Source organism: Rickettsia endosymbiont of Cantharis rufa, assembly GCF_964026445.1.
GTDB lineage: Bacteria > Pseudomonadota > Alphaproteobacteria > Rickettsiales > Rickettsiaceae > Rickettsia.
Genome location: NZ_OZ032150.1, coordinates 749,078 through 805,240, shown reverse-complemented (window position 1 = coordinate 805,240; position 56,163 = coordinate 749,078). Strand labels below are relative to the sequence as shown.

Below are 56,163 nucleotides of genomic sequence, written 5' to 3'. Positions count from 1 at the left end.
AGTCTAATAATCTTGCAATAAAGGGAATAGCAAAATTTTATGGTAACAAAAAGAATCATATCATTACTGTATTAAGTGAGCATAAATGCGTACTTGATGCTTGCAGACATTTAGAACAAGAAGGAGTGAAAGTCACATATTTACCGGTTAAATCAAATGGAATAATTGACTTAGGGACTCTAAAAAATGCCATTACCGATCAGACTATGTTGGTATCAGTTATGGCGGTTAATAATGAGATAGGCGTGATCCAACCTTTGAAAGAAATCGGAAAAATATGCCGTGAAGGAGGTGTTTTCTTTCACTCTGATATTGCTCAAGGTTTTGGTAAAATTCCAATTGACGTTAACGAGTTTAATATTGACCTTGCAAGTATCTCAGGGCATAAAATTTATGGACCAAAAGGAGTAGGTGCATTATATGTAAGAAAAAAACCTCGTGTACGTGTTACGCCGCTGATAAGCGGCGGTGGGCAGGAAAGAGGGATGCGTTCAGGTACGCTACCGACTCCTTTAATTGTAGGGCTTGGCACAACTGCTGAAATAGCGTATAATGAGATGGAAAAAGATACTAAGCATGTAAATTACTTATTTGACAGGTTTTTAAATAATATAAACAGCCGAATTTCCGAAGTTTATTTAAACGGCGATAAAGATCAAAGATATAAAGGCAATCTAAATTTAAGCTTTGCTGGGGTAGAGGGGGAGTCAATTATTCTTGCCATTAAAGATTTAGCGGTTTCTTCTGGTTCTGCTTGTACTTCTGCCTCACTTGAACCGTCATATGTTTTACGTTCCATGGGAATCGGTGAAGAGCTTGCCCATACTTCAATTAGGTTTGGCGTAGGTAGATTTACTACCGAGCAGGAAATTGATTACGCAGTAGATTTAATATGCTCAAAAATCGATAAGTTAAGAGAATTAAGTCCTCTTTGGGAAATGATGCAAGAGGGGATTGATTTAAAGAAGATTAAATGGGCTGTACATTAATTAATGTCATTTCTGTGTATCTTCTGTGTCATTCCCACGAAGGCGGGAATCCAGTATAAAGCGAGATAAGTCGAGCTTTCAATTTTTAAATCTTGCTGCGTTTATGCTTTTTTCTGGATTCCCGCCTTCGCGGGAATTGACATATACAACGGTAAAAGATGCAATTAAAAATTAAATTTTAGAGAATAACAATGGCTTACAGCAAAAAAGTGATAGATCATTATGAAAACCCTCGTAATGTCGGGTCACTTGATAAAGAGAAAAAAAACGTCGGTACGGGGCTTGTTGGAGCTCCTGCTTGCGGTGATGTGATGAAGTTACAAATCGAAGTTGACGATGACGAGATTATTACGGATGCTAAATTTAAAACATTCGGATGCGGTTCAGCTATTGCTTCAAGTTCTTTATTAACAGAATGGGTTAAAGGAAGATCGATAAATGATGCCGGAAAGATTAAAAATACTGAAATAGCAAAAGAGTTGTCGCTGCCGCCTGTAAAATTACATTGCTCACTCCTTGCTGAAGATGCAATAAAGGCAGCCATAGTCGACTACAAACAGAAAAAAGAAAACAGTAAAGAATGAAAAACGTTATTTCATTAACCGATTCTGCTGCAAAGCAAGTAAAATTACTAATAGAAAAACGAGCCAAGCCTACCTTTGGCATTAGGGTAGGGGTTAAAGCCGGCGGTTGTGCCGGTCAAACTTATTACGTTGAGTATGCAGATAGTAAAAATCAATTCGATGAGGTAGTCGAAGAGAAAGGCGTGCGGATACTAATCGATCCAAAGGCGTTAATGTATATTCTAGGTTCTGAAATGGATTATATAGAGACTAAATTCAAATCCCAATTCACTTTCACCAATCCCAATGAAAAAGCAAATTGCGGCTGCGGTAAATCTTTTAGTGTGTGATAGTTCAATTTATAATTTGCACTATCAATATGTTTAAAAATTCACTGCTAAAGATATGATCCAGATCCCATTTTCTTTTATTTATAACTAATATAAGAGGTTTGGATAACTTTTTTGTAATTGGCTTATGTTATAATGTAATCTATACGGCAAATAAAACGTACCATTTAATCTTATTACTTCATCAATAATTGCTTTTGTGAAATTTTCCATCTCTCCCTCTTCTTATGATGTAAGATTTTGTGAGAAAAGGCATACTACACCGAAAGCATCAGTATTCGCATAAGAAAGTAGGAAGATATTATCTTGCTTTACTTCTCTAATAGTAACATTTAAGATATTCATATTAAAATCCAGCACATATTTTTAAAAATTTCTATAAATTTGCTTAATTGCTCCTTAGGTATAAAATATTCTTGCAAAATGTCCTTATCGGTTCCATAAAGAGGCCATAACATATGTATATTGGTGTTCATAGCACTATTCCTAGAAATAGGGGATTTAATACTCATTTTTTGTGCATATAATTTCTCAATATTCCATCTTATCTTTTTACCTAGGTTAAAATATTGAGGTATTCTAAAAATTCCTCTTTTTAAAGCTATTAAAGATTCAGGTTGTATTTTTGTAAGTTTCTCCTTGTTAGTTTTTTCATACCAAAACAAACTCGCCTCTTCAAATAAGTGATTTTTTCTACTTATAAACAGCCATAAGCAAGCTCAGCATCGGAATTTTCAGTTATGTAAATTTTAAAGTTATTTATAAAATCTTTATAATTCATAAATTTTGCATGAAAAATAACTTGTGGATTTTCTACCGTTATAAGCCCTGCTTCAACTATAACACTAAATAAACCGTAGCCTCCTAAAACAGTCTGAAAAAGTTCCGGTTCAGTATATTTATTTATATCTCTTTATCCCATCGGCAGTTATTGTTTTTAAAGATAATACTGTTGAAGAGATGGGCGGAGCGTTAACCTGCCACCCATGAGAATTAACACTAAGTGTACCGCCAAGGGTAAAAATATTATCTGACCACATTACTTTCATAGAACGGTTATATTGGTCAAGCACATTTTGAACATTCTTCCACGTAGCACCGGCACCTATAGTAATTGTTTGTGTTACAGGGTTATAAACTACTTTACTAATTTCCATCATATCTAAATGAATCGAATCATTTAAAATAGATTGTCCCTCATAGAGTGTTTACGTCCAGCAATAGTAATTTTTTATTGTTTAATTTTGCTTTTTTAATTGCTCCTATAATATCATATATGTTTTTAGTATGGATTATTAAACTTGGTTTGCTGATTGTGCCCCCTGCATCATAAATAATAAAAGGTCCAGATTCTTGTGTTTTAATTAGCTCTAACGGTTTATTAGTTTGGATAGATTTAACTCCTAAGTTAAAAAAATCTCCGGCAATTTGTTTATCACCTACAGTCCATATCATAATTGGATAACCATGATCTATTAATGGTTTAATTAATTTTATTGGGGTATTAAATCTAATCCCTAGCATACCAGGTCTTATTATTCTTCTGATTTGTTCTTGGAAAAAGGTTGTTTTAATATCCAAGGGATTCAATCGAATTGTGTTTGTATTTCCTCATCTCCTGCTTGTGAATTTGTTGTATAGTCATATACCAACAAAATATTTCGGGAATTGAGACGCATTAATGCTAAAAAGAAAGGGTTAAATGACTCTACAAAAACTCTTTCTTCAATATGATATTTATTTATTAACTCAGTGATTTTAGAACAAAATTCATGATTAAAAATTTTATCACTTTTTACATCTAAAAAATAAATTTTGTGAACCGACTAAATTAAAAAGATCAGTTAATGTCAATAATTTCTGATTATTGTTTTTATATGATAATAGTTTGAGTTGCTCTCACTTATAATCTTCTGGTTTACCAAATCCGTTTGTAGCTTCTTCTAAAGTTTCAGCATGATATAAAAAAGGAATTCCGTCTCTTGATAATCTAACATCTACTTCTATTTCGTCTACGTAGCTCATTAAAGCATTTTGTATTGCTTCTAAATTATTACCTTGAAATTTTTTAGAAGTTAATGATCTATGAGCAATATATTTAGGAAAGTAAATAAGAGTAGGTGACGTAATTAAGGCAGTAGGAGTATAAAGAGGCTCAACATTAAGATAAATAGCTAAAATAATACTGCTCAAAAATATTTTATATTTTATTATTTTTTGTACTTTCATAATATAAAAATAATTAGGAAGGAAATTGTGTTTTCTAAAATAAGTTGCGTAAAATCATTATTTCAGCTATATTAAAGCCATTTCTGAGAATTAAATCAATAACGAAATTATGTCACAAAAATTAGGTTTCTTGGCAGTTTTTGCCTTAGTAACCGGCAGTCAAATCGGTACTGGCGTCTTTATATTGCCTTTAAGCTTAGCTCCATTCGGTATATACAGCATTTGGGGCTGGGTGTTGTCGCTATTCGGTGCTATGAGTATAGCCCTTGTATTCTCAAGTCTTTGTGCAAAATTTCCTAAAACAGGCGGTCCTCACGTTTATATACGGGAAAGTTTCGGGGATAAAATAGCCTTCTTCACCGGCTTCACTTACTGGGTTATATCCTTTGTTAGTACTAGCATAGTTGTTATCTCAGCAATAGGTTACCTAACGCCTTTTTTCAAATCACAAGCGATTTTGGATTTAATATTACAGATAATATTATTAGGTGCTATTGCGGTTTTAAATTTAAAAGGTCCTGAAGTAGCAGGAAAAGCTGAGTTTTATTTGACTCTCTTAAAATTTGTCCCATTGCTTGTGGTAGGTTTATGTGCTTTATCGCATTTTAATATAGATAATATAGCTATTGCTGAGGAAGTAGAGAACTTAAGCATTCCGACTATTATGGGAAGAGTTGCACTTCTTACTTTTTGGGGATTTATCGGAGTAGAATGCGCAACTACTACGGCAGGTGCGGTAAAAAATCCAGCTAGGACTATTCCACGAGCTATAATACTTGGAACTTTTTGTGTAGCGGTGTTATATATTATAAATAGCATAGGTATAATGGGTTTAATCCCTGCTTCAGAGCTTATTAGCTCTAAAGCTCCTTATGCCGATGCCGCTGCATTATTATTCGGTGGTAAATGGTCAAGCGTAATTACGGTTATAGCCTCGATTATATGTATAGGTACACTCAATGCTTGGGTGCTAACTAGCGGACAAATTGCTCTTGGGCTTGCAGAAGGCGGGTTACTACCGAAATTTTTTGCTAAAAAGAATAATAATAACGCACCTGTATGGGGAATTACTGTAAGCTGCCTTGGTATTGTGCCTTTATTAGTTTTTACAGCAAATGATAATTTTGCTGAACAGATTACACAAATAATAGATTTCTCGGCAATAACATTTTTATTCGTCTATTTGATTTGTAGTTTAGCATTTTTAAAGGTGATTTTTAGCTCAAAAGAAAATTTTTCTTATTATTATTTACTTATAACCATAATATCGATCATCTTTTGTGCATGGGTTATCTATGAAACACCTGTTAAAACTCTGATTATAGCTAGTTCTTTTGCTATTCTTGGTATCCCTTTATATTATGGATGGTATAGGGGGAGTGAGAGAGATAAGCTTTAGCCTATGTCATACCGCGGCTTGACCGCGGTATCTAAAAAAATACTCAATGGATACCGCGGTCAAGTCGCGGTATGACAACATATGATAAAAGATCGCATTAATCTACTTAGAAGCTTATTTCCGGAATACGATATAGATGGTTACATCATTCCGTCTAACGATAAATATATGAGCGAATATGTACCTGAGTGTGCCAAAAGGCTTGAATATATAACAGGTTTTACCGGTTCAAACGGTATAGCTGTTATATGTAAAGATACGGCATTATTTTTTACCGATGGGCGTTATTTAGAGCAAGCAAGTAAAGAGCTTGATCTGCAAATTTTTAAGGTTTTCTCCTTAAAAGAGATATCTAAGTTTGGTAAAGGTACAAAAATAGGTTACGATCCTGAATTATTTACTTATCTTGCTATATCAAATTTAATTTTACTAGATCCCGCGGTCAAGCCGCGGGATGACATTTTGTGTAAGATTAAAGGAAATTTAGTTGATAAGATTTGGCATAATCAGCCATTAGAGCCAAATTCTAAGGTCTATCTACATGATATTAAATTTGCGGGCGTTAGTCATGTTGATAAGATAAGTAAATGTCGTGAAACCCTATTGTCATCCCGCAGCCCCGCCGCGGGATCCAGTAAACATAAAGCTGTTAATAATAATTGTTTTTTGGATCCCGTGGCGTGGCCACGGAATGACACCGAGCAATACACCTTAGTCATTCTTGATAGCTCTTCCATATGCTGGTTACTAAACTTACGAGCTAGTGATGTTGCTTATACACCTTTAATGTTTGCAAAAGTAATAATTACACCTACAAAATTATATCTATTTATCGACCCGTTAAGAATCGATGCCGAAATTATTAATGCTCGTCCTGAAATAACAATTTTACCGGAAGAAGAATTTGTAAATATTTTAAAAGATAATGAGAACATTTTCATCGATGATAGTATAGCATCGGTTCATATAATGGGCTTAATAGCTGATAAGCAAGTACAGAAAATTACCGATCCGTGTTTAATGCCGAAAGCTTGTAAAAATGATGTAGAGATTAAGCATGCAATCGACTTTCATATTAAAGATGCAGTAGTTTTGTGCGAGTTTTTTACTGATTTTTCTCAATGTCATCCCCGTGAAAACAGGGATCCAGAAAAACATAATATGGATTCCCACCTTCGCGGGAATGACATAAGAGAGAACAGGAATGATACAATAACAGAACACACCCTCGGTTTAAAGCTTACAGAATATAGAGCCAGACAAGAGGGTTATGTTTCAGATAGTTTTCCTGCTATTTGCGGATTTCAGGAAAATAGTGCCATTATTCATTATAGAGCTGACCAAAAAGCTGCTAAGAAGATTGAGAGGCAGGGGATATTACTGATAGATTCCGGCGGTCAATATAGTGGTGCTACTACCGATATAACTAGAACAATCGTGATAGGTGAAGCAACTGTTGAGCAAAAAAAGCGTTATACGCAAGTACTTAAAGGACATATTGCTTTAGCAAGAGCCAAATTTCCTAAAAATATCGTCACGGGAGCTAATCTTGATATACTAGCTCGGCAATATTTATGGCAAGAAATGCTAGATTATCCACACGGTACAGGTCATGGGGTAGGGAGCTCCTTGAGCGTTCATGAAGGACCTCAAAGCATAAATCTTCGTAATAAAACTGTACTTCAGCCAGGTATGATCTTATCTAATGAACCTGGATTTTATATCCCTGGAAAATATGGTATTAGAATTGAGAATTTGATGTATGTAAAAGAAAATAGTGAGTGGCTTGAATTTGAGACCTTAAGCCTAGTACCTTATGCTAGTAAATTGATTGATGTGAAACTACTTAATATTGATGAAATAAGCTATATCAAAGAATATTATAATAAAATTAGAGCTAAAATTTATGATTTATTATCTCCAAAAGCTAAAAGTTGGTTTGATAATGAGATAAATCTTTTTGACAATCTTCACAGAACCTAGATTTTGTGAAGAAAAATATTTATTTTATATTCCATAATTGCTATTACCACATAACTCTATTGCAGAATTAATAGGATTAATTACTCTAAAATTATCAGAATGCATAAAATGATGAAACTGCTCACTATGCATATCTATTACATCTAACCCTCTACCATCACTTACTATACCACTACTATTGCATGCAAGGCCTTCAAATTCTTTTATTACTAAATGATCACACACATCTTTAGTCCACTTACAAGCAATAGAAATTAATGCCTCTGGATTTATTGCCTCAAAAGCTAACTTGTTACATGCTGCTGAAACTTTGCTAAGTTGATTTTCAAAGATTTGATATTCGAATTCAGTAAGAGTTGGGTGATTATCACTTGAAGTATATAATCTACCATAAAGTGTAAAAGTCAAGATTTAATTGACTCTGTCCAAATAAGCACACGCGTCAAGTTAAGGAAAGGCAGTAAGCAATTTGCAAGAAATTTAGAAAAAAGCGCTACTTAAAAAAGGAGGTAAAGAGTATAGGTATTAGTACTGTAACGCTAAGGGACTTATACAATGAAAAATATAACAAAACTACCGAATAGAGTCAAAGAGTTTTTAACAGAAACAGCTATCAGAGTTGCAATTAGCAGCGGTTTTATCAAGGGGAGAAGAGGATTAACCGGCTGTTCGTTTGCACAAGCATTAGTATTGGGTAATTTGAGTGATGCTGATTGTAACATAGAAAGAATGTGTCAATTATTACATGAAGAATCAGTAATAATAAGTAAGCAAGGCCTAGATTTCAGATTTAGTAACTCTGCAGTGGATTTTATGAGGAGTATGTATGAGAAAATATCGGTTTATTTGCAAATAGTTTTAAGCTTGATTGCGGGATATTACAGAAATTTAATAACGTTAAGTTACTTGATAGCAGCAATATAAAATTGCCCGACAATATGGAAAGATTATATAAGGGGCATGGGTCAGGATTTAAGGATCATGAGCGTAGAGTAAAAGCTTCGATCAAGCTGCACATTATATAATTATTCAACACAAACAATAAGTAACATAGATATTCTTGCGGGGGCACGATCAGATCAAGGTTATAAAGATTATTTACAGGATATTAATCCTAATGATTTATTGATAGCAGATTTAGGGTATTTTGTTCCTAAGTCTTTTAGTTCCTTAAGTGCTAAAGGCGCTTATTTTATTAGTCGTTACAAGACTGATACTAATATATATGATAGAGCTAGAAATAAATTAGATTTACTTGAGTTATTAGAGAAAGTAACTTTTTGACAAGGTGATATTTTACTTAGCAAGAAATCATTACTACCGGTTAGGATCGTCTGCCATAAGCTTACAAAAGAACAATCTGATATCAGGAAAAGGAAGGCGAATACACTTGCAAAAGCACGTGGCTATAAGTCTTCTCAAAGAAATCAAAATTTACTTGATTGGTCAATATTTATTACTAATATTCCTGAGAGTCAAGTCAGTATCAAGCATATAGCAACGATATATAGAGCAAGATGGCAAATTGAGTTATTATTTAGGTTATATAAAAGTCATTTTAAATAGAATCTCTTAAAGGAAAAAGTGATTCATCTAGGGTATTATGTGAGCTTTATGCTAAGCTATGTGGCATTATAATTTTTCATGCTATATCTAACTGCCTTATATCAAAAATAAATCAGGAAGTTAGCATGACTAAGGCTTTTCTAGAATTTAAAAGGCGAGTACCAGAACTAACTTTGACGTTTAAAAAATCGATAAATAAGTTGAAAAACTTCTTTAAAAATTTACGAATAGCTTGGGTAAATTTTTGTTTAAAAGATAAATATAGGAAAACAAAAAAATCTACTTTATCTTCTCTTAAACTTATAAGCACCCCTTAACTTGACGCGTATGATTACTTGGACAGAGCCGTTTTTAGAGACAGAGGAAGAATATTATGAAAATATTATGCCGACTGAATATAGTAGGTAAGTCCTTAAAAAAGTTTTATTTGTAAAAGTCAAGATTTAATCCTACAGACACTATAAAAACTATATCTGAATGTCTGATAAGTTATGACTGTCAGATGAGTATTCAAGATATAAGATTTCGTTATTCTTTTCAACATCTAACTTTTTACTATCCATAAAAGTCTGCATAGGCGTTTTACCATAGCGATATTTACCGGAATGTGATCTTTCGTTATTGTAATGCTCTAACCAAATATCAAGATCTAGTTGTAGATCATCAAGATCAGTATAAATCTTTTTACGCATAGCTGTATCAAAGAATTCTTGTTTCATAGTTTTATTAAAGCGTTCACACATACCATTTGTTTGAGGAGAATATGCTTTAGTAGTAGTATACTCAATACCCTCAATGCTTAAGAACAATTCAAAAGCATGATACTCTATATTGCCCTTATATTTACCACCTCTATCAGTTAGAATACGAAGTACTGGTATTTGCTGACTCTCATACCACGGCAGTACTCTATCATTAAGCATGTCAGTAGCGGTAAAAGCTGTTTTATCAGTATATAATTTAGCATCTGTAACCCTAGTATAGCTATCAATAAATACCTGAGAATATACCTTGTCTATACCTTTAAAATTACCTACATAATATGTGTCTTGGCATCCTAGATAATCTGGATGCTGTGTATCTATTTCTCCATGAGCTTCTTTCTCGCTACGCCGTTTCTCTAATACTTGTAACTGAGCTTCGGTAAGAACAATACCATCCTGAGCCATTTTTACTTCTAATGCTTTAAGTCTTTTATTGATATTATTTAAATCATTACGTAGCCAAATTGATCTAACCCCCCAGGTGATACAAGAATACCAGTCTTTTTAAGCTCATTTGATACTCGCATCTGACCATAAGCTGGGTATTCTACCGCCATATCTAATACTGCTCTCTCTACCGCAGGATCAACTCTATTTGCTATAATTGGCTTCTTCCGGCTAATCTCATATAACGCCTCTTCTCCCCCAGTTTCATATAGCTCTTTGAACCTATAATAACTGTCCCTGCTGTATCCCATAGCTTTACACGCTGACGATATACTTCCAAGACTCCTAGCTAATCCCAGTAATCCTATTTTTGGCTTTATTATTTTTTGATTTAGATTCATTTCTAATCCTCTATTTAATACTTATCTTATTTTACTAAATGTAAGATTGAATCTCAGCTATTACACATAAAGTGTTATATCTTTGAATATAATATTAGCTCCATGCCCAGCAAAATAACATAAAAACTTTTCAGCCTACGTACAAATTAAGTTAAGAGTTTGTGTTGGCGTAAGCGGTGCTTTAGTCGTTGTGTTATTATCAAATATAATTTGCTGGGGTAGATAATCTACAATTAAATAATCAGTTTTATTTTGTGATGATTCTATAGGAGTTATTTTTCATCGACTATTATCCACTCCTTCTTCCGGCCTTAGAGGAAAATCTACCAATGCTCTTGATATTACATTTGGAATTAAGTTTGTTAAAAAGAATAATGTAAATGTTAGTGGATTTAACTGTAAATATGTTCCAGTCATATTTGGTATAGTATTAACCCATCCTTGCATTATATTCTTAATACAAAATTGTAATGTTTCTTTAAAATTCATTTGCATATCCTCTTGAATTACTTAACAAATATTAATATTTGTTAAGTTTTGAAGTACAGTAAATACGAATTTATATATGAATAAATTATAGATTTTGTGTAAATTAACCATTTTCGACTGCTCACGGCCTCGTCCGCATGGATGGAAGAAACTGCTCGCAATGACATAATAACAGAACACACCTCGGTTTAAAGCTTACAGATTAGAGATAAAATTTATAATTTATTATCTACGCAAGCGGGTAATTGGATTAATAATGAAATAAATTTATTCCTACAATCATTATTATAATTGACGTTTTCACTATTTATTGATATATATTCATATACATTTCTAATTTCTACTTCTAAATTGGGACGTCGCCAAGTGGTAAGGCAACGGTTTTTGATATCGTCATTCGGAGGTTCGAATCCTCCCGTCCCAGCCATTCGTCAATTTTCGATGTTTTTACAAAGCTATTAAACGGTGAACGCAGCATAAACCCAAGGTTTTCGCCGTTTATTTTTAGTGTCGAAAATACTATAGTGAACGCAGTTGAATTCAGTAAAAAGTAGCAGCTAATACATACAAACTAAATATTTTTTACTGCTTTATTCTGGTTATTTTTTCTTGATTCTAAAAGTGCCTCTACTTTTGATTTTGAAATTTAGGTTGAGTTGCCAATTCCCTAAGGTTTTCAGTATATTATATTTCAAATCCTATTTTCCGTATTCCATTTGTTGTTCAGCACAGTCATATTTTAATGACAATAGCTTAAAATATAAGAATAGTTGCACTAATAAGAAAAAGTGGTAAAATATCATATCGAACAAATTAAATATTATGAGTAACTATGCCGCAAATTTATTTTAACGGTCCGGAAGGACGAATTGAAGGAAGATATGTAAAAGCTGCATTGTCTAACGCTCCTATTGCATTAGTGCTTCATCCTCATCCTTTATATGATGGTAATATGAATAATACAGTAGTTTTTAACGCCTATAAGATTTTATCAAATAACGGTTATACCGTCTTATGTATTAATTTTAGAGGGGTAGGGGGATCACAAGGTAAATTTGATAATGGCGTCGGAGAAGTTGTAGATGCAGGGGCAGCCCTTGATTGGTTACAACAGAATAACCCAAATGCTCAGTCTAATCTGATATTAGGATTTTCGTTCGGAGCATGGATAGCTATGCAACTTGTAATGCGACGTCCGGAAATAAATCATTTTATTGCTATTTCACCGCCGGTTAATACAATTCACAAATACGATTTTTCATTTCTTTCACCCTGTCCTATTCCTGGATTTATATTACAAGGAGATAGCGATAGTATAGTATCGGCAGATGATGTAAAAGATCTAGCAAATAGATTATCTAAGCAACAATCACATATTAAAGTTGATTATAGAATTATCAGCGGAGCTGACCATTTCTTTCGTCATAGAACCGAAGATTTTGCTAAAGCAATAAATGATTATTTAATAACAATTCAATCTAATTATCATCAAAATAATAATAATAGTATGAATGAAGAAATTAGTAAGAGTCAAAAGAAACTATTTTTATATTAGTTTTTGTTGTGTGGTTCGAGAGGTTCGGTCTGCACTCGGTGTCATTCCTAACTCATCATTGTTGCGTGGATATAAAAAAGCGTTCGGTGTCATACCGTGGCTTGACCACGGTATCCAGAAAATAATAAAAAATACTAATATTATTAGTATTTTTACTGAAACCTGTGAATAAATCACGGGATGACAGCGGTGAAATTGATCCACGTAACAATGCCTTGCGAGGAGCGAAGCAATAATCTAGAAAAATAATTAAAAATTCTGTAAATCAGAATTTTTTTACTAGATTGCTTCGTAGAAGCTTGTAGTTTCTTTTCGCAATGACGGAAAAAACCGAATCACGCAACAATGCCTTGCAGGAATGACATAAAAGAAGCTATGTAACAACATTTAAAACTCTAAATAAGCTTCTATCGCCAGAATTAATATCTCATCTTTTTTAGCATCTAACTCCCTAGTTAATTCTTCGTAAATTTGTCTATCTGATAAAGCAGTGAATTTTTTAAATAGCTGTACTAGTTTTAAAGAAGGGATAATACGAAAAGCATCCTTTAATATTTTGCTCTTTTTATTAACATTAAGCTTATCATTTAAATTAAAGTAAAATTCTAGCAATTCACTGTTATAAAAATTTAACTCTACAGCCGTTTCCAAATAATCTATAGCATTAGCCGTATTATTACTTTCTACTTCTTGCTTCGCTGCTAATAAATAATACCCAGCAATTTCTTGAGTTTGCGGTAGTATAGAACCGTGCTTATGAAATTTTGTAAGCTTATTCGTTATAAAAGTAAATTTTGTCCATAGAGAAAGCTTTCCGTAACAACGCATTAAAGTAATTAAATTGTCACTATTAAGTTCATTTAAATTATAAGCCTTTATTGCATAATTTTCTGCTTCACTATACAAAGATTTCTCATAATAAAGCTTCGCTAGGTTTTTGCTACCATAAAAAACAAATTCTTTAGATGTAATAAGTTTTTGAAAATAGGAAATTTTTGTATCTACATCCTCTTCAGTTACGGCTAAGATTAAATTATGGAATTCTTGTGAATCTTTTAGATCTTCAGAAGATAAATTTTTGCGGGCAATAGAAGCAGATTTAGCTTTATTACTCATAATATATTCGGCAAAAGCTAAAATTAAAGCATATCTATCATGATTAATTTTTCGTTTATTAAAAATATTATGTATTTTAGACGGTAAATCGATAATTAATATTAGAAATCTAATGACAATAGAACAAGAAATTAGTAATGAAAGCCCTGAAATAAGACTAGAAAACAACGTAGTTTCAATATTATAATCGCATAAACTAATAAAAACTTTTGAATCAAAGCTCTCTATTAAAGTAAACCCGAAATAAAACAGTAAAAAAATAGCACATATTAACAATAATCTAAGCATCTTTATTTACAAACTCTTGCATAAATTTTTCTGAATAAAGAAAATCGATTAGATAGTTTAATTTCTCTAAAACTAAGGCCTTATCTTGTTCTTTTATTATCATAGCAGAAGGTTTTTTCTCAATTTTAATAAATTTCTCCAGCCATTTATGGTTGGTAGGAAAAACTACTTCCGTACTACTTGGTTTAGAGAAAAGATGATTATTATTATATGCTTCTAAGCTATTTAAAATATTCCTTATATCTTGAGGTAACGGATAGGAATTTACTATTCCTAGCTCCTTATTATAATCCTTATCTTGCATAAAATTATATACTAATAAATTTACGCTTAATAAGTAGTGAATATAATCTACAGGATATGATTTAGGAGTATCGTCAATTGATTTGAATGTGCCTACCTTATCATTCATCACTTTTCTATTAGTTATAGGCTCTACTCTTGGCTCCTTGTCCCCGAATGAGGTTGAATTGACTATAGTTTCTAGTCTCTGTTCGGGCGGTGCTTCAGAAAACTTTAAGGAACTTACATAATTTAAAAGAGATTTAGTAGATAATAGTGGTACTTCATTTTTTTCTTCACTAATATTTGATTTATTTTCTTCTATCGTATCAAATGTTTGACTTAAATCTTTGGCATCACTTTTAAACAATTTTAAAATATCAGATCTATTATGGTACAAGGTAAAAGAAGATAAGACAAATATTACTATTGCTATAAAAAAGATGTTTCTACTTTTAAATAAACTATCAAATTTTTGCATTTTCGGATAATAACTTGATTATATCGTTAGGGTTTTGATAGTCACAATAAATCACATTTTTTATAAAAGGTCTAACTATATTTGCGACTTTCAAACTTATAGCTATAACTAAACTACCTTGTAAGTATTCTAGTAAATTATTTTGCAGTAATAATCTTACTAAAGTCGTAGCACTATTCTGAGAATAAAGAAGTACAAAGTCAATATCGCTTTTAAATTCCTTTATAATAGATAAGGGCAGCTCATTCAAATATTCTACATTATAAATGATATGTCTAGCTATTTTATTAGGTAAATCTTTAGTAATTTCATTTGAAGATAAATATATAGTCTGCTCATATAAATCAGGAGGAAAATGCTTGATCAAATCTTCGACGTTTTTAGCGACATAGGCTACTTTCTTGCCTAATAATTGTTTTGACTTATTACCTACTACCCAAATATCTTGTTTCAAGTTATATACCCTTGATGCTTCAAGATTTGGTACGTCAAATTTCGGAACTCGCCTGTGCTCACGTATTTTTACTACTTGTGCAGGCTCGCCGCTTATTTGACTGTAGGCTTTTGAAGTATCTGCGGTATAATCGGCTAAGATACTTGCCGCATATTTACTAGTAATGATTACATTTAAATAATTATCTAAAATATTAATATTAAAATCTAATGTTTCATATTTAATTAGAGAGCAATGAATATAACGTAAATCTAGATTATATTTACTTATTTCCTTTATAGTTTCATTGTTTTCTTCGATATTTCTAGTTAATAAAACCGATTTCATACAATATTTGCACTCCTATATAAAAAGCAACCACCCAAATAATAATAGCAGCTATTTTATTAATTATAGTTAAAATCGTACTACTTTTATTTAATTTTCTAATATTACAACCTGCAACTGCTAAAGAAAAAAACCACATCCAAGATATAAGTATGCAAGTTAAGGTAAATATAATTTTTGCACTACCGTTATGCTTTAAAGCGTTAGTACCTATTACTACAATCGTATCCATAATTGCATGCGGATTTAATATTGACACCGATATAGCAAATAAAATTTGTTTCTTAGCTGAAAAAGTTCCCGAATTCATTGTAAGATCAATAGGCGGCTGATTCCAAGTATTATATCCCATATAAATTAAAAAAATAAATCCAACAATAAATATAGATAATTTTAGTGCAGGAATTTCAAAAATTATCAAAGATAAACCAAGAACGGCAATACATATAAGGATAGTATCGCACAGCGAAGCAGCTATGATACTTGGTAAAGCTTTTTGAAATTTCGGTTGTGTAGCTCCTTGGTTAAATATAAAAATATTTTGTACTCCGAGCGGTACTATTAAACCGAGTGCTAAAATGATGCCATGTAAAAAAGCATTTAATATATCATTATTCATTTAATCTATTATACTTATTATTATCATTGCACATAATAAGACCATACCCACAATTATTATGGATCCTATTTTATTAATTATTTTTAACAATATAACATATTTTAATCAATATGTTATATTACATTTAGATATTTTTTTATAATGCCACTAAGAATTTACTATATTAGATTCTGAGAATATTTTTAATCAATTTAAAATAACAAAAGTTTAAAAAAATTATGCACATTTTCATTTTATCTCTATTAACTAAATTTTGTTTGTTCTTTTCATTTGCCGTAAGAGCTAATGATACAACGGTTACCATTTCTAATAATGCCGTTATATATACAAAATCAAATGATATTAGTATGGATTTAGAAATTTAAAAAATATCTACTGAGTAAATTGATATTGAGTATCAATTTACTAACCATAGTAATAACGATATTATAACGCAGGTTATTTTTCCTCTTCCCCTTTTACCGGTTAGCTTAGAAAATATATGTCTTCTCTCCCACCGGACTGAACTTTATAAATCATATTTATTGAATGTAGAGACAAAAAAAATCTACCTATAGTCCTACTGATTTTAAACGCACTGTTAATGGACAGGAATATAATTATGGCATTATTATACGTGCTATTGATAAGGATGGAAAGGATATCACTAATATTCTAATTGACAATAATATCCTTATTCTTTCTTCAACTTATATAACGGGATGTTGGGATAGTGACGTTATTAATCATCAGCTAAAAGAAAAACTTACAAAATTAAACCTTATTGATGACCAAGATAGGATTCTTTGGCAATTTCAGATGAGTTATGTATGGGAACAAACTTTTCCTGCTAAAAAAAACTGTAGATATTACTCATAGTTATAGTCCGCATGTTGGATATCAGTGGTTATCTGAGGACCTTGATTTCAATCACGAAAGTATAATTGAAGGTAAATTCCTTGAAAAGGATGATAACCTTGCTAATTATTGTGTTAGTACTACAGATTATGAGTTAATTCTATCAAAGTTTAAAGAAAAATCATCATCTCGTGTATTAGAAGTGCATTATATCTTATCAACAGGAGCGAATTGGAAAGGAGCAATTAAAAAATTTCGTCTTGAAATTACCCCTCCAACAACATCTATCTCTATTATACTCGGTTGTATTGAAATTCCTTTAAAAAAAGAGAAGAGGGAGTGTATATTTATGAACTAGAAAATTTTACTCCAAAACAAGATCTTAAAATTCTGTGTATTGGTAACTATTAAAATATAGAGTAATATCTTAATTCATTCGTTGTAATTTAGTTTTTATTTTTAATAATATTAGCAAAGAGGGGATAGTTATAATAGTAGTAAATAAAAAGAAATTTTGCCAACCGAAATTTACTACCATATAGCCTGAAATTATAGGAAAAATTGAACGTGAAATCCCCATCATCGATGAAAGGAAAGAATATTGGGTAGCTCGAAACTTACCTTGGCAGAGCGAAGAAATAAGAGCGATATAAGCAGTCATCGTCATACCGCCAGTAATACTTTCTATTCCTATCGTAATAAATAATAATAAAGAATTTTTACCGTTTATCTCAAGAAAAATAAATAAAATATGACCTAAAGCGTGAATAATACCAAATAAAAATATACTATTTAATATATTTTTATGTTTCATAATAACACCGCCGACGAGTCCACCGATTATAGCTCCTACAACACCCCAAAACTTTCCGACGCTTGCTATCTCAAAAGCATCATACCCAAGATGAAGCAAAAACGGATTAATCATAACATTAATTAAGTTATCCGGTAATCTATATAATACTAGGAAAATTAATATAAGAATAATGAAATAGGAGAGGCTGATGTCATTCCCGCTTTCTATACCATTCCCGCGGAAGCGGGAATCCAGAAAGATCTTTAAGAAATTAGAATAATAACGTTTTATAAAAAATTCATTCTTATTTTGGTTGTTTTCTGGATTCCCGCTTCCGTGGGAATGGTATATTCTTTCTTCAACGACACCAAAAGAATTAGCGTATCTAGCAGCTAAAATAAGTAACATCAAATAAATAAATACTAAACCGGCAAAGATTTTATATATTTCATTAAATGTTAAGTAAATAGATAAGTAGATAGCTCCGGAACCTGCAAGAAGCATACCGATCCGATAACCGAATATATATATTCCTGAAGTAAACCCAAGCGATTCTTTAGGTACTATTTCCGTTCTTAAAGCACTTAATATAGTATCTTGTGCAGCACTAAAAAAAGAAATAATTAAAGCTGTGAAAGCAAATAATAATAGATTAGTACTAGGATCTAGAAAGCTAAAAATATATATAAAGAATATTAATGCACTACTAGTTAAGCAAATCCAAGATAATCTATGACCGAATATTTTATTTAAATATTTAATTTGCACTGCATCAAAAATCGGTGCTAATAAAAAATTAATAGAGTAGGGAAGCGTTATGAATGATAATATACCGATTGTTTGCAGTGCTATATCTTCTTTAGCAAGCCAATAATTTAAGGTATTACCGGTAATCATTAGATTAAAACCGCTAATAAGCCCAAACAACCAAATAATACATAAACGAGAGTTATTTAACATAAAGCCTATAATAACTGAAGATAAGCAAATAATCTAATCTAATTATTGCTCTTTCTGTTATTAATTGTTAAAATCCGTACATTAATTTTTTATAAATATAAATGTCTCGTACGAATCTAATACTATCCTTTTTTATTTTTCTAATGATAGTAGTTATTTCTACTTTTTTTGTAAGTAATTACAGAATGCACAAAGATACAAGTTGTATTATGGATATTGGACCTTATAGTTATAATAGGTTCTATAGTACCATACGTGAAGATCAATTAAATTTTGATTTAGCACTTGAGTGGTTAGATAGTAAATCTTTAAGATCAAAAGATAAAGCAAGGTTAGAAAAAATTTGTTCTTTTCAAGTAGAAGACGGAATGATACGTTTAGAGATAGCAAAGGGTTATGATTGCTTACTACGTCTGTATCTAGACAAAAATGCTACTTTAATTCAGCAATGTAAAGCAATTAAAAATGGTAGTTACGGTTTAGATACTTTATATACTAAAAAAGCTGCAATTAATTTAGCTAAACTCATTATTTTAGGTTATGAGGAAAAGGTAAAGAAAGTATTAGATATAAAAAATGACGATGATTTTACAAAATATTTAAGCGGTTATACAGCAAGTGAAATAGTTTTTTTAAATAGTTTAATCTCACTTAATATACCGGAGCTTACTGCAAAATGCCTATATAGGCTTAGTTTAATTCATTTACTCGGTAGGTCATCTTTTAATGAAAAAACTATACAAACCGATTACAGGCTTGCTATAGAAGAAATACAAAATGTAATTAAATTAACCGGTATAAGGCGAAATAACATACTCGATATAGCATTGATTATTAATGATAAATTTGCTCCTCATGCCGCCACAGTAATTTCTTCCAGTTTACTAAATAGCGATTTAGATACTTTCTATAGATTTCATATTGTTATGAATCCAAATGACCTTGTTACAGGGGAATCAATGGAAAAATTAGCTTCCATGAAATATATACGTGATTATTCCATAGACTTTATTCCTTTTTCTGAAAATATATTGAATCAAGAGTTAACTGATAAGAAAGTTAAATTTTCAGATATGTGGCCTTCTTTAGTAATGTATCGTTTATATCTTGACCAAATCTTTCCCCATCTAGATTCTATATTATATCTTGATGCAGATATTGTAGTGCTGCGTGATTTGAATTCTTTTAAAAAGATAGATATGAGTAATTATATCGCAGCAGGTAGTATAGACACACCTTTTACATATTGTAGTGATAAAGTAATGAATGAATGTAATAGAGATATGGTTAGTTCTTATAAAAATAGCGGTGTTATATTTTTTAACTTAAAAAACATGAGAGAAGAATCCGGTAAAAATATGATTTTAGAAGCACTACAAAATTCTAAGTGTAAATTTCCTTTTCCCGATCAAGATTTATTAAATATTACTTTTCATGATTACATTTATCCTTTATCTATGAGATGGAACTTTTGCACGCATTTTGATAATAAAAGCCCTTACCTTTCTTATTTTATTCTGCATTATGCGGGACGCAAACCATGGACCAACGATAAGCAGGAATTATGGAAGACAAATCAGGGTAAGTTAGATAAGATCACAAAATATTATTGGCGATATAGAGAAATAACACCTTGGAACAGTATAAATTGATTATTTTAATTGACTTTAGTACTTAAGAGATTTAAAAGTTAACTTTAATATATAAGGTTACAATAAAAATGTTATCGCCTAAAATTTTCTTTGAAAAAGTTAAGGAGATAATTTGGCCTATAGAAAGGAAAGAATTAAAGTTATTTATACTCATGGCTTTAATGATGTTATGTATCCTTTTTAATTTTGGGACTTTAAGATCTATCAAGGATAGCTTAGTGGTACCATCTATGGGTGCTGAAATTATTAGCTTCTTAAAATTATGGTTAGTATTACCTTCGTGCATAATCTTTACTGTACTTTACGTTAAACTTAGTAACAAATTAAATTTTGAATATATTTTCTACATTATAGTCGGAAGTTTTTTACTATTTTTCTTATTATTTGCTTATATTATTTATCCAAATCAAGATATTTATCACCCTAATGGTGAAATGATAAGTAATTTAATTGCTTCATACCCTAATTTTAAATGGTTCATTAAGATAGGTAGTAAATGGAGTTATGCACTTATGTATATTTTCTCGGAATTATGGAGTGCAGTAGTTATAAACTTAATGTTTTGGCAGTTTGCCAATCACATTTTTGATACTAGCAAAGCTAAAAGATTCTATCCTGTTCTTGGAATGGTTGGCAATATTGGTCTTATAATGGCAGGCAGTGTACTTGTCTATTTCTCAGACGGGCAGAGCGTTATTGATTCAAAATTATTACCAAATTCCTTTAATTCAACTGCCGGAGAATCTATAATGCTTCAGCCTATCATGTCAATTATTGTTGCCGCAGGAATAATTGCTATGCTTCTATTTAGAGTAATAAATAGATTTATTCTAACGGATTCCATAAATGTTTTAGATACAAAAAAAGTTACGGCTAAAACGAAAACAAAACTTTCGGTAGTTGAAAGTATTAAATTAGTAATGCACTCAAAGTATATAGGTCGTATTGCTTTATTAATAATCTGTTATGGATTATTAATAAATATAGTTGAAGGACCGTGGAAAGCAAAAATAAAAGAATTATATCCAAGCACTATAGACTATGTTAATTTTATGGGCAGGTTTAATATTTGGATGGGGATATCATGTGTTACTTTCATGATAATAGGCAGCAATATTCTTAGAAGACTAGGTTGGCTTATTTCTGCATTATTAACTCCTACTATGTTGTCTATTACCGGCTTGATGTTTTTTATCTTTATAATTTTTATTGAAGAAATAGGATCATGTTTCAATGATTTTAATCTTCTATATGCAGCGATTATTGTCGGAGCAATTCAGAACATACTTAGTAAGTCGTCTAAATATTCATTATTCGATTCAACAAAAGAAATGGCGTATATTCCTTTATCTTTAGAGCTTAGAACTAAGGGAAAAGCTGCCGTAGAGGTAATAGGTACTAAATTCGGTAAATCGCTCGGAGCATTTATCCAGTCTTTAATATTTATTATTATTCCGACTGCTACCTTTGATTCTATTATAATATATTTATTAGTAATCTTTATAGCTATGATGAGTTTATGGATTTGGAATGTTATAAAATTGAATAAGGAATATACAAAATTGTGTAAATAAAAGATATAGGTCATTCCTGCCAAAGGGCTTTGTTATAGGACGGATACGTCATCCCTGCTTTCGAGGGAATGACATCGATATTACAAAAATACCAAAATAATGAAAAAAACTCTTGAAGTCATATTATTTATAACTATCTTTATTATACTCGCATATAGTGGGCTGTGGTTTGCTATTATGCTCTCTTTATCACATTCTATAAACCAAAAATATGCCGGTACTGATCTTAATATAGAAGAGACTGATAATAATTCTAATCATCAATATCTTATTAAATTTTCCAAAGTTCAGCCCCATGGTTTTCCTTTTAAACTAGGTATTTCGGTAATTAATTGGCAAGAAGAGAGCATTAATAGAGCAATTGAATTTACCTCACCGATAAATATCGGTTATGATTTACTTAAGCAGAATTTATTTATAAATTTTTCCGGAGAAGCATTCGGAAGATTTAAGCCGGTTCAAAGAGGATTTGGAGTAAGATTTTATAATGATAACTGTATATTATCAGCAAAAATTCCTTTAAATTTTAAACTATTTGAAATAGTACGATCAAAGAAAGATTTATTTGAAGTTATAAATTTAATAAAAAATATTAAATTTACCTCTGGTAAAACAGAAATTTTTGACTTATTAGATAATCAAAAATTATACGAAGAAGATCATACTATATTTACTATGTTATTTGACAAAAGTAAGTATTATATAAGCAAACAGGATTTTCTCGATAATATACCGCAAAAATTAGAAATTTATTATGAAACCGAAATAGTACAAAGTAACCTTGAAGATCGAATAATACCTGCCGGCTTATTATTATATAGACTCGCCTGGAATAATAATTTCAAATTTTCCGGTAATTTCTTGATTAGTACTAGTAATTTGCATTTTAAAGATATTGCTAAAGATTTAACAATCGAAGTTACTAATGCAAAAATAAATAGTAATAACTTTGAAAATAATATTAATTTATTATATAAAGGTAAGTTAAACGATTCCGGCAATAATAATATTGATCTTTTGGTAAATTCACAATTTAAGCTAAAACCAGGTTTTATAATAGGTTTATTAGAATTTATAAAGAAATATTACGATAAGCAAACCTATCCGTTTAAACTTTCCGATAATAAGATATATAAAGATTTTAATAATGAACTAAGCTATATTTTTAATAATAAACAATATAATTTTAGTATTTTTGAAGATAGGCGATATAATTTTAATTTAAATATTAATTTAGTTATTGAATTAAATAAATTAACTAGGGCGCAGATAAACAGCTTAAGTCTATATTCAAAGCTATCTGGATTTAATATAACAAATGAAACTATAGTAAATACCCTTAAAGATTCTTATAGTAAGGGTACAATAGTAATTAATGATTACCCTAGAATAATAGATGTTTTAAGCCCATATATATATGGGGTAAGGAATTTTAAAAACTTTTCGGAAGAGAGTAAGGAAGTATACGGAGATGCTTTAAAATTATTTTTAAAAACCATTTCCGATCATCCAAATTCATCTAATTTAATTGACGCTAGTATTGAATATGTATTTGATTTATCCGATTTAAACAAAGCTAAAATAGGTACTATAGATGATGTAAATAAACTTATACCTTTATATTATTTATCTTTATATCAAGCAGCAGTAAAAAAAGTGAAACCTGGGGAAAGCATAAAAGCAAAAATTATGGAATTAATTCCTAATGTTAATCAAAAAATATTAGAAGAATGTATACTGCCCGACAATGTCACCCCGTGACTTGATCACCGGATCTAGTTAAAAATACTATTAATATCGTGGTCAAGCCACGGTATGACACCGAGTGCGGGAATCTAGCAATAATAAAAATACAATGAATATTATAGTAAAAATACAGCAAGATTTAAAAGATGAAGTAACTAAGTTAAATAATCTGATTATTAGCTGTTTAAAAAGCGATGAGGAATTAATAGAAATAGTCGGTAAATATTTACTGGAAGCAGGAGGTAAAAGAATTCGTCCACTTTTAACTATAATAACCGCTAAAATGTTTGGCTATGAAGGCGATAATCATATAAAGCTCGCAAGTGCCATTGAATTCATTCACACCGCCACCTTGCTTCATGATGATGTGGTGGACGACAGCACTTTAAGAAGATTCAAACCTACGGCTAACGTTATTTGGGGGAGTAAAACAAGTATTTTAGTCGGTGATTTCCTCTTTAGTCAGTCTTTTAGGTTAATGGTAGCTTCCGGCTCTATTAAAGCTATGAATGTTCTAGCTAAAGCTTCGGCAATTATTTCCGAAGGGGAGGTAATACAGCTAGTTAAGTTAAATGAGCGACGTATTATAACTATAGACGAATATCATCAAATAGTTAAATCTAAAACCGCCGAACTATTTGGATCTTCTTGCTTCGTTGGAGCTATTATAGCAGAGCAGGTAGACCATATTTCTAAAGATATGCAAGATTTTGGGAAATTACTCGGTACGATATTTCAAGTTATAGATGATTTACTGGATTATTTGAGTAATGACAAACAGGTAGGCAAAAACATCGGTGACGATTTTCTAGAAGGAAAAGTTACGTTACCGTTGATTTTTTTACATGATAAATTAGAGCAAGATAAGCAGCTTTGGCTTGAAAATGTAATTAAATGCGATAAGCGTACTAAAGACGATTTTATGCAAATACGTGACTTAATGGTAAAGCATGAAATTTACAATGAAACAGTTAGTTATTTGAGTAACTTAGAAAATGAAACAAATAAATTATTAAATAAAATCCCCGTTCAGAATATTTATAAAGATTATTTGTTTTCGATTATTAAATTTATTCTAAACCGTTCTTATTAATAGTTATTGTGTAAAGGCATTGTTGTGGATCAATTCTGCCCTCGTCATCCCGTGATTTATTCACGGGATCCAGCTTAAATAGTATTTTAAATTTCTGGATACCGTGGTCAAGCCACGGTATGACCTATAGCAGATTTCTCGAACCATGCGATAAAGTCTACGTTCGTTTGACGATATCTGCATTCGTAGCTCAGCTGGATAGAGCGTTGCCCTCCGAAGGCAAAGGTCGTTGGTTCAAATCCAATCGAATGCACCAACTATACTCCTACTCTTCATTTATCAGAAATATACAAATTCTTCCTTGCCAGCCTTTTGCATCTTGTTCTAAGATTTAAGTTACCCCGTTCTATCCGTTGAGTATATTTTTTACTAACAATGTGTTTTTTGGGATCTAATAACCCAGCATAACTTCCCTATCCATCTGTAAAGTAAAAAGTAACCTTAAAATCCTCCGGTTTTTTTTCAGTAATGATTCTGATGTGCTATCACATCTTGTACCAAAAGTATAAGCAACTACTTTTAACAAAATCTTATCCAAAGAATACCAAAGCCATCTTTGTTTGGATTTATTCTGTACATAAGACCATTGTTCATCTATTTCAGGAGCAATAATTACTTCTATCGTATTGATAGAATGATTTATCTTTTTTAACGCTAGATTTTTTTAAAACACGGATAACCGTATTGATACTCACTTTTAATACTCTTACTGTATCCCTAACTCCAGAGCCATTGATTGACATATCTACTATCTGAGCCTTGACTCCAGGCTTAGAGGCATTATTAATATATTACAGTTGAAAATATCGATTACACTGCTTGCATTGATATCTCTGTTGTTTTGAAATTGAATATCCCGCCTTTACTACTTTTTCTGTGTCGTTACAATATCTACACTTAACATCTATTCTTGATCTACACTTAACATCTATTCTTGCCATAACTCCTTAACTATAATTCTCTCTTATTACTGTTTGAGGATTATAGACTATTCATGCTAAGCTGCAATACGGGGGCGCGATCGAAAACAGCGCTAATGTAACTCTCAATGTAGAAAAGACGCAGCAACACCTACTCATAGGCTATTTTAAAATAATTCAAAGGTTAATGCCGATAAGCCAAAACTTCAAGCTCTAGAAGTTTTATTAAATAAGGATAATAAGCCATCGTTTGATCCAAGTATCAAGATGGTTGGTGATAAAACTGATGCAGATGTATTAGAAGAGAAAAAGCAGCAATAGTTGACTATGATGCTTGTCATACTACACTTGATGAGTACACAACTTGATATAATAATAATGACTCTGTAGCATCATTAGGTCAGGCAGTAGAAGAGTTTAATCCTTATGAATAAGAGATAGTTTATCTCAATTTATTCCTAGCTAAAAGCAGTATTGTTGCATGGCTCGTTTATGTCATTCCCACGAAAGCGGGAATCCAGCATAAAGCGAGATAAATCAAACTTTAAAAAAAATTTTGAAGTACAAGATTCCCGCTTTCGCGGGAATGACACAGAATCTTATGACGCCCATATGCATTCGCAGGAATAACATACTTTTTAACCCCATAAAAATATTGTCTGTTTCTTTCTTTATCTTTATTATTATTTTCATAGAAAACCCCTATAACTTAATCCTATGCCAAATATAGACCCCCTCATTTTTACTAGCTTTTTAGCGATTAATTTGCTAGTTGGACTTTTAAATATCAGGGGTATACATAATATTCGTGAATATGCGATAGGGAAAAGGAATTTTTCTACAGGTACGATAGTTGCAACTCTTATTGCTACTTGGGTCGGTACTAGTACTTTTTTAATCGATAATTCAAGAATATATACGGATGGATTATTTTGCTTATTACCTAGTATATTCGGTAGTGTCGTTAGTTGGTTATTAATCAGTTACTTTATAGCTCCTCGTTTTGAGAATTTTTTGGGTAACTTATCGGCGTCGGAAATAATAGGGGAGGCATACGGTAACAAAGTTCGTATTCTTATGTCGGTAGTTAGCATATTAATGTCTATAGGTAGGATTGCCATGCAATTCCACATAGCAAGTTTAATATTACAGCTATTCTTTAATATTTCAAATTTTTACATAGATTTATCTATAGCTACGGTAATAATAAGCTATTCAGCTTTTGGCGGTGTAAAATCGGTTACTTTTACCGAAGCCGTACAGTTTTTTACCTATAGTGCCGTTATTCCGGTAATAGGAATTATCGTATGGAATGTTTTTAGCGACCCACATATAACTATAGACTCAAATGCACAAACTCGTCTGACTGATTTACAAGGATTGTTTTACTATACTAGCCCTAAATTTTGGATTTCTTTAAATATTTTTATATATTTTGCGATTTCGTCACTTGGTCCTTCAATCTTTCAAAGAATATTGATGGCAAAAGATACAAAGCAAATATCACGAACATTTTTTATTTCAGTAATTATTTGTCTTTGTTTGTCTATATTATTCATTCGGATTGCAATATTATTACTGCCTCAAGATCCAGTAGCTGACAATAATGAATTGTTTTTATGGATTATTAAAAGTTATATAGGATTTAAAGGGTTAATCGTCGGCGTTATTATGGCAATGATAATCTCAAGTACTAACTCTTATATTAACGTTGCAGCAGTAACTTTTACTAATGACATCATTAAAAAGACCTCATTAAATTATAATTATGTAACGGCAATTACTATAGGTTTAATAGGTTTTATTATATCGCTTTATACGAAAGATTTAATAAATCTACTTCTATTACTAACTAGTATCTATTTGCCGCTAATAACTTTGCCGTTGATTTTGTTAATATACGGTTTTAAATCAACTGATAGAAGTTTTTTTATCGGCAGCATTGCTGCAATATTAACTATTATATTGTGGCAGATATTTTCTTTAAGAGCGGCTCTAGGTATTTATCCGATATTACCCGCAACTATCGTAAATTTACTCTTTTTCCTTGGAAGCCATTATATTTTAAAGCAACCCAGGGGGTTTAGTTCTTTAAAAGAACTGCTAGCCGTTAAAATAATCATGCAAGAGAGAAAAAGAAAATTTTTGATCTCACTTCGTGATCTTAAGAATTTTAACATCTTTAAATATTGGAAAAGTACCATACCTAGTAAGGAAATTACCTATAGTTATATCGGTATATTTATTTTAATATCGATGTTCTCATCTTTATATACTACACCTGGTAGCAGAATAATGAACCATTTGCAGATATATAATATTATTTACCATACCACACTTATAACTGCTGCAATATTAATCACTTATCCTATGTGGCCTTTAAAATTTAAAAAGAATTATATTATATCTTTATCTTGGTTTGTTGCCACTTTCATTATATTAATATTTTTTGGTAGTTTACTTGTTATATCAAACAATTTCTATCAATTACAACTGATGAGTTCTATAATTAACTTACTTATAATTGTAACGCTATTAAGGTGGCAAGCTACTTTACTTATGACGGTTACAGGCGTATTTGCTAGTATAGAGTTTTATAAATATTTTATGGATGAGAAACTATTAGTTAGTATAAACAGTTTTCAGTTTAAAGTAGTATATCTCTTAACCTTATTTAATAGCCTTTTAATAGTATTTTTAAAACCAAGACGAGGGCAAGAGAGATTAGTTAATCTAAAAAACACCCATTTAGGTAATAGAGTTAATTATAGAGAGCAAGAGTTAGAGAAATTACTCGATTTAAAGCACGAATTTTTGCGTAATATAAACCATGAAATCAATACACCGCTAACCGGTATTATTAGCCTTGGTGAAACCTTATGGGGTAATTATGATAAATTTAATGAAGATCAACGTCGCAATGCCGTAGAGATTATAGCTAGAAACTCTATTAGATTAAATAGCTTGATAAATAATATTCTAGATTTTTCAAAATTACCCAGTCTTAATTATAAACTAAATAAAGAAAATATAAATTTAAGTGAATTATTACACGAAAGAATTCAAATATGTAAGAAGTTATATCTAAATGGCAAAACTTTAAATTTTGTATCTGATATTGAAGAGAATATAATATTTAACTATGATCCTCATTATATTAAACACACATTCGATAATTTAATAATAAATGCTATTCACTATTGTAGTGAGGGGATAATAAAAATTGTTCCGCATATACACGAAGATAATATATTGTTTAGTATAAAAGACGATGGAATAGGAGTGTCAAAAGCAGAATTACGAAGTATATTCGGCGTATTTGTTGTGAGCTCTAAAACACGTACACCGGTAGGAGGTAGGGGAGTAGGGCTTGCATTATGTAAGAAAGTAATAGAACTGCACGCTGGAAAAATTTGGGTAGAAAACGATAAGCAAGGGAAGACCCAGTTTATTTTCACAATGCCTTTGTGATTTACTAACTCGTCATTGCGAGCGACCTTTGGTCGCGTGGCAATCTAGAAAAATAATAAAAAAATTCTGTAGATCAGAATTTTTTACTGGATTGCTTCGTCGAAACTTGCAGTTTCTTCTCGCAATGACGGAAAAATCAGTTCACTCAACAAGGTCTACAAATTGACAATATAACATATGTTATGAAAAAAATTATTTTTAATAAACAACAAGATCTTGTATCAATTATAGCCCCGGCGTCAGGTTGCCCGGATGCCCGGGGTAAATTAAAGGAAGCTATTAAAATGCTAGCTTTGCATGGTTTTAAAACTTTAGTAGATGATAAGATTTTCTCAAGGGATGAATTACCTTTTTTCGCTGCTCCTAAAGAGGAAAGGCTGAGAATGTTTAAAGAAGCCTTGGAAAATGAACAGGTTAAAATAATTTGGGTTTTTCGTGGCGGATATGGTTGTGGTGAGTTTGTAGAAGATTGTTTTAACTTAAACAAGAAAGGAGATAAAATTCTGATAGGCTATAGCGATATTACCGCTTTACATTTATTACTAAATAACCATTATAATATCCCAACTATTCACGGTTCAGTACTAACCTCATTACTAACGCCTACTAATCAGACCATTATGCCTATAATAAATGTTCTTAAAGGAGAAAAGGGCAAAATACAATTTACACCTATAAATAAAATTAGTGAGGAAAATATAACCGGTAAAATAACAGGCGGCAATTTAACGGTTTTAACTAAATTGGTTAGTACTAGTTTACGAATTCATTCCCATTCCTATACTTCTTTATCTCATCCCCATACTTCTTTATGTCATTCCCGCGAAAGCGAGAATCCAGAAAAAATAATATTGGATCCCCGTTTTCACGGGGATGACAATAAAATACCTCAGTATAATAAGAAAATTCTACTGCTTGAAGATGTTAATGAAAAAGGTTATGCAGTACATTGTAATTTAGTTCATTTAAAAAGCGCAGACATATTCAACGATATAGAAGCAATAATTTTCGGTGATTTTACCAAGGGGGGTGAGGTTGTAGAACAAGCTATAGAAAGTATTTGTTTAAAGCATATCCCAAATATAGAAACTTATAAAGCCGTAAGAATAGGGCATGGAGAGGTAAACCATCCGGTTATTATGAATCATGAAGTAATTATAAGCAGGAATATTTTAAGTTTTACTAGCCCTTTTAAAATAATAGAAAGCAAATGACAAATTCTATCAGAATAGGTACAAGAAAAAGTCCGCTTGCTTTAATTCAAACTAATTTAGTAATAGGGCAAATCAGACAATACTTTCCTAATATTAACTGTGAAATAGTGCCAATTATTACTAGCGGCGATTTAATCCAAAATAAACCATTATACGATATAGGCGGTAAAGCTTTATTTTTAAAGGAAATAGAGCAAGCCTTGCTTGATAAAAAAATTGACTTAGCGGTTCATTCTTTAAAAGATGTATCGGGTAGAATACCTGAAGAGTTAGTAATAGCGGCTGTTTTAGAACGTGAAGATCCCAGAGACGTGTTTGTTTGTCTAAAATATAGATCTATAGAAGAGTTGCCGCAAAATGCCATAATAGGTAGCTCGGCAGTACGAAGAAAAGCATTCATCCAAAAAATAAGACCCGATTTAAAGATAGTGGTTTTTAGAGGAAATGTTGATTCAAGAATAAAAAAGCTAGTGAACAATGAAGTTGATGCAACAATTTTAGCATATGCTGGGCTGAAAAGGTTAGGGGCGTTTAATCCGGAGTATTGTCATTTGATAGAGTATTCACGGATGTTGCCGTGTATAGGGCAGGGAGTCATTGCAATTGAAATACGACAAGATAATAATGCCATGCTTGAAATATGCAACCAAATTAATCATATTCCTACCTTTGAACTAATAAAACCTGAAAGAGCTTTTTTAGAATATCTAGACGCAAATTGCCGCACCCCGATCGCTGCTTACTCTAAATATTTAGATGCGGATAATGTAAAAATCGATTTTATGCTTGGTAACCTCGACGGCAGTAAAATAACTTTCCATACTGAAACTACAAATACAAAAACCTCAAAAGAAGCAGGCATAAAAGCCGCTAAAATGATGTCGGATAAACTATTCTAAAAATTCTATTAATGTTTCCTTAGATGAGAGTATACTCCTTAAATATCAGATATTTGAGGAATATAGTTAAGGATTTTTAACCTATAATGACCTGAAAAATCAAGACAAAATATATGAACAATGTACTTGGTAATTTTGTTCAAAATTAAGCTGCTATTTGTGTATGATGTTGTATACTATCGAGATATACATTCATGGGTTTTTTATACCCAATACTTGAATGAAATCTCTGATAATTATATTTACTGATATAATCATTGATACCCTCTTTAAGTTCTCCTATATTTTGATAATCATTAATAAATATACAATTATATTTCAGTGTCCTAAAGAAACGCTCAATAACAATATTATCAATATTTCTGCCCTTACCGTTCATTGATATCTGTATATCATGACTTTTAAGAATACTTATATGATCATTGCTAGTATATTGACTACCCTGATCACTATTCAAAATCTGCGGAGCTTGATACTTACTTAATGCCTCCTTCAATACATCAGTAACTAATAGTCCATCCATACTATTCGACAGTTTATAGCTTAATATGGCTTTGCTATGCCAATCTATAATGGCTGTTAGATACATAAAGCCGCCTTTAGTGCGAATATATGTAATATCTCCGCTCCAAACCTCATTGGCAGTAGGAACAACTACTTTCTTAGTCTTATCTGTTTTAATCCAGAATTTATCAAGTAGATAGCTGTATATTTTATGCTCACCATCTTTGATGGTAGTGAGTTTCTTTTTATGAGGATATATCGCTTCAATACCAACTAATCTCATATATTTTAGTACTCGATCTCGATCTATCTTATACCCATCTTCTAATAATTGATGATATATATAACGATATCCAAATTCTGGATTATCTGTATATATCTCATCTATTCTATTTAATATACTTATATTATAGCTACTAACCTCTTGTACTTTATAATATGCTGAAGAACGGTTAACCCCTAATAATTCACATTGTCTTGTCTTTGGTAATTGTCCTAGCTTGGACTCTACAAGACTCTTTCTATTTAATAAATCCAAGCTTCTTAGCTTTCCCACTGCCCAATCTGGCCGTGCCCCCGTATTGCAGCTTAGCATGAATAGTCTATAATCCTCAAACAGTAATAAGAGAGAATTATAGTTAAGGAGTTATGGCAAGAATAGATGTTAAGTGTAGATCAAGAATAGATGTTAAGTGTAGATATTATAACGACACAGAAAAAGTAGTAAAGGCGGGATATTCAATTTCAAAACAACAGAGATATCAATGCAAGCAGTGTAATCGATATTTTTAACTGTAATATATTAATAATGCCTCTAAGCCTGGAGTCAAGACTCAGATAGTAGATATGTCAATCAATGGCTCTGGAGTTAGGGATACAGTAAGAGTATTAAAAGTGGGTATCAATACGGTTATCCGTGTTTTAAAAAAAATCTAGCGTTAAAAAAGATAAATCATTCTATCAATACGATAGAAGTAATTATTGCTCCTGAAATAGATGAACAATGGCCTTATGTACAGAATAAATCCAAACAAAGATGGCTTTGATATTCTTTGGATAAGATTTTGTTAAAAGTAGTTGCTTATACTTTTGGTACAAGATGTGATAGCACATCAGAATCATTACTGAAAAAAACCGGAGGATTTTAAGGTTACTTTTTACTTTACAGATGGATGGGGAAGTTATGCTAGGTTATTAGATCCCAAAAAACACATTGTTAGTAAAAAATATACTCAACGGATAGAACGGGGTAACTTAAATCTTAGAACAAGATGCAAAAGACTGACACGTAAAACAATTTGTTTTTCCAAGTCATTGGATATTCATGATAAAGTCATTGGAACTCTTATTGAACGTATAGCCTTTTAATATCCACATCTGTAAAATGGAGGTGCAACCCTGATGTGCTATCACATCTTGTACCAAAAGTATAAGCAACTACTTTTAACAAAATCTTATCCAAAGAATACCAAAGCCATCTTTGTTTGGATTTATTCTGTACATAAGGCCATTGTTCATCTATTTCAGGAGCAATAATTACTTCTATCGTATTGATAGAATGATTTATCTTTTTTAACGCTAGATTTTTTTAAAACACGGATAACCGTATTGATACCCACTTTTAATACTCTTACTGTATCCCTAACTCCAGAGCCATTGATTGACATATCTACTATCTGAGTCTTGACTCCAGGCTTAGAGGCATTATTAATATATTACAGTTGAAAATATCGATTACACTGCTTGCATTGATATCTCTGTTGTTTTGAAATTGAATATCCCGCCTTTACTACTTTTTCTGTGTCGTTATAATATCTACACTTAACATCTATTCTTGATCTACACTTAACATCTATTCTTGTCATAACTCCTTAACTATAATTCTCTCTTATTACTGTTTGAGGATTATAGACTATTCATGCTAAGCTGCAATACGGGGGCGCGACTCATATTAATTGTAATCATTCTTAATATTTATATCTCTGTATCTATCATCATATTAAAAAATACTTTATTTTTGTAAATATTTTTGTTATTAATAATTGAGAATTATTACAGAGGTATATATGTCTAAGAAAGAGCAAGACGATCGAATAATAAAAGAATTAGAAGAAAAACTAGCAAAGCTTAAAGGCACTCCTCCAGCACTTGAAGAATTAGAAGAAAGGTTCGCTAAGCTTCAAGACAGACCTTATGCCCCCACAAAAAAATCCGGTAATGAAGTAGACGATTTAATTGAGCGGATGCAATCTGAGCTTAAACTAGAACAAAAAAGTAAAAACCTCAATGATCAAAAAGACCAAGCAATACGTGATAGACTAGATAAATTAAGAGAAGATAGTCCTGTAACGCAGAAAAAGACATCTATAGATCCTTCCTTTAATGATACTAAATCAATAATTACCGATACTATAGATGTTCAGGCAGATATAGCTAGTTTATATGCTAATCGAGCTACTGAGTTAGAGGAGAAAAAAGCATTACTTCATTTAGCTAATAATCTAACTGAAGCTAGTGATATTATTAGGGATACACTCCCTATATCTAAAGAATATGAGCCTAAAGTATTAGATGTTATTGCTAGCGGATTAAATAAAATTTTTGAAGGAATAATGAAAATAGCTTCTCCTGCAGTTAATATTATAAAAGAAATAGGTAGTAGTCTTGTTAATTCGATTAAATCACTTCCCCAAAAATCCTCTAAAACACAAATGAAAGAATCTAAAACGCAATTAAAGAAGTTATATAAAACATATGTTGATTCGAAAGGAGTAAAACCAAAGATAAAAGAAGAATTTCTTAAAAAACATTATGAGCAAATTGAACAGCTACAAACTCCTCAGGAAATATTTGTAGAAACTGCTAAAATTACTAAATCTATAAGGACAACTGAAAAACAAAAGATAAATAATCTTAAACAACAACAAATTATTAATAAAATGAAGAAGCAGAGCCCTGCTGCTTTTATAAATAATAATTCATTTGTACCGTCTAATACTCCTACTAATAAAGGAAAATTTTCAAAGAGCAACCAAAGGTAAATCCTATGTCGTTCCTGCGGGATATTGTTCGTGTGGATACCCAAGTCGTCATTGCGAGCATTTGCGGTGTTGTTAGTATGGTTCGTTTTATGTCATTCCCGCGTAGGTGGGAATCCAGTATAAAGCGAGATAAATCGAGCTTTTAATTTCAAAATTTGCTGTATTTATACTTTTTTCTGGATTCCCACCTACGCGGGAATGACATATAGAGCCGGTTTTTTGAGCCATGCAACAGCGCCACATTTGCTTGAAACGTGGCAATCTCATGAGATTGTGTACGTACAAAACTTACAGTTTTTCCTTGCAATGATGTTTAAAAAAACTACCACACTCCTCTCATGCCATCTGTCTTAGCCTTATCAAATGAAGTATCCTTAATTGTCGCATCACTAAAATCAACATTTGTTAGGTCAGAGTTACTAAAGTTAGCCTGATTAATTTTAGCTGATTTAAATATGCTATCTGTTAATATTGAGTTTGAAAAATCTGTTTTAGAAATTGTTGTTGCAGAAAAATCTACCTTTTGTAAAGAAGAGTTCTTAATTATCGTATTTGTTAAGTTAGCATTCTTAAAGATACTATTTGAAAAATCTACTCTATCAAACTTTAGATTACTTAAGTCAAGATTTGTTAAATTCATATTTGCTAAGTTAGTTATTCTTTGCAGATCTTTTACCGAACTTATTACTATATTATTCGGTGGGATTTTACTCGAATTATCGTTATTTAAAATAATATTATTAGAAACATTAGTATTAATAAAACCGGAATATGCTTGGTAGTTAATATTATTTATTTGTGAATTAGCAAGGACCGAATTAATAACCACGGTATTTGTTAGATTAGAATTTATTAGAGCTACTTGGTTTAAATTGCCTAAATTAATTTTAACATCTGAAAAATTTACGTTTTGTATCAATGATTTAGAAAAATTTACATTATTAAATTGCCCGTTAGTTACATTTGAGTTTATTATTTCACTGCTGGTTAAATTGGTATTAATCACTATAAATTGTTTAAAATCATTATTGCTAAAAATATTATTAATATGGCTAATATTATCTAAAGTGATATTTGAACCTGTAGTTTTATTAATCCTTACAAAATTAGCATTACTATTTCTTATTGATAAATTATTAAATTTATTATCGTTTAGACTCATATTATTTAATATAGAATTATCGATTTTAAACTGATTTAAAACTGAACTATTAATTGTACTGTTTTGTAAATCACATTTAGTGATGCTAATATTTTGTAATGTTGAACCCCGAAAGGAAGCGTATGAAAAGAAAGAGTTGTTACTTTGTACGTTATTAAAGCTTACTTCATTAAAAATACTTTGTGTGAAGTTAGAATCCTTAATTATTACTGCCGTTAATTTAGTTTGACTTAGGTCGCTAGATTCAAAATAATTATTAGTAAAGTTGGTGTTATTTATCACACTTTTTTCCAAATCTGTACCATAAAATATTGAATTTGATATATTAGTATTTTTAAAGCTATTATTCTTTAAGTTAGCTTTTTGAAAATTAACACCTTCGATAGTATTATTACTCCATAATACATGACTAAATTTAGAGTTTTCAAAATTAACATTTTGTATAGTAGTTTTATTAAAATCAGTATCGCTAAAATTTGATTGAACAAAATTTGTATTTTGTAATGTTATATTGTTAAAAATTGAACCTTGAAAGTCAGAATTATATCCGGAAATATTTTTTATTACTGAATCTGCAAAATTACTTTCTTGAATTATAGCATTTGTAAGTATTGCTTTTTCTAAATTACTACCTGCAAAATCAGCACGTAATATTTCGCAGGAAGTTAAATCTATTCCTGATAAATCTTCATTTATTAGCTTTACTCCTATTAATTTTACTCCTTTTAAATTTGAACCGAATTTCTCCTTAAGATTCACTTTAAGATTTTTAGAATTTTGCGATATTATATAATTCCGAATTACCGTGCTTTGGCTATCTGTAAGTAATCCATTCGCATCACGAGTAGATTCGGAACAACTGCTTAATAACAAGTAAATAGTAATTATTGATATGACTCTAGGCATTTACTTCCTCATACTCCTCTTCATTTATTCTATTTGTAGGAGGTACATGTAAGCTTAATAGTTTTAATTTACGATGCAAAGCCGATCTTTCCATGCCGACAAATGACGATGTTTTTGAAATATTATTATTGAAACGACTCATTTGTGCCGATAAATATTGACGTTCAAAAACTTCTCTAGCTTCTCTAAGCGGCATAGATAGCATATCAAAGCTATCTTCAAGTTTTGTAAGATTAGCACTATTTGCTAATATTTCTGAAGGTATCATATAAGGTTTGATAATTTCATTATTACCTGTAGTTAATGGATTCATAATTAAAGTCCATTCAACAACATTACGTAATTGTCTAATATTGCCTGGCCATTCATAGGATTGAAGTGCTGCTATAGTTTCATCGGCAAAAGTACGTTCCTTTAAACCTGAAAATTTTGAAAGCTGCTTAACAAAATATTTTACGAGTAGCGGTATATCTTCTTTTCTGTCATATAGTGAAGGGACTTCTAGAGAAGAAACATTAAGACGATGATATAGATCCTCTAAAAATTTACCGTTATTGACTTCGTCTTGGATATTTTTAGAAGTACCAGTGATGATTTTTATATCGACTTTAATATTTTTTCCGCAAGGTTTTGTAATGGTTTGATCCTTAAGAAATTTTAATAACTTTATCTGAATAGGAATGGGGATATTACTGACTTCATCTATATATAAGGTACCGTTATTAGCGAATTCTAAGATAGTAGGGCGCTTAGTATTATTTTCCTGTTTTTCTGCTTCGCCGAATAATTCTTGATTGATTTTTTCTGTGGTCATACAGGTAGGGCTGAAGATAATGAAAGGATTATTAACCCTCTTAGATTTTTTATGAATTAACCTTGCTGCAAGCTCTTTACCGCTACCGACCTTACCATGAATCATTATACGACTGCCGGAACCCGCTGCCCTCTCTATTTCCATTAGATATTTTAAAGTTATCGAACATTTGCCTACTAATTCGGTTTTATCGATAACCTTTGATTTTAAATCTATATTCTCACGCTTTAACTTTGTTACTTCACAAGCTCTTTTAAGTAAAATAACCAATTTATCATTATTAAACGGTTTTTCTATATAATCATAAGCCCCCATTTTTATAGCATTTACCGCTGTTTCTATAGTACCGTGACCGCTGATAATTATTACCGGCATTAAAGGATAACGTTTTTTAATTATCTCTAAAATCCCAAGCCCATCAATCTCGCTTCCTTGAAGCCAAATATCAAGTATAACTGCAGAGACCGGTTTTTCGGAAAGTATTCTAAGGGCTTGAGTACTATTAGCGGCAACCTTAGGGTTAAAACCTTCATCTTTCAAAATTGTGGCAATAATATTTCGTATATCCTCTTCGTCATCTACTATTAAAACATCTATTGGTGACATTACAATTTACCTTAAAAATATTAATGTTAAGTATACGTTAATGCCGAATGTAAAAGAAAGCAACATTTTTTATAACATTTTTGTCACAATAGCTATTTATAATGTAAAGATTGGCGGTCGCACCTCCATTTTACAGATGTGGATATTAAAAGGCTATACGTTCAATAAGAGTTCCGATGACTTTATCATGAATATCCAATGACTTGGAAAAACAAATTGTTTTACGTGTCAGTCTTTTGCATCTTGTTCTAAGATTTAAGTTACCCCGTTCTATCCGTTGAGTATATTTTTTACTAACAATGTGTTTTTTGGGATCTAATAACCTAGCATAACTTCCCTATCCATCTGTAAAGTAAAAAGTAACCTTAAAATCCTCCAGTTTTTTTCAGTAATGATTCTGATGTGCTATCACATCTTGTACCAAAAGTATAAGCAACTACTTTTAACAAAATCTTATCCAAAGAATATCAAAGCCATCTTTGTTTGGATTTATTCTGTACATAAGGCCATTGTTCATCTATTTCAGGAGCAATAATTACTTCTATCGTATTGATAGAATGATTTATCTTTTTTAACGCTAGATTTTTTTAAAACACGGATAACCGTATTGATACCCACTTTTAATACTCTTACTGTATCCCTAACTCCAGAGCCATTGATTGACATATCTACTATCTGAGCCTTGACTCCAGGCTTAGAGGCATTATTAATATATTACAGTTAAAAATATCGATTACACTGCTTGCATTGATATCTCTGTTGTTTTGAAATTGAATATCCCGCCTTTACTACTTTTTCTGTGTCGTTATAATATCTACACTTAACATCTATTCTTGATCTACACTTAACATCTATTCTTGCCATAACTCCTTAACTATAATTCTCTCTTATTACTGTTTGAGGATTATAGACTATTCATGCTAAGCTGCAATACGGGGGGCGCGACCAGATTGGCTAAGATTATATAATATTAAAATTATTTAAGGAATTTTAATTAATTTTATTTGCAGTTTGTAGGATTATAAATGATTATATACAATAAGGGTGTTGTTGTTAGGGCTAGGCTTCGGCTTTCCCGCTGTCACCCCGTGGCTTGACCACGGGGTTCAGTTACTAATAATAAAATTATTAGTATTATTAAGTTATTTTTATGGATACCGTGGTCAAGCCACGGTATGACATCGGACTTATACAACAAAGCCCCTAACAAGCAGTAAAACTAATTTTAAAAACCATGCTTAATACCTTTTTAATTATTATTTCATTATTTATTTGCTTAACAACTTACCTATTTATCAAAAAAACAGATATTTTTACAAATTTATTAATTCTAAACAGTTTTACGGCTATTGTTAGCTTGTTTATTTGTTGCTTAGGATTGTATTTAGGTAATAGTTCATATTTGGATATAGCAATTATTTACTTCCTTTTAAGCTTCATAGCCACAAACGGTTATTTAAAATATTTTATACATGAATCAGATAGAAACAAAAAAGATTAATTTAGCAATTTTAGGCTGCGGTCTTAGCGGTATGCTAACTGCGCTTTCTTTTGCACAAAAGGGTATAGAAACTACTATATTCGAGAGTAAATCGATAAAAAACCCGAAATTCTTTAAAGATATAAGAACGACTGCTTTAACGCCGTATTCTAAAAACTTCTTATCCTCTATCGATATATGGAAAGATTTGGAAGAGTTTGTTGCAGAAATGCGAGATGTATATGTAGTAGATAATAAGGCGTCAGAGATATTAGATTTACGAAACGACGATGACACTGTACTTGGATATGTGGTTAAGAATAGCGATTTTAAAAAAATATTATTGTCGAAAGTAACTAATAATTCGTTGATAACATTAATTGATAATAATCAATATCAAGAAGTTATAAGTCATAATGACTACTCAATTATAAAATTTGATGATGGACAAATTAAATGTAATTTATTAATTATATGTGACGGAGCAAATTCAAAAGTGAGGTCTCATTATTTTGCTAATGAAATAGAAAAACCTTATCAAACCGCTCTTACATTTAATATTAAGCATGAAAAGCCGCATGGAAATTGTGCTATGGAGCATTTCCTGCCACTTGGTCCTCTTGCTTTATTGCCTTTGAATGATCAAAATAGCTCTTCCGTAATATGGTCAACTTCCGCTAGCCAAGCATCCTTAATTCTAGACTTGCCTATAGAAGAAGTCAGATTTTTAACTCAAAGAAATGCCGGTAATTCATTAGGTAAAATTACTATTGATAGCGAGATGAGTGGCTTCCCGTTAAAAGCTCGTATGGCAAATAGATATTTTCATAATAAAATGGTGCTTATTGCCGATACTGCTCACACAGTACATCCACTGGCGGGGCAGGGGCTTAATCAGGGCATAAAGGATATAGAGACTTTGAGTATGATTGTTAGTAATAATGGTACATTACAAGAATATCAAAAATTAAGGCAGGAGGATAATTTTATTATGTATAAGCTGACTGATGAGTTAAATAATATTTTTTCACACTATTCAAAAAATTTAAGATGTATAAGGCAAATAGGGTTTAAAGCAATAAATAATCTTAAGACTATTAAAAACTTGATTACTGGCTATGCGATGGGGAAGAGGTGAGTGTTCTTATGTCATTCCTGCTAAAGCAGGAATCTAGAAAAAAAGCATAAATACAGCAAATTTTTTAAATTAAAAGCTCGATTTATCTCGCTTTATGCTGGATTCCTGCTTTTGCAGGAATGATATAAAAGAGCAAAAATGACGTAGAATGTGAAATAACATAGAACGTAATTTTATGAGATATGTATGAGTAAAGAAAATTTAAGCAATAAATCATCTATTAATGCTTCTAAAAAAGGAATAAAGAATGCAACGGATAGTAATGAGAGGACACCAAAAACCTCTATAAACACACCGGAAGGCGTAACACAGCCGAATCTTGAACCGCAAAAAGAACAGCAATCGCAAAACAATAAGCCGGCGGGAAAAAGAACACTAAAAGAGGATACAGCACTTTACAGCGCTAGAGTTACTCGTGTCGGAATCGCTGCAGGTGGGGTAGCACTTGAAATAGTAAAAGGGGTCAGTAAAATTGCTGTTACCCATAACCCTATTGAGATAGCAGCACGTTTCATATACCTTAACAAGACTGATGCGGCTATAGTTTTCCAGAAAGTTAATAATAGACGATATTAACAGTAGGGATAAAAATGCCGGATATAGAGCCAAAGATATATCCAGCTGAATTTAAAGAATCAGCGATTAGATTAGCTATTGAGTCTAAGCAACCTTTTGCTCAAGCAGCTAGAGAACTAGGAATTACGAAGTATAGTCTATATAATTGGGTTAATAAACATTCAAAACTCAAGGAAGTAATGAGATATGAAGAACATCTGTATGATGAATTAAGGAGATTGAAGAAGAACTAGATAGAGTAACACAAGAACGTGATCTATTAAAAAGGCTGCCGCGTACTTTGCAAAAGAATCCCAATAAGGTACGCATGGATAAAGGAAAACAGAGGTAATTTTTCCATTTCTGCTATGTGTAAATTTATGAAAGTATCACGTAATGGTTATTATGAATGGTTAAATAATCTTGGATGTAATAGGGTTAAAGAAGGTAATGAATTAACAAACAGAATTGAAATTATCTTTAAAGAAGGTAGAGGTAATTATGGAACTAGACCTATTAAAAAGGAACTATCACGGCAAGATATAACTGCTAGTAGGAGACGCATTGCAAGACTAATAAAAGAAGCTAATTTGCTATGTAAAACTAAACGTAAATTTAAAGCCATTACTGACTCTAATCATAATAAGCAAATTGCTCCTAATTTATTAAATAGAGAGTTTACAGTTTATGCTGCTAATTGTTATTGGGTTGGAGACATAACCTATGTGCCAACTGGTGAAGGCTGGCTATATTTAGCAACTGTTATTGATCTATTTTCTAGAAAAATTATAGGATGGTCTATGAGTAATAACATGAGAGCTGATTTGGTTAATAATGCTTTATTAATGGCAATATGGCAACGTAAACCAGCAAAAGGGCTTATTTGGCATACTGATAGAGGTAGTCAATATTGTTCTGATAGTCATTTAAAAATTATAAAACAACATGGTATCAAACAGAGTATGGGTCGTAAAGGAAATTGCTTGGATAATGCTGTTGCTGAAAGTTTCTTTCATACTATAAAAACAGAATTAATGTATCAATATAAATTTAAAACTAAGGAGGAAGCAAAATATGCCATATTTGAATATATAGAGGTATTTTATAACCGTATCAGAATGTATTCTGCTAACGATTATTTATCACCAGTAAGATATGAAGAGATACAAAATTGCACTTAAACAACTGTCCGGAAAAGTGTTGACAGATCATTGTTTTTTTTAAGTTGTTTACTTGGTCCTTTAAACCTTCTTTCTCTAGAAATTCTATTAATCTCTCATGCGGTGTCTTTATTGCTGCTACTTCTTGCGGTGTTTGAAACTATCTAAACATAACTATATCCTCATTAAATTCTATAAATCTTAATATTTTGTTAAAAATTAGCTTATAGACAGAATCATAATAAAGAGTTTTAAGAATGCAATAGAAATTTAATTAGAAGTATTAATAAATGAGTTGAGGTTGTTTAAGAAGTATGCAAAGTTAGGTTCCTTATAATATTTAAAATTTGGAATTTAAAAAAGATTTGATACAAAAATTAAAACAAAAGGCAAATAAAAGGAGTATATGGATTTTTTAGAAAACGAAGAGAACCTCCGAAACCCTGAAAAGGCTTGGCGAGAGTGACGGGACTCGAACCCGCGACCTTCTGCGTGACAGGCAGACGCTCTAACCAACTGAGCTACACCCCCTTTACATAAGAGATAACAATATATATAACAATTCTTCCATTTCTGCAAGAGCAAAATATCTTATTTCATTAAAAAATATATAGAATCTAAACCGCTAAATTTTACTTCTTATCGCTATTAATTTAAATTGTTACTATTAGTTGAAACATTGAAAATTATTATACTTTTTAAGGATTTTGTTAAAAAAGAAAACCTAGTGGTTACACCTATATTGAAAAATCCTTCTTTATTAAATAATTATTAGAGGTTTTATATGACTAAACCATATGTCATTAAATTAACTACTCCTTTTGAGCATATTAAACTTTATAATCCTATACCCGATATTGCTCTTAGCAGTGCTATTACTATGCAGGCAATAATAAATGCAGCTAATACTTCTACAAAGAAAGAAGCAACAAAAGCAGGATATAACGCTAAAAAGTGGCTTTTTGAAAATAATGGGTCGCGCCCCCGTATTGCAGCTTAGCATGAATAGTCTATAATCCTCAAACAGTAATAAGAGAGAATTATAGTTAAGGAGTTATGGCAAGAATATATGTTAAGTGTAGATCAAGAATAGATGTTAAGTGTAGATATTGTAACGACACAGAAAAAGTAGTAAAGGCGGGATATTCAATTTCAAAACAACAGAGATATCAATGCAAGCAGTGTAATCGATATTTTCAACTGTAATATATTAATAATGCCTCTAAGCCTGGAGTCAAGGCTCAGATAGTAGATATGTCAATCAATGGCTCTGGAGTTAGGGATACAGTAAGAGTATTAAAAGTGGGTATCAATACGGTTATCCGTGTTTTAAAAAAATCTAGCGTTAAAAAAGATAAATCATTCTATCAATACGATAGAAGTAATTATTGCTCCTGAAATAGATGAACAATGGCCTTATGTACAGAATAAATCCAAACAAAGATGGCTTTGGTATTCTTTGGATAAGATTTTGTTAAAAGTAGTTGCTTATACTTTTGGTACAAGATGTGATAGCACATCAGAATCATTACTGAAAAAAACCGGAGGATTTTAAGGTTACTTTTTACTTTACAGATGGATGGGGAAGTTATGCTAGGTTATTAGATCCCAAAAAACACATTGTTAGTAAAAAATATACTCAACGGATAGAACGGGGTAACTTAAATCTTAGAACAAGATGCAAAAGACTGACACGTAAAACAATTTGTTTTTCCAAGTCATTGGATATTCATGATAAAGTCATCGGAACTCTTATTGAACGTATAGCCTTTTAATATCCACATCTGTAAAATGGAGGTGCGACCAAATAATGAAAATTTTAATGCTACTTGTTTAGAAATGGGCATTGAACCTAATTATGTAAGAAAAACTGCAAAAAGCTAATTAAATCACAACAAAATAAATTATATCTTAGGGGCAAGTATTCTAAACTCTATGGCTAAAGTTTAAATTAATTGTAATAAAACTTGAAATTACTATAATTATAAATTAATTGTATAGGTGTTACTTAGTAACTCCTATATATTAATAATTATTTCAGATTATAAAGGTTATTTATGAGTATTTCAGTTTCAGGTCAACATATTTCTATCGGTAATAATTTACAAGAATATTCAAAGGAGAGAGCTACACAAGTCGTAAAAAAATATTTTACCGATATAATAAATATAGATATACATTTCTCAAAAGAGGGAATTAATTTTAAGTGTGATATTATAGTAAAATATGGTTCAGGTAAACATAGTATTATCAAAAGTAATGATAGTTGCAATGATATATATGTAGCTTTTGATAAAGCTATGTCAAAACTTGAAAAACAACTTAGAAAATATAAATCAAAATTCAAAAATCATCACGCAGGTAAAGTAAAAATATCCGAAATTGCTTACGAAGGTACTAAATATATTATTAGTTCGCAACCTGATAGTGAAACCTCTAACTCCGAAGATAATGATAATCCGGCAATTATTGCTGAAAAGCCTGTAGAAATATTAAAATTATCGGTAAAAGAAGCGGTAATGAAAATGGATTTAGAAAATTTGCCAGCAGTAGTATTTAAAAATATTAATAATGATCGTGTAAATATAGTTTATTATCGTAAAGACGGTAATATTTCTTGGGTAGATTATAATTAATGCTCATTATCCCTTATAAAGGAATTACACCAAAAATCGATAAAAGTGCATATATTGCCGAAGGCAGCTCTTTAATAGGAGACGTGGAAATAGGGTGTAACTCAAGTATTTGGTTCAACAGCGTTCTTAGAGGCGATGTTGAATCAATAAAAATAGGCAGTAATACTAATGTACAAGACGGCACGGTAGTTCATACTTCAAGATTTAACGGACCGGTAGAGATAGGCGATAATATAACTATCGGTCATCTTTCTCTTATTCATGCCTGCACAATACATAATAATGCCTTTATCGGTATGCGTACTACGATAATGGATTATGCAGTAATAGAAGAATATGCTTTTATTGCAGCAGGAAGCCTAATCCCACCAAAGAAAATAATTAAATCTAAAGAATTATGGATGGGATCACCTGCAAAATTTGTTAGATATTTAACCGATCAAGATTTAGAATATATGCAAGATAATGTAAGAAACTATGTAGAACTTGCGAATGTTTATAATATACTAGTTTAATTTGAAAAATTGGTGATGTTACTTTTCGCTTATGTAATAGCTGAGATTCAATCTTACATTTAGTAGAATAAGATAAGTATTAAATAGAGGATTAGAAATGAATCTAAATCAAAAAATAATAAAGCCAAAAATAGGATTACTGGGATTAGCTAGGAGTCTTGGAAGTATATCGTCAGCGTGTAAAGCTATGGGATACAGCAGGGACAGTTATTATAGGTTCAAAGAGCTATATGAAACTGGGGGAGAAGAGGCGTTATATGAGATTAGCCGGAAGAAGCTAATTATAGCAAATAGAGTTGATCCTGCGGTAGAGAGAGCAGTATTAGATATGGCGGTAGAATACCCAGCTTATGGTCAGATGCGAGTATCAAATGAGCTTAAAAAGACTGGTATTCTTGTATCACCTGGGGGGTTAGATCAATTTGGCTACGTAATGATTTAAATAATATCAATAAAAGACTTAAAGCATTAGAAGTAAAAATGGCTCAGGATGGTATTGTTCTTACCGAAGCTCAGTTACAAGTATTAGAGAAACGGCGTAGCGAGAAAGAAGCTCATGGAGAAATAGATACACAGCATCCAGATTATCTAGGATGCCAAGACACATATTATGTAGGTAATTTTAAAGGTATAGACAAGGTATATTCTCAGGTATTTATTGATAGCTATACTAGGGTTACAGATGCTAAATTATATACTGATAAAACAGCTTTTACCGCTACTGACATGCTTAATGATAGAGTACTGCCGTGGTATGAGAGTCAGCAAATACCAGTACTTCGTATTCTAACTGATAGAGGTGGTAAATATAAGGGTTAGCAATTGATTACATGACCAAGAAATGGTCCATGCCTATACCAAATTGGAATGCGGCTATGGCTCATTTTTTAATAAAATTTGAAGATAGAATCTAGGCCTTTGAAAAAAAGTTTACACACTTAATTGAGAAGACCCTTAGATCTTGATTTCTACAGTTTATCTACGCTGCGGTTATAAGCTTCAAAGCATCTTGCTCTTTTATCTACTTTTCGTTTATCGTAGTATATAAAGAATCTTTAAACGCCTTTACTGTGTTTTTAAGTAAAAACGCAATAGTCATCGGTCCTATACCGCCTGGGACAGGAGTAATATATTTTACTTTAGATTTAACATTTTCAAAATCAACATCACCAACTATTTTATTATTTACGATTCTAGTAATACCTACGTCAATTACTATTGCTTCAGAGTTAAAGTATTCTAGAGTTAATTTTAAAGGCGAACCTATTGCAGCAACAACAATATCTGCTTTAGATGTAATAGAACTTAAATTTTGTGTTTTAGAATGACAAATAGTAACGCTGCAATTTTCTTGCAATAATAAGGCGCTTAAAGGTTTACCTACTATATTTGAGCGTCCAATAATTACAGCGTTTTTACCGCCTAAATTCGGTTCATATTTTTTTATAACTGCAAGACAACCAAGGGCAGTGCAGGGGATAAAACCTTGACTAATCCCGCTATGTAAATAACCGACATTTAAAGGGTGGAAACCATCTATATCTTTAGAGGGTGATACTGCCGATAAAATTTTATTTTTATCTATAGAACTTGGTAAAGGCAGTTGAATTATGATTCCTGAAATCTCGTTATCAAGATTCAACTCGTTGATTTTCAATATTAAATTATCAGTATGAATAGTAGTAGATAGATTTACTAATAAAGTATCTATTCCTATTGTATGTGCATTTTTTATTTTATTTCTTACATAAATAACGCTTGCCAGATTATCGCCTACTAGTACTATAGCAAGCTTTGGTGAAGTTTTGGTTTTATTTTTAAGCTCCCCAATTTCTAGCTTTAAATCTGCTAATATCTCATTCGCTAATGCTTTACCATCAATTATATTATTCACTATATACCCTTGATAAATGAAGAATTGGTATACGAAGATTAACTTTAAAAAGAGCAAGGGGTTCACAAGGCGAGGAGCGGAGCGTATACTTAATACGTGAGCACCGCAGCTCTTGTAGAACGACATAGCCAATTTTTAAAGTTCATCGAGTATACTTAGTAGTGGAGTACTCAAAATGTAGAGCTTTGCCGTCAAATACTTTGCTATAAGCGTGATGAAGACTGCTTGCTGCCTCAGCAAAACCCGTAAGAATCAGCTTAAGCTTACCGGCATAATGAGCAATATCGCCAATGGCATAGATCCCTTCTATATTAGTTTGATAATAGAAAGGGTCTACCTCAATATGGTGAAGCTTAACATTTAAATCCCAATTTACTAAGCTACCTAAATCTTGTTTCAAACCAAAAAACGGTAGTAATATATTAGCTTCTAATTTCTTAGTATTATTTTGTAGGTCTTTAACTATAACCGCTTGAAGTTCGCCATTATTGTCGTTTAAATCATTTAACTGATAACCTATTACTAACTCTATTTTACCGGTTTCTGCAATGCTTCTTAACTGCCTTACGCTTTCAGGAGCTGCCGTAAATTTATCCCGCCTATGTACTAAATATATTTTATTTGCAATTTCTGAAAGAGAAATAGCCCAGTCGACGGCGGAATCACCACCGCCTGCTATAACTATATTTTTACCTGCAAATTTGCTTTTATCATTAATGAAATAAAAAACCGATTTGCCTTCAAAATCCTCGATATTTGCAAGGGGGGGCTTATTCGGACCAAATGAACCTGCTCCTGCTGCAATGACAATAACTTTGCCTCTAACAATAGTATCTCTTGAGGTTTTAATCTCAAAAAAATCATCTTGCTTATTTAGTTCTATAGCTTGCTGATTTAGGTGATATATAGGCTTAAAAGGAGCCGCTTGAATCTCTAACTGTTTTATTAGCCCTTCTGCCTCAATTTTAGGATATGCTGGTATATCGTAAATAGGCTTTTCAGGATATAGAGTAATACATTGACCGCCGATGGCTTCTTGAGCGTCAATAACATGACATTTCATCCCAAGCATTCCTGCTTGAAAAGTAGCAAATAATCCTACAGGACCTGCCCCTATTATTATAACATCGGTATTATGCATTATTTTTGTTTAGTTTTATTTTTAAAAGGATTTTATTAGATATTGAGGAAATAATCAATTGTTATTGTTAAATAGATATTGATTTAATATATCCTAACTTAGCCCAATTAAGAATTTTTTGATCTCTAGTAAGTAGGGTGGCTCCAAGACATTTTGCTGTTGCTACAATAATTCTATCAGCAGGGTCACCGTGAAAATCATCCATAAGAGAAACGCTTTCGGCAGCCACTTCCGGAGAAATATCTTTAATAGATAATCCGTTGATACCTGTTATAGAATTTAGAAAATCTTTTATAGGTTCGTAAATATTAATACGCTTTTTAAAGTTAAGCATAGCTATTTCCGATAATGAGATAGAACTTAGGAATAATTGCAAATTTTCTTGAGCTAAATTGATTATATGCTTTGTTTTTTCTGATAATTCTTCAGGTTGTAATAATGACCACAATAAAACATGGGTATCTAGTACTAAAGCATTATTAATATTCTGCATTCCATTTTTCTTCTATTGGTTCTAATATATCAGTTTTTATCTCAGCCTTATTTCTTAGCATGCCGAATATTGAGGTCTTTTTAGTATTTATAGGTAATATTTGTGCTACTTCTCTATCTCTTTTGGTAATTATGATAGATTCTTTACCTGTTTGTAATTTCTCTATTATCTCAAGACAATGAGACTTAAATTGACTTATTGCTATTCTAATAGCCATTTTTTTAATCTAAATAAATAAAAGTATTATTATATTATAATAGTCAAATTAAATAGTCAATTAATATATAACCCTATTTACAAATATAATTTTTTAATTTAAATTAAATAACCTTATTTAAACTTTTTTATTGCGATTTTATATAATTTTTAGTTAAAGTTTAATTAATTAAAAATTAAATATAGGTAGTATATATGAAAGAATTAATAGCATTTTTAAAAAGTAAAGGTTTTGAAAAACAAGCTCACAAATTAGCTAAAGGAGAGACTTATCTTGATTTTAGTGGTAAAAAAATAAAAGTGACAACAGCGGTCGAAAAATGATACATGATTTTAATATATACTGTTTGAAAATTGATACAGTATAATAAGAAATCATTTGATATTTAAGTCATAAGATTATCCTCCTGTTTATTAATCACCTCTATTGATACAAGACCAGCTTTCTTTTTATTTCTAAGTCTGAAACTATCCCCTTTAATATTGAGTATCGTGGAATGATGGAGCAGACGATCTAAGATAGCAGCTGTAAGAGCACTATCCTGAGCAAGATTATTGTACCATTGTCCAAATGGAAGATTACTTGTAAGAATTATACTATCTTTCTCATAACGCTTTGCTATAACCTGAAATAATGGATTAGCTTGTTCCTGTTTTAATGGCAGAGGTCGCACCTCCATTTTACAGATGTGGATATTAAAAGGCTATACGTTCAATAAGAGTTCCGATGACTTTATCATGAATATCCAATGACTTGGAAAAACAAATTGTTTTACGTGTCAGTCTTTTGCATCTTGTTCTAAGATTTAAGTTACCCCGTTCTATCCGTTGAGTATATTTTTTACTAACAATGTGTTTTTTGGGATCTAATAACCTAGCATAACTTCCCCATCCATCTGTAAAGTAAAAAGTAACCTTAAAATCCTCCGGTTTTTTTCAGTAATGATTCTGATGTGCTATCACATCTTGTACCAAAAGTATAAGCAACTACTTTTAACAAAATCTTATCCAAAGAATACCAAAGCCATCTTTGTTTGGATTTATTCTGTACATAAGACCATTGTTCATCTATTTCAGGAGCAATAATTACTTCTATCGTATTGATAGAATGATTTATCTTTTTTAACGCTAGATTTTTTTAAAACACGGATAACCGTATTGATACCCACTTTTAATACTCTTACTGTATCCCTAACTCCAGAGCCATTGATTGACATATCTACTATCTGAGCCTTGACTCCAGGCTTAGAGGCATTATTAATATATTACAGTTAAAAATATCGATTACACTGCTTGCATTGATATCTCTGTTGTTTTGAAATTGAATATCCCGCCTTTACTACTTTTTCTGTGTCGTTATAATATCTACACTTAACATCTATTCTTGATCTACACTTAACATCTATTCTTGCCATAACTCCTTAACTATAATTCTCTCTTATTACTGTTTGAGGATTATAGACTATTCATGCTAAGCTGCAATACGGGGGGCACGGCCGTATTTTCACACCTAAATTTGAGAGGTGAAGACCTTGATTATATCCTGGTTTTCCCGTTCAATAAACTACAAGAAGCCGCGAGCTTTCTAGAGTTGGCGGGACACATGGTACGTGTTGCGAACCTTTAACGAGTTTAGATTAGCCTTGATTCGGTAGGTCCTTAAGCCTATTTACTTAAATAATCCTTTAGCTTTCTGCTAAAATTCCCTTATAATTTTTTTTGATTAAAAATATTTAGATAAGCTTATGCAAATTTTTATAAAAAGAATTCAACTTCTAACTGCGGGAGATCATTCTCAGAAAATATAGTGAAAGTCTTTAATTCAGCTAATGTATTATCTAGCCTTAGCCATCCGCCTTTTTGAGTATATTCTAGCTTAAAACCGAGCTTTAAAGGAATTTTAATGCTTGCTAAATTCTCTATATTGCAATGAATTTCAACTTTTCTAGCATTCAAAATTCTAAAAGCCAGTAAAACCATTATATGAGTTGCAGTAGTAGCGTAACCTTTAGATCTTTGACACTTTCGGATAAAATACGAAATACCGAATTGCGGTATTGACCAACCAGCTTGAAAAGGCGGGAAAGCACATCTTCCAATGATATTACCGGTTGTTTTATCAATAATAAGATAACGAATGTAATTACCTAATATAAACTCAGTATGATGCTTTCTACATTCTTCTTCTACCGATTCTAAAGTTGGGGGAGTAGAGGACTAATTAAGCCATTTTACATAATCTTCATAACCATCCATATATTTTTTTACTAAAAAATACTATTTTGAGTATAAATATCAATATAAATTATATTAATTTTAAGAATAAGGAAAAAAAGATCATAGGATCTAACTAACTTCTGTTGTTAAGGTTTGGCGGGGAGCGTGAGACGTTATGCGAACCTTTAACGAGTTTAGATTAGCCTTGACTCAGGCGGTGGTTAAGCCTTTGTATGTTTTAATTTAAAACTACAAGACATGGCTTACTACCCATAATCCCATAAACAGCTGGCGGAGAGAGGGGGATTCGAACCCCCGACACGTTGCCGTGAACACGCTTTCCAGGCGTGCGCCTTAAACCGCTCGGCCATCTCTCCTAAACTTTAATATTTTTTTATCTGAAAAGAGTTATAAAATAAGCTTTTCAAATAAAGATAGAATATATTTTAATCCATTTTATCAAATATATTATTTGCCTCTAATAGTTCTATTTGTGTATTAACGCCAATAAGTAGGTTATAATCAGAGAGGGAATATGCGACTTTTTCTTCCCGATCTTTACATATTTTTACCATTGAGGTTAAGTAAATTTCCTGGTTAATACGCTCTGCGTTCATACATATAGATAGATATTTATGTAATATTCCTGGAGCAAAAGCCATTATACCAGAATTACATAGCTTAACTTCTTTTTCTTTTTGAGTAGCATTTTTAAATTCTACTATCTTTAAAAAATTACCAGCCTCATCTGTTATTATTCTTCCGTACTGAGCAGGATTCTCTGTTTCAAAAGCTAATGTAATTAAAGCAGAATTTGTAGAATTTAAATAATATATTAAATTATTAATAATACTTGGTGTAATAAGTGGATGGTCACCATATAAAACCGCTACTATTTTGTTAGGATCAATTAAATCTATTGCTGCATGAGTAGCATGAGCTGTACCTTTAGGTTCTTTTTGCAGTACAAAACGACACATATTCTCATAAGGTGTTAAGTGTTTTTTAAGTCCCTCTGAATAAACTATAACTACATCATTTGTGACGTTAAGCGAATTCTTTAATACCGTTTCAAGCATTGGAACTCCGCCAACTTTATGCATTACTTTGGGTAAATCGGATTCCATTCTAGTACCCTTGCCGGCTGCTAAAATAACTATTTGATAATTTTTTGAGCTATAAGTCACTGCCCTCCTTTTATCATTATTTCATAAATATCATCAGATAGCTCATAATTACCGAAAACTCTCTGCACATCGTCACTTTCTTCCAAAACTTCCACAAGCTTTAGTAATTTTTTAGCTTTTTCTATATCATCTATAACTATTGTATTTAACGGAATCCAGCCTATATAAGAGTCTTCAGGTATGTTGTATTTGTCGTTTAAAAATTCTAGAACTTTAGAAAAATTTTCAATATCTGTATAGATTGTATGGAGTACCTCATCAGATATAATATCATCTACACCTACTTCTATAACCGCTTCTAAGATATTTTCACTCGATGCTATATTGCTAGGATATTGAATAACTCCACAATGCTTGAATAAATAATTAACACTGCCGGTTTCGCCTAAACTCCCACCATATTTAGTAAAACTAGAGCGTACTTCGGCGGCAGTACGGTTTTTATTATCTGTTAAAGCTTCAACTATTATAGCAATACCATTCGGTGCATAACCTTCATATCTAATTTCTGTATAATTTTCGGTATTAGAAGAATCATTAGCACTATTAATAGCTTTATCTATTCTTTCTTTGGGAAGATTTTGACTACGTGCGGCAGTTAAAGCATTTCTAAGACGTGGATTATTTTCAGGATTATTAGAAGAACCGGTTTTAGCTGCAGTAACTATTTCACGAATTAATTTAGTAAAAACTTTTGCTCTTTTTTTATCCTGAGCACCTTTACGATGCTGAATATTTTTGAATTTTGAGTGACCGGCCATATTATTTTTTTCTTTCAAAAGTAGTATTATATACTCCGAAGTAAAATGAAGAGTAGTATACGAAGATTAATTTGGAAAAGAACAAGGAGTCTATAAGTCGAGGAGGGGAGCGTATATTAAACGTTCAGCATCCGAGGGCTTACAAAGACGACGTAGCTAATTTTTCAAGTTTATCGAGTATATTTTTTTTTCAAAAACGATTAATTAACCTTGTTTTGCTTTAAATCTTTTGTTCTTTTTATTTATTACAAAAATTTTACCTCTTCTTTTAACGATTTGACAATCTTTATCACGTTTTTTTAGTGATTTTAATGAACTAACAACTTTCATAAAATATACTTGTTACATTTAATTTGGACTAATAATAAACATTTTTATTTATTCAGTCAATTACCAATTTAAAGCATTTTTAAACAAAATACCACGTTTCGTGGTATTTTGTTGACATATGTTAATAAAATGATGCATTATATGTTTATAAAGATTAAAAAATATCGTATTTCATGGTTTTTGAGTACAAATTTAACCAATAATTACAAATGGGACAAATTATGAATAAATATTAATTATATAACTTTAGTCAAGAAACTGTAAATGGAGTTTAGACAAACCATATTATGATGAATTTCTTGTTGAATTACCAAAATTAGTTCAAAAATTTAATCTATCTAAAATAATTACAAAAGTAGATTATCTAGGCAAACATGTATCCATATTTAATGCAGTAGGAGACCTAGCACCATATGCTCAGCTTGCTAAATGGGTGAGAATGCCATTAATGACGAGCAGCAAGGTGAAAATACAAATCACCGTTGGAAAACTATAAAAGCAGTGCTGGAAAAAACTCAAAATAAAGGAATATATTATTATAGTTTAACAAGAGGCTGGGAAAATAATAAAGGTGTGGCACAAGGAGATCAGATACTGAAACTTCTAGAAAAAAATTTACAAGCAACAAAAGACCATAAAATTAAATCAGAAATATTTAACCTCATACTAGAAGAAGCAAATAAAGGAGAATACGGTTTATACGCTATTCCGTGTAATTATAAAAATAATGAAAATGTAAAGAATGCAGCTGCAAAACATCAGGAATTTATTAATGATGGGCTTGAAATATTAACAGTATGTTGGGCTACTATAGAGCCTACAGGAGACTTATTTGAAAATGAATCTTCTGATGAGGAATCAAATATTTCTTATAACGATTTCACTCCGCCACCAGGAATGCCAAAGGAATTGGATTTAAATAATTCTAATTCTGATCATTGGAATACTTTATTGGCCGCGCCCCCCGTATTGCAGCTTAGCATGAATAGTCTATAATCCTCAAACAGTAATAAGAGAGAATTATAGTTAAGGAGTTATGACAAGAATAGATGTTAAGTGTAGATCAAGAATAGATGTTAAGTGTAGATATTATAACGACACAGAAAAAGTAGTAAAGGCGGGATATTCAATTTCAAAACAACAGAGATATCAATGCAAGCAGTGTAATCGATATTTTCAACTGTAATATATTAATAATGCCTCTAAGCCTGGAGTCAAGACTCAGATAGTAGATATGTCAATCAATGGCTCTGGAGTTAGGGATACAGTAAGAGTATTAAAAGTGGGTATCAATACGGTTATCCGTGTTTTAAAAAAATCTAGCGTTAAAAAAGATAAATCATTCTATCAATACGATAGAAGTAATTATTGCTCCTGAAATAGATGAACAATGGCCTTATGTACAGAATAAATCCAAACAAAGATGGCTTTGATATTCTTTGGATAAGATTTTGTTAAAAGTAGTTGCTTATACTTTTGGTACAAGATGTGATAGCACATCAGAATCATTACTGAAAAAAACCGGAGGATTTTAAGGTTACTTTTTACTTTACAGATGGATGGGGAAGTTATGCTAGGTTATTAGATCCCAAAAAACACATTGTTAGTAAAAAATATACTCAACGGATAGAACGGGGTAACTTAAATCTTAGAACAAGATGCAAAAGACTGACACGTAAAACAATTTGTTTTTCCAAGTCATTGGATATTCATGATAAAGTCATCGGAACTCTTATTGAACGTATAGCTTTTTAATATCCACATCTGTAAAATGGAGGTGCGACCGATTTGCGTATAGAAATTATTAATTCTTTTTAAGAAATAAAGGTAAGCTATCATAACTTCTCTTATGAAATAAGCGAAGTTATGATATTTAAGACGTAAAAACTTAATCTAAATCAAGGTCAACCTGTAAAGTATAGCCTAAAGAATCAACTATGTGGTTTTTTAAATTATTTTCAATAGTTTCAAAATTTTCATTTCTAGAAAAGTTTTCTTCATAC

64 protein-coding genes, 4 tRNA genes and 10 pseudogenes (2 of these 78 only partly in view) are annotated in these 56,163 nt (G+C 31.4%); 37 read left to right on the top strand and 41 right to left on the bottom strand.

Annotation, left to right across the window (positions count from 1 at the left end; genetic code table 11):
- The 3 genes from AAGD46_RS04565 to AAGD46_RS04555 all read left to right on the top strand — a co-directional run.
- Window positions 1-989, top strand: the 3' portion of a protein-coding gene (locus tag AAGD46_RS04565) for an IscS subfamily cysteine desulfurase (protein WP_341786718.1). It extends 244 nt beyond the left edge of the window; only the last 989 of its 1,233 coding nucleotides appear in the window; its start codon lies off the left edge, out of view; it ends in the stop codon at window positions 987-989.
- 191 nt (window positions 990-1,180) lie between these two features.
- A complete protein-coding gene (gene iscU / locus AAGD46_RS04560; RefSeq protein ID WP_341786717.1) occupies window positions 1,181-1,573 on the top strand; it encodes a Fe-S cluster assembly scaffold IscU in 393 nt (130 codons plus the stop codon).
- Window positions 1,570-1,902: an iron-sulfur cluster assembly accessory protein gene (locus tag AAGD46_RS04555; RefSeq protein WP_341786716.1), complete on the top strand. Its 333-nt coding sequence runs from the start codon at window positions 1,570-1,572 to the stop codon at window positions 1,900-1,902. The genes iscU and AAGD46_RS04555 overlap by 4 nt, the downstream gene beginning before the upstream one ends.
- Before the next feature lie 341 nt (window positions 1,903-2,243).
- Here AAGD46_RS04555 and AAGD46_RS04550 read toward each other — a convergent pair whose 3' ends face one another.
- From AAGD46_RS04550 to AAGD46_RS04535, 4 genes are all read right to left on the bottom strand, one after another.
- A complete protein-coding gene (locus tag AAGD46_RS04550; protein WP_341786715.1) occupies window positions 2,244-2,567 on the bottom strand; it encodes a hypothetical protein in 324 nt (107 codons plus the stop codon).
- A 234-nt stretch (window positions 2,568-2,801) separates the two neighbouring features.
- On the bottom strand, window positions 2,802-3,062 hold the full coding sequence (locus AAGD46_RS04545) for an FAD-binding protein (RefSeq protein ID WP_341786714.1): 261 nt from the start codon (window positions 3,060-3,062) through the stop codon (window positions 2,802-2,804).
- Window positions 3,063-3,099: 37 nt separating this feature from the next.
- The gene (locus tag AAGD46_RS04540) at window positions 3,100-3,492 is read right to left on the bottom strand and encodes a hypothetical protein (protein WP_341786713.1); all 393 of its coding nucleotides are present in this window, start codon (window positions 3,490-3,492) and stop codon (window positions 3,100-3,102) included.
- 309 nt (window positions 3,493-3,801) lie between these two features.
- Window positions 3,802-4,131, bottom strand: coding sequence for a glycerophosphodiester phosphodiesterase family protein (locus AAGD46_RS04535; RefSeq protein ID WP_341786712.1), 330 nt, complete (start codon window positions 4,129-4,131; stop codon window positions 3,802-3,804).
- Window positions 4,132-4,240: 109 nt separating this feature from the next.
- On the opposite strand from AAGD46_RS04535, the gene AAGD46_RS04530 reads away from it, so the two are divergent.
- Window positions 4,241-5,530 carry an amino acid permease gene (locus AAGD46_RS04530; protein WP_341786711.1) on the top strand — a complete coding sequence of 430 codons (1,290 nt, stop codon included), beginning with the start codon at window positions 4,241-4,243 and terminating at the stop codon, window positions 5,528-5,530.
- An 81-nt stretch (window positions 5,531-5,611) separates the two neighbouring features.
- The gene (locus tag AAGD46_RS04525) at window positions 5,612-7,513 is read left to right on the top strand and encodes an aminopeptidase P family protein (RefSeq protein ID WP_341786710.1); all 1,902 of its coding nucleotides are present in this window, start codon (window positions 5,612-5,614) and stop codon (window positions 7,511-7,513) included.
- Between the two features lie 24 nt (window positions 7,514-7,537).
- On the opposite strand, the gene AAGD46_RS04520 is transcribed toward AAGD46_RS04525, so the two are convergent.
- Entirely contained in the window at window positions 7,538-7,921 is a 384-nt protein-coding gene (locus tag AAGD46_RS04520) for a hypothetical protein (RefSeq protein ID WP_341786709.1), read from the bottom strand.
- A 147-nt stretch (window positions 7,922-8,068) separates the two neighbouring features.
- Here AAGD46_RS04520 and AAGD46_RS04515 point away from each other — a divergent pair.
- A pseudogene (locus AAGD46_RS04515) lies at window positions 8,069-9,396 on the top strand (IS4 family transposase).
- Window positions 9,397-9,546: 150 nt separating this feature from the next.
- Here AAGD46_RS04515 and AAGD46_RS04510 read toward each other — a convergent pair.
- A pseudogene (locus AAGD46_RS04510) lies at window positions 9,547-10,631 on the bottom strand (IS481 family transposase).
- 279 nt (window positions 10,632-10,910) lie between these two features.
- On the bottom strand, window positions 10,911-11,126 hold the full coding sequence (locus tag AAGD46_RS04505) for a hypothetical protein (protein WP_341786708.1): 216 nt from the start codon (window positions 11,124-11,126) through the stop codon (window positions 10,911-10,913).
- A gap of 346 nt (window positions 11,127-11,472) precedes the next feature.
- On the opposite strand from AAGD46_RS04505, the gene AAGD46_RS04500 reads away from it, so the two are divergent.
- Both AAGD46_RS04500 and AAGD46_RS04495 read left to right on the top strand, forming a co-directional pair.
- Window positions 11,473-11,547, top strand: a tRNA-Gln gene (locus AAGD46_RS04500).
- Between the two features lie 405 nt (window positions 11,548-11,952).
- Window positions 11,953-12,675 carry an alpha/beta hydrolase gene (locus AAGD46_RS04495; RefSeq protein WP_341786707.1) on the top strand — a complete coding sequence of 241 codons (723 nt, stop codon included), beginning with the start codon at window positions 11,953-11,955 and terminating at the stop codon, window positions 12,673-12,675.
- 387 nt (window positions 12,676-13,062) lie between these two features.
- Here the strand turns inward: AAGD46_RS04495 and AAGD46_RS04485 are convergent, their stop codons facing one another.
- The 4 genes from AAGD46_RS04485 to AAGD46_RS04470 are packed head-to-tail and all read right to left on the bottom strand — an operon-like array spanning window position 13,063 to window position 16,242.
- Window positions 13,063-14,079, bottom strand: coding sequence for a hypothetical protein (locus AAGD46_RS04485; protein WP_341786706.1), 1,017 nt, complete (start codon window positions 14,077-14,079; stop codon window positions 13,063-13,065).
- On the bottom strand, window positions 14,072-14,842 hold the full coding sequence (locus AAGD46_RS04480; RefSeq protein WP_341786705.1) for a palindromic element RPE2 domain-containing protein: 771 nt from the start codon (window positions 14,840-14,842) through the stop codon (window positions 14,072-14,074). The genes AAGD46_RS04485 and AAGD46_RS04480 overlap by 8 nt, the downstream gene beginning before the upstream one ends.
- Complete coding sequence (locus AAGD46_RS04475) at window positions 14,829-15,623, bottom strand: palindromic element RPE5 domain-containing protein (RefSeq protein WP_341786703.1); 795 nt, start codon at window positions 15,621-15,623, stop codon at window positions 14,829-14,831. Before AAGD46_RS04475 ends, AAGD46_RS04480 begins: the two co-directional genes overlap by 14 nt.
- Window positions 15,601-16,242, bottom strand: a complete 642-nt coding sequence (locus AAGD46_RS04470) for a LysE/ArgO family amino acid transporter (RefSeq protein ID WP_341786702.1) — start codon at window positions 16,240-16,242, stop codon at window positions 15,601-15,603. The genes AAGD46_RS04475 and AAGD46_RS04470 overlap by 23 nt, the downstream gene beginning before the upstream one ends.
- Window positions 16,243-16,848: 606 nt before the next feature.
- Between AAGD46_RS04470 and AAGD46_RS09085 the strand changes: the two genes are divergently transcribed.
- Both AAGD46_RS09085 and AAGD46_RS04465 read left to right on the top strand, forming a co-directional pair.
- Window positions 16,849-17,100, top strand: a complete 252-nt coding sequence (locus tag AAGD46_RS09085; RefSeq protein ID WP_410525974.1) for a hypothetical protein — start codon at window positions 16,849-16,851, stop codon at window positions 17,098-17,100.
- The gene (locus tag AAGD46_RS04465) at window positions 17,048-17,437 is read left to right on the top strand and encodes a DUF4424 family protein (protein ID WP_341786701.1); all 390 of its coding nucleotides are present in this window, start codon (window positions 17,048-17,050) and stop codon (window positions 17,435-17,437) included. Before AAGD46_RS09085 ends, AAGD46_RS04465 begins: the two co-directional genes overlap by 53 nt.
- Window positions 17,438-17,506: 69 nt before the next feature.
- On the opposite strand, the gene AAGD46_RS04460 is transcribed toward AAGD46_RS04465, so the two are convergent.
- Window positions 17,507-18,835 (bottom strand): AmpG family muropeptide MFS transporter, encoded by a 1,329-nt coding sequence (locus AAGD46_RS04460; RefSeq protein ID WP_341786700.1) that lies wholly within the window; start codon window positions 18,833-18,835, stop codon window positions 17,507-17,509.
- A 185-nt stretch (window positions 18,836-19,020) separates the two neighbouring features.
- Between AAGD46_RS04460 and AAGD46_RS04455 the strand changes: the two genes are divergently transcribed.
- The 5 genes from AAGD46_RS04455 to AAGD46_RS04435 all read left to right on the top strand — a co-directional run bounded on the left by AAGD46_RS04455 (window position 19,021) and on the right by AAGD46_RS04435 (window position 25,156).
- On the top strand, window positions 19,021-20,487 hold the full coding sequence (locus AAGD46_RS04455; protein WP_341787898.1) for a glycosyltransferase family 8 protein: 1,467 nt from the start codon (window positions 19,021-19,023) through the stop codon (window positions 20,485-20,487).
- Between the two features lie 68 nt (window positions 20,488-20,555).
- On the top strand, window positions 20,556-22,061 hold the full coding sequence (gene tlc3 / locus AAGD46_RS04450) for a nucleotide exchange transporter Tlc3 (protein ID WP_341786699.1): 1,506 nt from the start codon (window positions 20,556-20,558) through the stop codon (window positions 22,059-22,061).
- A gap of 99 nt (window positions 22,062-22,160) precedes the next feature.
- Window positions 22,161-23,822: a hypothetical protein gene (locus AAGD46_RS04445; protein ID WP_341786698.1), complete on the top strand. Its 1,662-nt coding sequence runs from the start codon at window positions 22,161-22,163 to the stop codon at window positions 23,820-23,822.
- A gap of 94 nt (window positions 23,823-23,916) precedes the next feature.
- The gene (locus AAGD46_RS04440; protein WP_341786697.1) at window positions 23,917-24,900 is read left to right on the top strand and encodes a polyprenyl synthetase family protein; all 984 of its coding nucleotides are present in this window, start codon (window positions 23,917-23,919) and stop codon (window positions 24,898-24,900) included.
- A gap of 179 nt (window positions 24,901-25,079) precedes the next feature.
- Window positions 25,080-25,156: transfer RNA gene (locus AAGD46_RS04435), tRNA-Arg, on the top strand.
- A 16-nt stretch (window positions 25,157-25,172) separates the two neighbouring features.
- Here the strand turns inward: AAGD46_RS04435 and AAGD46_RS09080 are convergent.
- The 3 genes from AAGD46_RS09080 to AAGD46_RS04430 are packed head-to-tail and all read right to left on the bottom strand — an operon-like array spanning window position 25,173 to window position 25,643.
- A complete protein-coding gene (locus tag AAGD46_RS09080) occupies window positions 25,173-25,277 on the bottom strand; it encodes an IS1 family transposase (protein WP_410525973.1) in 105 nt (34 codons plus the stop codon).
- Between the two features lie 14 nt (window positions 25,278-25,291).
- Window positions 25,292-25,498, bottom strand: coding sequence for an IS1 family transposase (locus tag AAGD46_RS09075; RefSeq protein WP_410525972.1), 207 nt, complete (start codon window positions 25,496-25,498; stop codon window positions 25,292-25,294).
- Between the two features lies 1 nt (window position 25,499).
- Window positions 25,500-25,643: an IS1-like element transposase gene (locus AAGD46_RS04430; RefSeq protein ID WP_341786696.1), complete on the bottom strand. Its 144-nt coding sequence runs from the start codon at window positions 25,641-25,643 to the stop codon at window positions 25,500-25,502.
- 894 nt (window positions 25,644-26,537) lie between these two features.
- Here AAGD46_RS04430 and AAGD46_RS04425 point away from each other — a divergent pair.
- The 3 genes from AAGD46_RS04425 (at window position 26,538) to hemC (ending at window position 31,404) form a co-directional block, all read left to right on the top strand.
- Entirely contained in the window at window positions 26,538-29,291 is a 2,754-nt protein-coding gene (locus tag AAGD46_RS04425; protein WP_341786695.1) for a sodium:solute symporter family transporter, read from the top strand.
- A gap of 182 nt (window positions 29,292-29,473) precedes the next feature.
- Window positions 29,474-30,505, top strand: coding sequence for an LD-carboxypeptidase (locus AAGD46_RS04420; protein ID WP_341786694.1), 1,032 nt, complete (start codon window positions 29,474-29,476; stop codon window positions 30,503-30,505).
- Window positions 30,502-31,404, top strand: a complete 903-nt coding sequence (gene hemC / locus AAGD46_RS04415) for a hydroxymethylbilane synthase (protein ID WP_341786693.1) — start codon at window positions 30,502-30,504, stop codon at window positions 31,402-31,404. Before AAGD46_RS04420 ends, hemC begins: the two co-directional genes overlap by 4 nt.
- Before the next feature lie 145 nt (window positions 31,405-31,549).
- Here the strand turns inward: hemC and AAGD46_RS04410 are convergent, their stop codons facing one another.
- A complete protein-coding gene (locus AAGD46_RS04410; RefSeq protein WP_341786692.1) occupies window positions 31,550-32,503 on the bottom strand; it encodes an IS3 family transposase in 954 nt (317 codons plus the stop codon).
- Between the two features lie 251 nt (window positions 32,504-32,754).
- Here AAGD46_RS04410 and AAGD46_RS09070 point away from each other — a divergent pair, with 251 nt between their 5' ends.
- Both AAGD46_RS09070 and AAGD46_RS09065 read left to right on the top strand, forming a co-directional pair.
- On the top strand, window positions 32,755-32,844 hold the full coding sequence (locus AAGD46_RS09070) for an IS1-like element transposase (protein ID WP_341786649.1): 90 nt from the start codon (window positions 32,755-32,757) through the stop codon (window positions 32,842-32,844).
- Between the two features lie 267 nt (window positions 32,845-33,111).
- Window positions 33,112-33,276 (top strand): annotated as a pseudogene (locus AAGD46_RS09065) (IS1 family transposase); the annotation flags it as partial.
- On the opposite strand, the gene AAGD46_RS04400 reads toward AAGD46_RS09065, so the two are convergent.
- The 3 genes and pseudogenes from AAGD46_RS04400 to AAGD46_RS04395 all read right to left on the bottom strand — a co-directional run bounded on the left by AAGD46_RS04400 (window position 33,220) and on the right by AAGD46_RS04395 (window position 33,575).
- On the bottom strand, window positions 33,220-33,345 hold the full coding sequence (locus tag AAGD46_RS04400) for a hypothetical protein (RefSeq protein WP_341787965.1): 126 nt from the start codon (window positions 33,343-33,345) through the stop codon (window positions 33,220-33,222). The pseudogene AAGD46_RS09065 and the gene AAGD46_RS04400 sit on opposite strands and share 57 nt — an antisense overlap.
- 13 nt (window positions 33,346-33,358) lie before the next feature.
- Window positions 33,359-33,430, bottom strand: a pseudogene (locus tag AAGD46_RS09060) (IS1 family transposase); the annotation flags it as partial.
- 1 nt (window position 33,431) lies between these two features.
- Window positions 33,432-33,575: an IS1-like element transposase gene (locus AAGD46_RS04395; RefSeq protein WP_341786690.1), complete on the bottom strand. Its 144-nt coding sequence runs from the start codon at window positions 33,573-33,575 to the stop codon at window positions 33,432-33,434.
- A gap of 399 nt (window positions 33,576-33,974) precedes the next feature.
- Here AAGD46_RS04395 and AAGD46_RS04390 point away from each other — a divergent pair, with 399 nt between their 5' ends.
- On the top strand, window positions 33,975-34,949 hold the full coding sequence (locus AAGD46_RS04390) for a hypothetical protein (protein ID WP_341786689.1): 975 nt from the start codon (window positions 33,975-33,977) through the stop codon (window positions 34,947-34,949).
- 322 nt (window positions 34,950-35,271) lie between these two features.
- Here AAGD46_RS04390 and AAGD46_RS04385 read toward each other — a convergent pair whose 3' ends face one another.
- A complete protein-coding gene (locus tag AAGD46_RS04385) occupies window positions 35,272-37,017 on the bottom strand; it encodes a pentapeptide repeat-containing protein (RefSeq protein WP_341786688.1) in 1,746 nt (581 codons plus the stop codon).
- A complete protein-coding gene (locus AAGD46_RS04380) occupies window positions 37,010-38,437 on the bottom strand; it encodes a sigma-54 dependent transcriptional regulator (RefSeq protein WP_341786686.1) in 1,428 nt (475 codons plus the stop codon). The genes AAGD46_RS04385 and AAGD46_RS04380 overlap by 8 nt, the downstream gene beginning before the upstream one ends.
- Before the next feature lie 40 nt (window positions 38,438-38,477).
- Between AAGD46_RS04380 and AAGD46_RS04375 the strand changes: the two genes are divergently transcribed.
- Entirely contained in the window at window positions 38,478-38,639 is a 162-nt protein-coding gene (locus AAGD46_RS04375; protein WP_341786684.1) for a hypothetical protein, read from the top strand.
- On the opposite strand, the gene AAGD46_RS09055 is transcribed toward AAGD46_RS04375, so the two are convergent.
- From AAGD46_RS09055 to AAGD46_RS09045, 3 genes are all read right to left on the bottom strand, one after another.
- Entirely contained in the window at window positions 38,583-38,738 is a 156-nt protein-coding gene (locus AAGD46_RS09055; protein WP_410525951.1) for an IS1 family transposase, read from the bottom strand. The two genes, AAGD46_RS04375 and AAGD46_RS09055, sit on opposite strands and share 57 nt — an antisense overlap.
- Window positions 38,739-38,904: 166 nt before the next feature.
- Entirely contained in the window at window positions 38,905-38,958 is a 54-nt protein-coding gene (locus tag AAGD46_RS09050) for a hypothetical protein (protein WP_410525954.1), read from the bottom strand.
- A 1-nt stretch (window position 38,959) separates the two neighbouring features.
- Window positions 38,960-39,103, bottom strand: a complete 144-nt coding sequence (locus AAGD46_RS09045) for an IS1-like element transposase (RefSeq protein ID WP_341786690.1) — start codon at window positions 39,101-39,103, stop codon at window positions 38,960-38,962.
- A 568-nt stretch (window positions 39,104-39,671) separates the two neighbouring features.
- On the opposite strand from AAGD46_RS09045, the gene AAGD46_RS04365 reads away from it, so the two are divergent.
- The 5 genes from AAGD46_RS04365 (at window position 39,672) to AAGD46_RS04345 (ending at window position 42,791) form a co-directional block, all read left to right on the top strand.
- On the top strand, window positions 39,672-39,938 hold the full coding sequence (locus tag AAGD46_RS04365) for a monovalent cation/H+ antiporter complex subunit F (protein ID WP_341786683.1): 267 nt from the start codon (window positions 39,672-39,674) through the stop codon (window positions 39,936-39,938).
- Window positions 39,910-41,055 (top strand): 2-octaprenyl-6-methoxyphenyl hydroxylase, encoded by a 1,146-nt coding sequence (gene ubiH, locus AAGD46_RS04360; protein ID WP_341786682.1) that lies wholly within the window; start codon window positions 39,910-39,912, stop codon window positions 41,053-41,055. The genes AAGD46_RS04365 and ubiH overlap by 29 nt, the downstream gene beginning before the upstream one ends.
- 186 nt (window positions 41,056-41,241) lie before the next feature.
- Complete coding sequence (locus AAGD46_RS04355; protein ID WP_341786681.1) at window positions 41,242-41,631, top strand: hypothetical protein; 390 nt, start codon at window positions 41,242-41,244, stop codon at window positions 41,629-41,631.
- 14 nt (window positions 41,632-41,645) lie between these two features.
- Window positions 41,646-41,864, top strand: coding sequence for a transposase (locus tag AAGD46_RS04350; RefSeq protein WP_341786680.1), 219 nt, complete (start codon window positions 41,646-41,648; stop codon window positions 41,862-41,864).
- 57 nt (window positions 41,865-41,921) lie between these two features.
- Window positions 41,922-42,791, top strand: a complete 870-nt coding sequence (locus tag AAGD46_RS04345) for an IS3 family transposase (RefSeq protein ID WP_341787897.1) — start codon at window positions 41,922-41,924, stop codon at window positions 42,789-42,791.
- Window positions 42,792-43,224: 433 nt separating this feature from the next.
- Here AAGD46_RS04345 and AAGD46_RS04340 read toward each other — a convergent pair.
- A tRNA-Asp gene (locus tag AAGD46_RS04340) sits at window positions 43,225-43,301 on the bottom strand.
- 253 nt (window positions 43,302-43,554) lie between these two features.
- Here AAGD46_RS04340 and AAGD46_RS04335 point away from each other — a divergent pair.
- Together AAGD46_RS04335 and AAGD46_RS04330 are read left to right on the top strand one after the other, a co-directional pair.
- Window positions 43,555-43,743 (top strand): annotated as a pseudogene (locus AAGD46_RS04335) (hypothetical protein); the annotation flags it as partial.
- Between the two features lie 83 nt (window positions 43,744-43,826).
- Window positions 43,827-44,545, top strand: a pseudogene (locus AAGD46_RS04330) (IS1 family transposase).
- Here AAGD46_RS04330 and AAGD46_RS04325 read toward each other — a convergent pair.
- Window positions 44,489-44,617, bottom strand: a complete 129-nt coding sequence (locus AAGD46_RS04325) for a hypothetical protein (RefSeq protein ID WP_341787964.1) — start codon at window positions 44,615-44,617, stop codon at window positions 44,489-44,491. The pseudogene AAGD46_RS04330 and the gene AAGD46_RS04325 overlap by 57 nt on opposite strands.
- A 210-nt stretch (window positions 44,618-44,827) precedes the next feature.
- On the opposite strand from AAGD46_RS04325, the gene hpf reads away from it, so the two are divergent.
- The 3 genes and pseudogenes from hpf to AAGD46_RS04310 form a co-directional block, all read left to right on the top strand.
- Window positions 44,828-45,406: a ribosome hibernation-promoting factor, HPF/YfiA family gene (gene hpf / locus AAGD46_RS04320; protein ID WP_341786678.1), complete on the top strand. Its 579-nt coding sequence runs from the start codon at window positions 44,828-44,830 to the stop codon at window positions 45,404-45,406.
- The gene (locus AAGD46_RS04315; RefSeq protein ID WP_341786677.1) at window positions 45,406-45,921 is read left to right on the top strand and encodes a gamma carbonic anhydrase family protein; all 516 of its coding nucleotides are present in this window, start codon (window positions 45,406-45,408) and stop codon (window positions 45,919-45,921) included. The genes hpf and AAGD46_RS04315 overlap by 1 nt, the downstream gene beginning before the upstream one ends.
- Before the next feature lie 97 nt (window positions 45,922-46,018).
- A pseudogene (locus AAGD46_RS04310) lies at window positions 46,019-46,737 on the top strand (helix-turn-helix domain-containing protein); the annotation flags it as partial.
- A 205-nt stretch (window positions 46,738-46,942) separates the two neighbouring features.
- Here the strand turns inward: AAGD46_RS04310 and folD are convergent.
- The 4 genes from folD to AAGD46_RS04290 all read right to left on the bottom strand — a co-directional run bounded on the left by folD (window position 46,943) and on the right by AAGD46_RS04290 (window position 49,666).
- Window positions 46,943-47,815, bottom strand: coding sequence for a bifunctional methylenetetrahydrofolate dehydrogenase/methenyltetrahydrofolate cyclohydrolase FolD (folD, locus tag AAGD46_RS04305; protein WP_341786676.1), 873 nt, complete (start codon window positions 47,813-47,815; stop codon window positions 46,943-46,945).
- Between the two features lie 142 nt (window positions 47,816-47,957).
- Window positions 47,958-48,956, bottom strand: a complete 999-nt coding sequence (locus AAGD46_RS04300) for an NAD(P)/FAD-dependent oxidoreductase (RefSeq protein WP_341786675.1) — start codon at window positions 48,954-48,956, stop codon at window positions 47,958-47,960.
- 67 nt (window positions 48,957-49,023) lie between these two features.
- A complete protein-coding gene (locus AAGD46_RS04295; RefSeq protein WP_341786674.1) occupies window positions 49,024-49,449 on the bottom strand; it encodes a type II toxin-antitoxin system VapC family toxin in 426 nt (141 codons plus the stop codon).
- Entirely contained in the window at window positions 49,436-49,666 is a 231-nt protein-coding gene (locus AAGD46_RS04290; protein ID WP_341786673.1) for a type II toxin-antitoxin system Phd/YefM family antitoxin, read from the bottom strand. The genes AAGD46_RS04295 and AAGD46_RS04290 overlap by 14 nt, the downstream gene beginning before the upstream one ends.
- Before the next feature lie 194 nt (window positions 49,667-49,860).
- Here AAGD46_RS04290 and AAGD46_RS04285 point away from each other — a divergent pair, with 194 nt between their 5' ends.
- Window positions 49,861-49,989: a hypothetical protein gene (locus AAGD46_RS04285; RefSeq protein WP_341786672.1), complete on the top strand. Its 129-nt coding sequence runs from the start codon at window positions 49,861-49,863 to the stop codon at window positions 49,987-49,989.
- A 62-nt stretch (window positions 49,990-50,051) separates the two neighbouring features.
- On the opposite strand, the pseudogene AAGD46_RS04280 reads toward AAGD46_RS04285, so the two are convergent.
- The 9 genes and pseudogenes from AAGD46_RS04280 to ykgO all read right to left on the bottom strand — a co-directional run.
- A pseudogene (locus AAGD46_RS04280) lies at window positions 50,052-50,342 on the bottom strand (ATP-binding protein); the annotation flags it as partial.
- A gap of 19 nt (window positions 50,343-50,361) precedes the next feature.
- Window positions 50,362-50,526 (bottom strand): annotated as a pseudogene (locus AAGD46_RS09040) (IS1 family transposase); the annotation flags it as partial.
- 55 nt (window positions 50,527-50,581) lie between these two features.
- A complete protein-coding gene (locus AAGD46_RS09035) occupies window positions 50,582-50,737 on the bottom strand; it encodes an IS1 family transposase (protein WP_410525963.1) in 156 nt (51 codons plus the stop codon).
- A gap of 1 nt (window position 50,738) precedes the next feature.
- The gene (locus AAGD46_RS09030; RefSeq protein ID WP_341786690.1) at window positions 50,739-50,882 is read right to left on the bottom strand and encodes an IS1-like element transposase; all 144 of its coding nucleotides are present in this window, start codon (window positions 50,880-50,882) and stop codon (window positions 50,739-50,741) included.
- A 538-nt stretch (window positions 50,883-51,420) separates the two neighbouring features.
- Entirely contained in the window at window positions 51,421-51,819 is a 399-nt protein-coding gene (locus AAGD46_RS04270) for a GNAT family N-acetyltransferase (protein ID WP_341787896.1), read from the bottom strand.
- A gap of 352 nt (window positions 51,820-52,171) precedes the next feature.
- Window positions 52,172-52,259 (bottom strand) — tRNA-Ser (locus AAGD46_RS04265).
- A 69-nt stretch (window positions 52,260-52,328) separates the two neighbouring features.
- Window positions 52,329-53,069: a sugar phosphate nucleotidyltransferase gene (locus AAGD46_RS04260; RefSeq protein ID WP_341786671.1), complete on the bottom strand. Its 741-nt coding sequence runs from the start codon at window positions 53,067-53,069 to the stop codon at window positions 52,329-52,331.
- Window positions 53,066-53,830 (bottom strand): YebC/PmpR family DNA-binding transcriptional regulator, encoded by a 765-nt coding sequence (locus AAGD46_RS04255; protein WP_341787895.1) that lies wholly within the window; start codon window positions 53,828-53,830, stop codon window positions 53,066-53,068. Before AAGD46_RS04255 ends, AAGD46_RS04260 begins: the two co-directional genes overlap by 4 nt.
- 204 nt (window positions 53,831-54,034) lie before the next feature.
- Window positions 54,035-54,160 (bottom strand): type B 50S ribosomal protein L36, encoded by a 126-nt coding sequence (ykgO, locus tag AAGD46_RS04250; RefSeq protein ID WP_004998227.1) that lies wholly within the window; start codon window positions 54,158-54,160, stop codon window positions 54,035-54,037.
- A 429-nt stretch (window positions 54,161-54,589) separates the two neighbouring features.
- Between ykgO and AAGD46_RS04245 the strand changes: the two genes are divergently transcribed.
- From AAGD46_RS04245 to AAGD46_RS09015, 4 genes and pseudogenes are all read left to right on the top strand, one after another.
- Window positions 54,590-55,156 carry a hypothetical protein gene (locus AAGD46_RS04245; protein WP_341786663.1) on the top strand — a complete coding sequence of 189 codons (567 nt, stop codon included), beginning with the start codon at window positions 54,590-54,592 and terminating at the stop codon, window positions 55,154-55,156.
- A 238-nt stretch (window positions 55,157-55,394) separates the two neighbouring features.
- Window positions 55,395-55,538: an IS1-like element transposase gene (locus AAGD46_RS09025; protein WP_341786690.1), complete on the top strand. Its 144-nt coding sequence runs from the start codon at window positions 55,395-55,397 to the stop codon at window positions 55,536-55,538.
- Complete coding sequence (locus AAGD46_RS09020; protein ID WP_410525950.1) at window positions 55,495-55,593, top strand: IS1 family transposase; 99 nt, start codon at window positions 55,495-55,497, stop codon at window positions 55,591-55,593. Before AAGD46_RS09025 ends, AAGD46_RS09020 begins: the two co-directional genes overlap by 44 nt.
- A 157-nt stretch (window positions 55,594-55,750) precedes the next feature.
- Window positions 55,751-55,915, top strand: a pseudogene (locus AAGD46_RS09015) (IS1 family transposase); the annotation flags it as partial.
- Here the strand turns inward: AAGD46_RS09015 and AAGD46_RS04235 are convergent.
- Together AAGD46_RS04235 and AAGD46_RS04230 are read right to left on the bottom strand one after the other, a co-directional pair.
- Complete coding sequence (locus tag AAGD46_RS04235; protein WP_341786662.1) at window positions 55,859-55,999, bottom strand: hypothetical protein; 141 nt, start codon at window positions 55,997-55,999, stop codon at window positions 55,859-55,861. The pseudogene AAGD46_RS09015 and the gene AAGD46_RS04235 overlap by 57 nt on opposite strands.
- Window positions 56,000-56,048: 49 nt before the next feature.
- Window positions 56,049-56,163, bottom strand: the 3' portion of a protein-coding gene (locus tag AAGD46_RS04230) for a hypothetical protein (RefSeq protein WP_341786661.1). Its footprint extends 59 nt past the window's final position; the window shows 115 of its 174 coding nt (coding positions 60-174); its start codon lies beyond the right edge, outside the window; its stop codon occupies window positions 56,049-56,051.

Excerpts from the sequence above, each read along its gene's own strand:
- AAGD46_RS04245 (WP_341786663.1), top strand. The coding sequence starts at position 54,590 with ATGGGTGAGAATGCCATTAATGACGAGCAGCAAGGTGAAAATACAAAT.
- AAGD46_RS04425 (WP_341786695.1), top strand. The coding sequence starts at position 26,538 with ATGCCAAATATAGACCCCCTCATTTTTACTAGCTTTTTAGCGATTAAT.
- AAGD46_RS04475 (WP_341786703.1), bottom strand. The coding sequence starts at position 15,623 with ATGAAATCGGTTTTATTAACTAGAAATATCGAAGAAAACAATGAAACT.
- AAGD46_RS09030 (WP_341786690.1), bottom strand. The coding sequence starts at position 50,882 with ATGTCAATCAATGGCTCTGGAGTTAGGGATACAGTAAGAGTATTAAAA.
- AAGD46_RS04325 (WP_341787964.1), bottom strand. The coding sequence starts at position 44,617 with ATGCCCATTTCTAAACAAGTAGCATTAAAATTTTCATTATTTGGTCGC.
- AAGD46_RS04470 (WP_341786702.1), bottom strand. The coding sequence starts at position 16,242 with ATGAATAATGATATATTAAATGCTTTTTTACATGGCATCATTTTAGCA.
- AAGD46_RS04380 (WP_341786686.1), bottom strand. The coding sequence starts at position 38,437 with ATGTCACCAATAGATGTTTTAATAGTAGATGACGAAGAGGATATACGA.
- AAGD46_RS09025 (WP_341786690.1), top strand. The coding sequence starts at position 55,395 with ATGTCAATCAATGGCTCTGGAGTTAGGGATACAGTAAGAGTATTAAAA.
- AAGD46_RS04350 (WP_341786680.1), top strand. The coding sequence starts at position 41,646 with ATGCCGGATATAGAGCCAAAGATATATCCAGCTGAATTTAAAGAATCA.
- AAGD46_RS04525 (WP_341786710.1), top strand. The coding sequence starts at position 5,612 with ATGATAAAAGATCGCATTAATCTACTTAGAAGCTTATTTCCGGAATAC.
- ubiH (WP_341786682.1), top strand. The coding sequence starts at position 39,910 with ATGAATCAGATAGAAACAAAAAAGATTAATTTAGCAATTTTAGGCTGC.
- AAGD46_RS04385 (WP_341786688.1), bottom strand. The coding sequence starts at position 37,017 with ATGCCTAGAGTCATATCAATAATTACTATTTACTTGTTATTAAGCAGT.
- AAGD46_RS04465 (WP_341786701.1), top strand. The coding sequence starts at position 17,048 with ATGTATGGGAACAAACTTTTCCTGCTAAAAAAAACTGTAGATATTACT.
- AAGD46_RS04285 (WP_341786672.1), top strand. The coding sequence starts at position 49,861 with ATGAAAGAATTAATAGCATTTTTAAAAAGTAAAGGTTTTGAAAAACAA.
- AAGD46_RS04485 (WP_341786706.1), bottom strand. The coding sequence starts at position 14,079 with ATGCTTAGATTATTGTTAATATGTGCTATTTTTTTACTGTTTTATTTC.
- AAGD46_RS04555 (WP_341786716.1), top strand. The coding sequence starts at position 1,570 with ATGAAAAACGTTATTTCATTAACCGATTCTGCTGCAAAGCAAGTAAAA.
- AAGD46_RS04355 (WP_341786681.1), top strand. The coding sequence starts at position 41,242 with ATGAGTAAAGAAAATTTAAGCAATAAATCATCTATTAATGCTTCTAAA.
- AAGD46_RS04235 (WP_341786662.1), bottom strand. The coding sequence starts at position 55,999 with ATGATAGCTTACCTTTATTTCTTAAAAAGAATTAATAATTTCTATACG.
- tlc3 (WP_341786699.1), top strand. The coding sequence starts at position 20,556 with ATGTTATCGCCTAAAATTTTCTTTGAAAAAGTTAAGGAGATAATTTGG.
- AAGD46_RS04375 (WP_341786684.1), top strand. The coding sequence starts at position 38,478 with ATGCCGAATGTAAAAGAAAGCAACATTTTTTATAACATTTTTGTCACA.
- AAGD46_RS04365 (WP_341786683.1), top strand. The coding sequence starts at position 39,672 with ATGCTTAATACCTTTTTAATTATTATTTCATTATTTATTTGCTTAACA.
- iscU (WP_341786717.1), top strand. The coding sequence starts at position 1,181 with ATGGCTTACAGCAAAAAAGTGATAGATCATTATGAAAACCCTCGTAAT.
- AAGD46_RS04295 (WP_341786674.1), bottom strand. The coding sequence starts at position 49,449 with ATGCAGAATATTAATAATGCTTTAGTACTAGATACCCATGTTTTATTG.
- AAGD46_RS04505 (WP_341786708.1), bottom strand. The coding sequence starts at position 11,126 with ATGCAAATGAATTTTAAAGAAACATTACAATTTTGTATTAAGAATATA.
- hemC (WP_341786693.1), top strand. The coding sequence starts at position 30,502 with ATGACAAATTCTATCAGAATAGGTACAAGAAAAAGTCCGCTTGCTTTA.
- hpf (WP_341786678.1), top strand. The coding sequence starts at position 44,828 with ATGAGTATTTCAGTTTCAGGTCAACATATTTCTATCGGTAATAATTTA.
- AAGD46_RS04255 (WP_341787895.1), bottom strand. The coding sequence starts at position 53,830 with ATGGCCGGTCACTCAAAATTCAAAAATATTCAGCATCGTAAAGGTGCT.
- AAGD46_RS04395 (WP_341786690.1), bottom strand. The coding sequence starts at position 33,575 with ATGTCAATCAATGGCTCTGGAGTTAGGGATACAGTAAGAGTATTAAAA.
- AAGD46_RS04430 (WP_341786696.1), bottom strand. The coding sequence starts at position 25,643 with ATGTCAATCAATGGCTCTGGAGTTAGGGATACAGTAAGAGTATTAAAA.
- AAGD46_RS04545 (WP_341786714.1), bottom strand. The coding sequence starts at position 3,062 with ATGATGGAAATTAGTAAAGTAGTTTATAACCCTGTAACACAAACAATT.
- AAGD46_RS04410 (WP_341786692.1), bottom strand. The coding sequence starts at position 32,503 with ATGCTAAGCTGCAATACGGGGGCACGGCCAGATTGGGCAGTGGGAAAG.
- ykgO (WP_004998227.1), bottom strand. The coding sequence starts at position 54,160 with ATGAAAGTTGTTAGTTCATTAAAATCACTAAAAAAACGTGATAAAGAT.
- AAGD46_RS04300 (WP_341786675.1), bottom strand. The coding sequence starts at position 48,956 with ATGCATAATACCGATGTTATAATAATAGGGGCAGGTCCTGTAGGATTA.
- AAGD46_RS04480 (WP_341786705.1), bottom strand. The coding sequence starts at position 14,842 with ATGCAAAAATTTGATAGTTTATTTAAAAGTAGAAACATCTTTTTTATA.
- AAGD46_RS04455 (WP_341787898.1), top strand. The coding sequence starts at position 19,021 with ATGCACAAAGATACAAGTTGTATTATGGATATTGGACCTTATAGTTAT.
- AAGD46_RS04440 (WP_341786697.1), top strand. The coding sequence starts at position 23,917 with ATGAATATTATAGTAAAAATACAGCAAGATTTAAAAGATGAAGTAACT.
- AAGD46_RS04495 (WP_341786707.1), top strand. The coding sequence starts at position 11,953 with ATGCCGCAAATTTATTTTAACGGTCCGGAAGGACGAATTGAAGGAAGA.
- AAGD46_RS04420 (WP_341786694.1), top strand. The coding sequence starts at position 29,474 with ATGAAAAAAATTATTTTTAATAAACAACAAGATCTTGTATCAATTATA.
- AAGD46_RS04445 (WP_341786698.1), top strand. The coding sequence starts at position 22,161 with ATGAAAAAAACTCTTGAAGTCATATTATTTATAACTATCTTTATTATA.
- AAGD46_RS04460 (WP_341786700.1), bottom strand. The coding sequence starts at position 18,835 with ATGTTAAATAACTCTCGTTTATGTATTATTTGGTTGTTTGGGCTTATT.
- AAGD46_RS04390 (WP_341786689.1), top strand. The coding sequence starts at position 33,975 with ATGTCTAAGAAAGAGCAAGACGATCGAATAATAAAAGAATTAGAAGAA.
- AAGD46_RS09045 (WP_341786690.1), bottom strand. The coding sequence starts at position 39,103 with ATGTCAATCAATGGCTCTGGAGTTAGGGATACAGTAAGAGTATTAAAA.
- AAGD46_RS04315 (WP_341786677.1), top strand. The coding sequence starts at position 45,406 with ATGCTCATTATCCCTTATAAAGGAATTACACCAAAAATCGATAAAAGT.
- AAGD46_RS04535 (WP_341786712.1), bottom strand. The coding sequence starts at position 4,131 with ATGAAAGTACAAAAAATAATAAAATATAAAATATTTTTGAGCAGTATT.
- AAGD46_RS04290 (WP_341786673.1), bottom strand. The coding sequence starts at position 49,666 with ATGGCTATTAGAATAGCAATAAGTCAATTTAAGTCTCATTGTCTTGAG.
- AAGD46_RS04530 (WP_341786711.1), top strand. The coding sequence starts at position 4,241 with ATGTCACAAAAATTAGGTTTCTTGGCAGTTTTTGCCTTAGTAACCGGC.
- AAGD46_RS09070 (WP_341786649.1), top strand. The coding sequence starts at position 32,755 with ATGTCAATCAATGGCTCTGGAGTTAGGGATACAGTAAGAGTATTAAAA.